This window comes from Synechococcus sp. KORDI-100 (assembly GCF_000737535.1).
Lineage (GTDB): Bacteria > Cyanobacteriota > Cyanobacteriia > PCC-6307 > Cyanobiaceae > Parasynechococcus.
Genome location: NZ_CP006269.1, coordinates 2,747,220 through 2,789,000, shown reverse-complemented (window position 1 = coordinate 2,789,000; position 41,781 = coordinate 2,747,220). Strand labels below are relative to the sequence as shown.

Sequence of the window (41,781 nt, the reverse complement as noted above, 5' to 3'; positions counted from 1 at the left end):
GGCCGAAGCCCGATGATTCCAAAGCTATCGAGCTTCTCTGGCAGTGGCGAGGTTGCTGCGCCGGCGCAGTTCCAGCCACATCAGCAATGCGGTGGTGTCCGCCTGGCTGACTCCCGGAATCCGTGAAGCCTGTCCCAGGGTGGTGGGTTGAATCGCACTCAGCTTTTCCCGTGCTTCTCGAGAGAGGGTCTCGATGTCGGCATAGACCACATCCGCAGGGAGCTTTCTCTGGCTCTGGCGCTTCACCTGGTCGATCTGCTGCTGTTGGCGCTGCAGATAACCGCTGTATTTGATGTCGATTTCAGCTCCCTCGCGAACCGACAACGGCAGGTTGGCGTCAGCAAGGCCATGGCGGACGAGGTCGTCGGCATGCATGCCCGGACGTCGCAGCAGGTCTGCCAAGGTGATGGACCCTTTGATCACGGCTCCCGTCTCCTGTTCGACAACAGGAGCTGCTGGGTCGCTCACTTTCAGCCGCGCTGTTTCGAGCCGTTGCTTTTCGGCCTCCATCGTCTGCTGTTTCTCTTCGAACAGTTGCCATCGCCGGTCATCGATCAGGCCGAGGTCGCGTCCCAGAGGTGTTAAACGTCGGTCGGCGTTGTCCCCCCGCAGGATCAGCCGGTACTCACTGCGGCTGGTCAGCACCCGATAGGGCTCCCGCAGATCCTGGCTCACCAGGTCATCGACCATCGTGCCGATGTAGCTGCCTTCACGGGGGAAGTGCACGGGCTCCTGGCCGCCGATACTGCGGGCGGCGTTCACCCCGGCAACGAGGCCTTGCGCGGCGGCTTCCTCGTAGCCGGTGGTGCCGTTGAGTTGCCCTGCGCTGAACAAACCTCGGATGCGTTTGGTCTCAAGGGAGGGCTTGAGTTGGGTGGCGGGCAGGTAGTCGTAATCCACCGCATAGGCGGGGCGCAGCATCACGCACCGTCCCAGACCTGGCAGGGTGCGCAGCAGTTGTAACTGGATCGGCTCCGGCAGGCCGGTTGAGAAGCCCTGGACGTAGATCTCCGGAGTGTCGCGACCTTCCGGCTCAAGAAAGATCTGATGGCTCTCCTTATCCGCAAAGCGAACGATCTTGTCTTCAATCGAGGGGCAATAGCGTGGTCCTTTGCTGTCGATCACGCCGCCGTAGATCGCCGTGAGATGCAGATTGTCTCGGATCAGTTGGTGTGTTGCTGCGGTGGTGCGGGTGATGTGGCAGCTCACCTGTTCACCGCTCACCCATGCCGATGGATCAAAGGAGAAAAAGCGATCGGCTGCATCGCTGGGTTGCTCCTGCAGTTGATCAAGATCAATGCTGCGTCGATCGACGCGGGCGGGGGTTCCGGTTTTGAGTCGGTCGGTGTGGAAGCCGAGTTCCTGTAGAGCTTGGGTAAGGCCTTCTGCAGCCTGTTCACCAGCCCGGCCCGCGGGCATCGACTGGTGGCCCACCCAGATCCGTCCCCCCAGAAATGTTCCGGTGGTGAGAATCACCGCTTCGGCTGCATAGATGCTTCCGAAGTAGGTGCGGATGCCGGTGATGCGTCGCTGATGGTCCTCACCGGTCGTCTCCAGGCCTGTGACCATCGCTTCGCGCAGCGCCAGGTTGGGGATGTGTTGCAGCAGCTGCAGCATCTGGCGGGAGTAGAGGCGTTTGTCGGTCTGGGCACGCAGGGCCCAGACGGCGGGGCCGCGGCTTGCGTTGAGGATCCGTTTCTGGATGGCGGTGGCATCGGCCAGGCGTCCTATCACGCCGCCGAGAGCGTCCACTTCATGGACCAGTTGACTCTTCGCGGGTCCGCCGACGGCTGGATTGCAGGGCTGCCAGGCGATGCGGTCGAGGTTGAGGGTGAACAGTGCGGTGTTGAGCCCAAGTCGTGCCGTCGTAATCGCTGCTTCACAACCGGCATGACCGCCACCGACAACGATCACGTCGAAGGATTCCGTTGGGGCGTCAGAGATGGTCATGTGTTCATTATCTGCAGGAGCTGTCGATCAATTCACTAAATCAGGCTGACTATTGACCAATTCCTCAAGAGACGTGTTGTTGAGCGTCGTGTGGATCTTTTGGGAGGAATCGAGCAGGAGGAGATGTGGATCCTTTGGGATGAACTGCAGGTTCAAGGATGCGGGCATCTGAATGGTGTCGCCTTGATGGGGTTTGAAATCAAGGATTTGATCATTTCCTTCTGATAGTCGGAACTGATCAGCCCCTCTGCCGCCAATGAGGGTGTCGTTGCCCCGTCCTCCTCGAAGTGTGTCATTCCCTGAATGTCCACTTACAAGATCGTTACCAACGTGTCCACGGAGGAGGTCATTGTGTTTTTTACCGGTCAGGGTGTCGTCACCAGAGCCCCCACCCAATGTGTCGTTGCCAGAGCCACCCCTGAGTGTGTCATTGCCTTGACCTCCGCGCAGCGTGTCACTGCCTGAATGAGCTCGGAGTTGATCATTGCCTATGCGTGCACGGAGTAGATCATCTTCTTTGTGGCCATTGAGATGGTCATCACCCGAGCCCCCTTTCAGGGTGTCGTTGCCGACGCCGCCACCGAGAGTGTCATGGCCTGAATGGCCTTTGATCATGTCGTCGCCATTCTTTCCTTGCAGGAGGTCATGGCCTTGATGTCCATGAAGGAGATCGTCCCCTGCTCCCGAATGCATCGTATCGTGGCCTTGTCCGCCATAAAGAGAATCATTAGCCCCACGGCCGATGAGTCTGTCGTGCCCTTTTTTTCCGTGTAATGCTGTGTATGTGTTACGCCCTTTGAAGGTGTCATCACAGGCGCCTCCGAAGAGCCGGAATCCTTGTTTATTGGGCTTAGAGATTCTGCGATTGCATGAGCTCTTTGCATTGGGTTTCGCCGGGAGTACAACCACGACCTGGGTGGTCGTCGCTTCTGGCCGTTTGCTGCTATTGATGCTGATGGTGAGAGGGAGAATTTGAGTCTCTTTTTTGAATGCTTTTTCTTGTCTGATAAATGAAAGAATGCCTGTGTTACTGATATTGAAAAGTCCTCTCCTATTCCCCTTTGTGATTCTGTAACTGAGCCTTTCTCCTGATTCTTCTGTGTCGTCCCCAGTGGCTTGATTGTTAAAATTGAGAACTGCCTGACATACTTTTGAGTTAGGGTTGATTTTGTAAGCAGCTTTCCCTTTTTGCTTGCCAATTTGGTTGATATCTAGGACTATGTTGGGGGGATTGAAGTTGTCTGGATTGGTTGGAGTTGGATTAGGAGTTGGGGAAGGATCGGACTTTTGCGTTGGTGTTGGTGATGGAGCAGGTGTTGGTGTTGGCGAAGGAGTAGGCGTTGGAAATCTTGGAGATGGGTCGGGGCTTGGGCTTGGAGACGGGCTTGGAGACGGGCTTGGAGATGGAGTGGTGTCGATAACGAGGGCGCTTGTGCCGGCCAGGGAATCGCTGCCGTCTATCGCCGGGAGGGTGAGTGTGGCGTTGTTGCCTGCGGCGTCTTGGATGGTGCCGCCGTTGAGGTCGAGGGAGGAGGTGGTTTCGTAGTTGAGGTCGTCGGAGGAATCGTCGGCTTGGACGGTGTAGGAGAAGGCGAGGGCGGTGGTCCCCGATCCAGATGAGTAGTTGACGACTTGATCGGTGGTTCCGGTTTCGAGGGTGAGTTGGGGAGTACCGCCCGTGGTGTTGACGGTGACGGCCTCAGAGAAGACGACGTTGATGGTGATCGTGTCGCCGGTTTTGTAGGTGCCATCAGCGGTGGAACTGCTGACGGATTGAACGGTAGGAGCGGAGCCGTCGATAACCAGTTCTTGATTAGCCCCGAGTGAATTTGCAGCTCCCGGCGATACCAAGGTGAGATTTGCATTATTCGCTGCCCCGGTGCTGGCTTTGATGGTGCCGCTGTTGAGTGCGAGTGCGGATGTTCCCGTGAAGTCGAGATCACTAGAAGTGTCTCCGTCCTGCACCGTGTATGTGAACGTGAGGGTTGTTGTCCCAGTACCTGAGGAATAATCGACTGTGCGATCTGTATCTCCAGTTTCTAGCTCTAAAGTTGGTGTTCCATCTGTTGTGACGACATTGACAGCCGCTGAAAACTCAACGTTGATGGTGATCTCATCATCAATTCCATAGGAGCCGTTCGTTGTTGACGAACTGACTGATGAAATCGATGGACTTAGTGGCGTATAGATTGATGTAAATGATGCAGAGCTGAAGTTTGTTGCATTGCCATTATGAAGTTGGGGTTTGTCGTATCCGGGATAGACTCTATTTTTTATAGCCGTATTATACTGATCTGCTCCAAGCCAAATGTTATCCCCGAAGAGATAGACTTGTGTTGCTGCGGCAGAGTTTGTGTGGTTCCGATCGAAACCGCTCCTGGCAAAAGTTGTTGATTGATTTGTCCTTTGTGATGGGAATCTATAAGTTTGACCATCTTTGTAATCCGTTATCCATGCTTTCGGATCCCTAACAAACTTATCGACTTCTGTGTCGTCAGGAAGATTGGTATTCTGCTTGAGAGTGGCAACTGAAAATGCAGCTATGTCACCAGAAAAGTTGTTGGTTCCTGAGCTATTTGCTCCTACAAGGAGTGAGCCTGAGACGTTATTTCTGCTCCCGTTTCCAAATGCTTGCCATGTTCCACTAGATGCTAAATCTGTTGAAGTTCCATCGGAAAGATCAATGCTCTTGATTCTAAATCGACTGCTGTAATTGTCTGTCTCTCTGGTTCTTCCGCCGTTGTAGTCGATATATATTGCGTTCCATTGGTCTATCGCCAAGCTGTTGGCTGACGTGAATTTAATGTAGTTGCCGTCTGTGACACGACCAAGCGTAAAAACGAGCTTTCCTGATGTATCGAGTTCTAGTGTTATATGATCATTGCTATTGCTTTCTTTGCTCCATAGTATTGAGGAGTTGCTTGAGTCTATTGACTCAATTTTGAAGATAATGCTTGAAGCCCATGGTTGGCTTTTTCTGCCAGTCTTTCCGTCAGTTACGTTGCTTGGCGGACTTTCCGGACTGCTAAAAGAAAGTCGTGATAAAGGTGAGTGGTCGGCGTTTGCATCTTGTCGCTTTAAGTAGGCACCACCCGTACCATCAAAATGCAGCGCCTTGTTGAAGAGAGTGGATGTCATTGAATGGCGCTAATGCTTTTAATGATCATTGGGAAATATGCATGAATGTGAAACTTTGCTGCAAAGCAAATGTGGCCATCACTATCGACGATGTAGGGAGTAATATCACCACCAGTAGTATTCGTCTGGCTTTCGAAATTTGACTTGATCCAATGATTTCTATTAAAGATTAGGCTATGAACTTGCTTGTTTGAACTGCTGCTTAAAAATTGCATTTTTGGATCCGTGAGAATTAAATATATTAATGAGTTACTTCCGTAATTCTTCGCATCATTTGCATTCAGTTGAGCATCAAAATTCTGACTAGATTCTGTGATGAGGAGGAATGAGACGTTTTTTTCTTCGACAATTTTCAGCCAATGCTTGTTAAGATCAGGGTAATATTTATTTGTCCTTTGTTCATAAGATTTAGCAACCCCGGGCATGAGGCTGCTTGGCAGTACCTCAACTGTTGAGAGATCACATCTGTGCCGTTGGATCAGTCGGTCCATGCGTGTGTGCAAAGCTTCGGAAGGATCGCTGGCGTTGATCTTGAGCTTGCCCAGCGCTGCTCTCCCGAAACGTCTCTTATGAACCCACCCTAGCTGCTGCTCTAGCCAAATCTGAGCGAACTGATCACCAAGAGACACCTGCGTTGGAAACCTTGGGCTGAGTGTGGTGAGAACCGAGCCGCTTGATGGCTCAGGACATCTATAGGTACAACCACTTTAGGCATAGAATTAGAACACGACAGATTGGACGCTCCGCTCGAACTAGATGTCTAGCGTATGTTCAGATCCGGACTGCCCCGTTTGCTGTTAATTATCCTGTACTGAGGAGCTTAATTACAAGCGTTGTTACTTACTTCAAAGAATGAGACTCTTTTGATTCGTGCTGAGGATTGTTTGATCAACACGCATCACACTGATCGATTAAGTTAGATTCCAAGAATCGGGTGGGCTCTCAATGACCGATTGATCAGCTCGTTGATTACCCTATGGACATCCTAGTCGTTAGGCGAAATCTGTGCGGAGTTCGTACCTCAAACTTTTCAGTCTAACTAGTGTTTCTGATTAATCGGAGCGTAGCTTTTTAGTATTATCGTCTTGTTGACTCTTGAACTGCGAATGACTCAATGTTATTTAATAATTCTTTATTCTCCATGCTCTATGCTGCTCATGCCCTTTTTTGGCCATGTGGTGTCATAATGTGATTGAGGAGGTTGCTTTCATTTAGATATGGCTGTTGTTGCTATTGTTGACACTGGAGTCAATCTTAAACATCAAGATATTATTGATCATCTTTGGAGAAATTCTGATGAAATATCGGGAAATGGAAAAGATGATGATGGTAATGGTGCCATTGATGATGTCCATGGTTTTGACACTTTTCGATCTAGTGGCTTAAAGGAGGATCTTGCGAACAATGGAGATCCCAACGGACATGGAACTCATGTCGCAGGGATTGTGACATCACTTGCGCCAAAGGCCAGAATTCTTCCTATCAGAATGCTCGACGATCGTGGAAACGGTGTCCTGTCGGATGCGCTCTTTGCCTGGTCCTATGCGATGGATAATGGCGTCAAAGTCATTAATAATAGTTTTGGTGTCGTTGGACCTCCACCATCTGAATTTGCGTTTATGGAGGAGGCCATTCGAATCGGAATGAAGAGACATCGAGTTGTTTTTATTTCAGCATCAGGCAATGATGCTAATAACAATGACATTATCCCTAGTACGCCGGCGAATGTTCCTGGAATGATTTCTGTGGGCGCAACGTCGTCCGATGGTTCGGCGGCACCTTTTTCTAACTATGGTTCAAAAACAGTTGATTTGTTTGCGCCAGGTGAGAACATATTAAGCTCCAATGCTTTTTCGTTGACTGAGCGTTCCCGAAAGAGTGGTACATCTCAGGCAGCCCCCATGGTGACAGCATTTGCAGCGAATGTTCTCCTAAAAAAACCTAATGCGCAGCCTTTAGTTGTTGAAAAATTACTGTTCAAAAAGGCGAAGACTTCGCCCCAACTTGTTAGAAAAAGTTCCACAGGTGGCGCTTTGGCTGGTAAGTACGTGATTCCCTCAGTTTTGGCACCGGATACATCTATGTCACGCCGTCTTGCTCGTGGATCGACCGACCCACTGATCAATTATGGTCGTTTTATCGGTGTTGTTGATGACACACACGGGATGAGTCAGCAGGATGTTGCTGCTCAGTTGAATTGTAATTTTACTAATGATGTGGAGGACATCAAATGGCCATTCGAGAATATTGCTGTCTTTTCTCTCGGAGAAAAGGCTCAATCAAGGGCGCGCTCCATAGATAAGGCGAAGCATCGTGTTTTTGCAGAACCCTTGAAGGCTGCCAATATCCTTGACGAAGTCAAAGGCCTGAATCTTTTTCAGACTGTCGAGTGGGATGCTTTTGTCTCGCTCTCTAACTCTGATTTTTAGGCGTGAATAACATTTTGATTTTTCAGTAGTACTTCTCTCTTACTAGTGCGGAGACAGATTTATACGGTATTACCCACAAATCAGCTAACCCCATTCTGGGTAGATCTCTAGTAATTGATCAGCTTCTATTCCGATTAATTTGGTGTGAAGACCTCGGTCGCGATCCGTTATCAAAAGATGAGCGCCAATCTGTTGAATTGTGATTTCAAAATTTCGTTTATTGATAATGTGATCACCTTCTTTTTTGGAAAAATCTTTGATTTGATCGCGTCCTGGCGAGAGGTAGAAATGATCAGCGTCTGGTCCACCAATCAGCGTGTCATTTTTGGACCCTCCGCGAAGTGTGTCCTCTCCTTCTCCTCCGCGGAGTTTGTCTTTTCCGCGTCCGCCTCGAATCATATCGTGGTCTTTTTTCCCATTGATTCGATCATGGCCACGCTTGCCTCGTAAGAGATCATTTCCTCGTCCCCCAGCGATACTGTCACGTCCGCGTCCACCGAAGATCGTATCGGCGTCTTGATGCCCACGCAGGAGATCTTTTCCTTTCCGGCCATTGATATTATCAGTACCCTGACCACCACGTAAAATATCATGCTTATCTCCTCCTGAAAAAGTATCATTACAGTGGCTGCCTGTAATGAGTAACTTGCCGTCATTATTTTTTTGACGCTTGAATTCACAAGGAAGGCCAACTCCAACTTTCGCTGTTTTTTCGCTTGGAATTGTGGAATTTTCAGGTTTTGATGATGGAAAAAGTGGCGGCGTTTTTGTCTCTGGTCGATCCTTTTTGGGTGCTTGGGGTTCTGGAGTCTGTGTGTCTTGATCATTGGTATTGTTCCTGCCACCACCACCATTTCTACGCGCTTGCTCCGATGCGCCTGTAATCAAGACTTGAAATTCTGTACTGTCTAGCGCCATGGTGTCGGAGACGCTGATTCGGAATAGGTCTGAAACTGACTGGCCCGCATTGAGAGCTTCGATGCTGCTGGAGTCAGGGGTATAGGTATATTCCCCCGTTGATGTATCCAGTTCGAGTGTGCCGTAGTCGCCAGCGAGGCTGGAGGTGCTGTCAATGGTTGAGCCGCCGAGGATTCCGAATTCAAGGCTGGCATTGGTATCAACATCCGTCGCTGTTACGGTGCTGCTTAAACCCGATGTTTGAGTTTGAGAGCTACCCTCAATCTCGCTGATGGTTCCTTGTGAAAGGGACGCAATGGTCGGATAATCATTGATGCCTGTCACATTCATCTCAAGGGTGGCTGAGCTTGTAGTTTTACTATCTGAAATGGTGTATGTAAAAGAATCAGTGACAGAATCTCCTTCATTGAGAGCGTCAGTTGCCGATTGATTGGCATCGTAAACAAAGGAGCCGTCGCTATTGAGCGTTAATTCACCATAGGTTCCAGTGAGCTGCGGAAGCGTGCTTGAGGAAAGCTCCGAACCTCTTGATCGGAAGGATAATTTTCTATTTTTCTTCTTGCCCCTTGCTGAATCTCTTGAAAGTCTTCGATTGGAAGCACCGCTTGCTTTCTCCACTGCTGTGATAGTTAGATCGTCTCCGTCGACATCGCTATCGTTGATCAGGACGCCGGTTATTGCGCTGACATTGATGGATTCGTTCTCATTCACCGGTTTGGAATCGTCACTACCGGTTGGAGCATTGTTGGTTCCTGTCACCGTGATCGTTAGCTCACCCAGGTCTTCGTCGGTTCCATCATTTAGGGTGTAAGTAAACACATCTATAGCGGTGCTACCTTCGGCCAAGGCATCTGCAGCCGCCTGGTTGGCGCTGTAGGTGTAAGACCCGTTTGCGCTGACAGTCAGTTCGCCGTAGCTCCCTGTCAGTGCTGAGGAAACACTTCCATCGGTGCCGGATTGATGTTCACTACCTGTACGAATATCAGACACGAATAAATTATCGGACTCAGGATCCGTGTCGTTGCTTAACAGTCCGGATCCGGCCAATACATTTAGGCTGGATCCTGCATCAACTGATCCTGTGTCGTTCAGACTTTCTGGTGAATCGTTGACGCCACCAACGTCGATTATTGACGATGCTGTATTTGATGCAGCGCTGCCATCATTCACCTGCCAGCTCACTGTTCTATGACCTAGTACGGGATTCAGGTCATCGCGGTTGCTGTAGGTTACCGTCGCGAGTGCGGCGGCATAGGCACTTTTTGTTGCTGTGCCAGTTAGCGATAATTGTCCAGAGGCAGCATCCCAGGACCCGTTGATTTCGGATGTATTACTAAATCCAAGGATATCTTCTGATGTTTGATATCCCGATGAAATCGTGACGGATGCGCTTTCAATGGTACTGTCGTCGACGTCAGTCACGGACAGTGAGCCGTCGATAATAATTGTTGCTCCTTGGCCTTCTGTGTACTTCTTTTTAGCAATGGCATCAACAATGTGTGGAGCATCGTTGACACCAGTAATTGTGAAATTAATTTCCCCAGTGTCCCCTCCTTTACCATCGGAAACTGAGTAGGTGTATACATCGGTTCCTGTCACTCCTGCCGCAAGAGCATCAGCTTCGGAGAGGTCGGCAACGTAACTGTATGTTCCATCTCCATTCAGTGTCAGGCTGCCAAAGGTTCCTTCGCGAGATGAGCCAAGAATTCCGTAATCGCCGCTTCCTGATTCAGACCCTGTCCTGAAATTTTCAATTGTTAATGAATCATTATCGCTGTCGGTATCGTTGCTGAGGATCCCATTGGCTGAATTCGTTTGCTCGGCTGTTGAATTTTCGTTGACGCTGATTGAGTCATTTGTGGCGACAGGACTGTTGTTGACGTCGATGACATTGATGGTCACCGATGTTGTTGCGGTGTTGCATCCATCTGATGCCTGAATTTCGAGGGAGTGTGTTTCGGAACGGCTATGATCGAGTAATGAATTGTCCTGAACGATTAGTTTCCCGTTGTTTGTTCTAATGCCGAAAATACTGTCTGTATTTCCAGATTGTATTGAGTACGTGAGTGCATCCCCCAGTTCATCTGTGTCTCCACCGGAAAGATCATTGAAATCGTGCAACTCTAAACCGTTATTTGCATCTTCTTTGACATCGATCGGCGAGGGTGATGAGAGAATCGGTGCTACTCCATCGATGACAATCGCTTTGTTGGCTGACAGTGAATTACTGCTTTCCGGAGTCGGCAGGGTCAAAACAGCATCATTACCCGCGGCATCGCGGATCGTACCTCCGTTGCTTGACAGTGCCGTCTTCGAGAGAACATCAAGATCAGCAGAGATGTCGCCGGAAACGACGGTGTAAGCGAAAGACAGCGTGTTAGTGCCGCTGCCGCTGCTGTAGAAGATATCCTGATCGTTTGTACCCGTTTCTAATGTCAGATAAGGGGTTCCTCCTGACTCGATCACTGTCACCACTTCCGTAAATTCAATGGTTATCGCAACGGTTTCGTTGATTCCATATTCCCCGTCTGCTTTGGTGGAACTGATGTTGCTGATTGAGGGCCCGGTGTCATCAGTGTCCGTCACGTTGATTGTTAGCTGCTGGGCGCTCTGATTACTGCCCGTATCCGTTGCTTTGATGTTCAGGACGTAGGAGTTGTTTCCATCGGAATCGAGTGGAGCTTCGTAATCAGCCGCTGATTGAAAGCTGAGATTGCCATTGGAGTCAATGTTGAAGAGTGACTCATCAAGAGCCGTACCCAGGCTCCATGTGATCGCTTCGTTGGCGGACATCTGGGTAACGGTCGTTCCGCCCTCTGTGATGGAGATGCTGGAGGTTGAAGCACCAGCTCCCCCTGATGGACCTGTGATGACGGGCGCGGTGGTATCGATGACGAGGGCGCTGTTGCTGGCGAGGGAATCGCTGCTGTCGGTGGCCGGGAGCGTGAGGGCTGCGTTGTTGCCCAGGCCGCTCTGGATGACGCCGCCGTTGAGGGCGAGGGAGGTTGTGGCCTTGTAGTTGAGGTCGGAGGCGGTATCGCCGTTTTGAACGGTGTAGGAGAAGGCGAGGGTGTTGGTGCCGGAGCCAGAGGAATAGGAGGCGTTCTGATCGGTGGAGCCGGTTTCGAGGGTGAGCTGGGGCGTGCCGCCTGCGGTGTTGACGGTGACGGCTTCTGAGAAGACGACATTGATGGTGATGACATCACCGGTGGTGTAGGTGCCGTTGGCGGTGGCACTGCTGACGGACTGCACCGTTGGCGCGGTGGTGTCGATGACGAGGGCGCTGTTGCTGGCGAGGGAATCGCTGCTGTCGGTGGCTGGGAGCGTGAGGGTGGCGTTGTTGCCTGCGGCGTCTGGATGACGCCGCCGTTGAGGGCGAGGGAGGTTGTGGCCTTGTAGTTGAGGTCGGAGGCGGTATCGCCGTTTTGAACGGTGTAGGAGAAGGCGAGGGTGGTGGTGCCGGAGCCAGAGGAATAGGAGGCGTTCTGATCGGTGGAGCCGGTTTCGAGAGTGAGCTGGGGTGTGCCGCCGGCGGTGTTGACGGTGACGGCTTCTGAGAAGACGACATTGATGGTGATGACATCACCGGTGGTGTAGGTGCCGTTGGCGGTGGCACTGCTGACGGACTGCACCGTTGGCGCGGTGGTGTCGATGACGAGGGCGCTGTTGCTGGCGAGGGAATCGCTGCTGTCGGTGGCTGGGAGCGTGAGGGTGGCGTTGTTGCCTGCGGCGTCTTGGATGACGCCGCCGTTGAGGGCGAGGGAGGTTGTGGCCTTGTAGTTGAGGTCGGAGGCGGTATCGCCGTTTTGAACGGTGTAGGAGAAGGCGAGGGTGGTGGTGCCGGATCCAGAGGAATAGGAGGCGTTCTGATCGGTGGAGCCGGTTTCGAGAGTGAGCTGGGGTGTGCCGCCGGCGGTGTTGACGGTGACGGCTTCTGAGAAGACGACATTGATGGTGATGACATCACCGGTGGTGTAGGTGCCGTTGGCGGTGGCACTGCTGACGGACTGCACCGTTGGTGCGGTGGTGTCGGCGATGGAAAGGGTTAATGATGCAGAACCCGATTCGTTGCCACTTGAATCATTCGTGATGTAACTGAACGTCTCCGTCTCGGAAGAGAATAAGGTCCTAATCTTGTTCTCGAGAGAATGACTTTTTGAGCCGATATCAAGGTTATTATGTTTGTAGTACCCAGTGCCTTTTTGCTTAAGGTATAGGGTCCCGTGACTGCCAACAATCTGTTTGTAACCACTCGCTGCTGTGTATGTCGAGTCAGTGGAATCACTCAGGCTTGTGAATGCCACCCCACCGACAGACTTGATTCTAAGATGCTTGGAAAATGTATCGTCGCTAATCCATCTATCTGAATCATCGGAGTCAGAGTCGTTATCAAGAAGATCGAGTTGAGAACTTGTTGATAATCTCTCGACGGTTGCCGTATCATTAGCAGCTGTTGGCTTAACTGCATCATTAGAGCGAATGATATCGCTGATCAGGTCTACGCTATTTTTAAATGCATCTGTAACAACAAGATAATTTGTATTCTCGCTGTTTGTAAGATCTTCGTTAGCGACATTGTAGAGGAGGACGACATCATCGCCGCTGTTGTTTTGTGTGAATGATCCAATTCGATCCTCAAGTGTGATGCTGGATAAATCTCCACTGCTGGGTGCCCAGCTGCCACGGATCATGTAATTTCCAAAAACGGATAAATTATTTGTGCTGTCACCGGCACTGAGAAGTTCTAGGGCATTGGCATTCGGGAGGAAAATGCCTGCTCCTGCACCATTTCGGTTGCGTCCCCAGAACTTGTTGCTGGCAGCCCCAACGCCGTAAATTGCAAGATCAACCCCATTAGCGAATGTGAGTGAGCCTCCCGCTTGGAGTGTGTTTGATGAAACAAGACTTTCTGAGGTATAGCGGACTGAATGTCCATGGCGCTGATGAATGGCGTCTTTGTGGACATGCGCTTTGTGCGGTTCTTTAAAGTGATAGATATCGGCGCCAGTCCCACCAAAGAGGTGATCGTATGATTTGCCGCCATGGAGGATATCGTCGCCAGCGTTGCCAAATAGTTTGTCAGCATGAGCCTGGCCACGCAGTGAATCATTGCCAGATCCACCATGCAGAGTATCTCTTTTGCCGGCCCCAGTAATGGTGTCATTTCCCGCGCCTCCCGAGATTCTGCTGCTGCCATTGTCTGTTCCAGAGCTGGAACTAAAGCCGCGCAAGATATCATCTCCTTCGTTTCCCCAGATCCAATCGGCTCCTCGATTGCCGTTAATCGTGTCATTCCCGTCCCCTCCATAAAGAGAGTCCCAATTGCCGTTGCCCTGAAGGAAATCATTGTCTGCTCCTCCATAAATCTTGTCTCTGCCATTTCCACCTTTGAGTGTGTCGTTGCCCGCTCCTCCGTATATTGTGTCTTTCGAGTTGTCATCGCTCGCGCTGCTATTAAATCCAAATGATTGGATCAGATCATTGCCATTACCGCCATACAGGCGATTCGACGATTTATCTCCACCTGAGATCGAATCATTGCCGACTCCACCGTAAATGTTGTCTGCACCTTGGTTCCCGTGAATCGTGTCGTTACCACCATTGACCGTGTCATCTGGGCTATCGCCCCAAAGGTTGTCGGCATCATCTTGGCCGTAAATAAGATCATTTCCCAAGCCTCCGTGAATGGAGTCTTTCCCTTTTTCGCCAAGGATGCGATCGTTCCCCCCTTGTCCATCAAGCGTGTCAGCTCCGCCGCCGCCTTTGATAGTGTCACTACCTGCTGTGCCGGTGTAAGTGTCAGGGCCGTTATTCCCTGTAAATATTGCAGCTTCAGCGCGGATCCATTTGTCTTTGACCAATATTTTGATGTGATCACTTCTGGCTTCTGAGTGATCGTGAATGTCTACAAAATTTACTGTTGGGTTGACTAATAAATTGGCGAATATTTTCCCTTCGTCTCCTTCCGTGTCGTGCCTATTTAGCAATTGATCGAGGTGGTGGCCAAGCTCCTCTGTCAAAACGGCTTGAACTGCTGCAGCAGAAGCGTTGTTGAGCCAGTCCTTATTGAGATAAACCTTGCCTGTGCTCGCGGCATAGGCGCCGGCTGCGCCAGCCATGGCGCTGCTCGGCAGCACCTCAACAGGTGGAAGATGGCGTTTGTCCCCTTGGACCAGTCGATCAACGATGCGTTTCAGCTGTTTGCTTCGCCTGCCAGATTTCAGTTGCAGTGCGTCAAAGCCGGCTGCTAAGAGATCACCGCTGGCAGCCCAGATTTGCAGCTGAACGAGCCAATTGTTGTAAGTCCGACTCCTGTTCAACGCCCTCTCAGAGACTACTCATCGTTTTTACACCAATTGTCTGTTTGACCCAAACCCCAGTGTGAGTCGAATTGTGCAAGGTTCTGAGCTTGATCGTACGTGATTCATGCCTTCGGTGGGTCAGTGGATCTGAGCCCGATGACGTTTCAAGGTTTCGATCGGCAGCTCGTGGTAGTGCTCTTCGTAGTGCTTGGCAAAATGGCTGCGGCTGTTGAAGCCCACCGAGGCTGCGATCGCGCCGACGCCCATCAGGCCTTGGCTTGCACACTGCCTGGGATTGAGCAACAGCTCCCGTACCCGATCCATTCGGATAGAGCGTTGCAGTTGCATGGGGGTGCGTTGGAAATGCTCTTTCGAGCCCTTAAATAAAGAGGTGCGCGATTGAAACAGTTGCTGACTGATTTCTTCAATGCTCTGTGTCGAATTGGGGTATTTGGCGCACCAGTGCAGCAAGTCAATCGCGGCTTCGTGGCGTGCTTCGCGCTTCGCGACTGGGAGGGTGCGTGCGGTTGGATCTTCAAAGCACTGGATCAGTGTCGTGATGAGCTGATCGGATTCTTCGGCTTTCGTGGCGTCTGCTGTTCCATTCACCAGGCTCAGCAGCTGGCGTCGAAGCTCAAGGACATGTGGCTTTTGAAGTTCCAGCTGGTTGGTCTGATCCCAACGCTTTAGCGTTAACGTGCCGCCATTCTGTTTGGCATGGCGGTTGCTCCAGGCTGCTTTGCTGATGACCACTGTGGCCAACTTGGCTCCGGCAGGGAGCTTGAGATCAAAATCGGTCAATGTTCGGTTGTATCCCATCACACCTGGCCACGGCATGGGAATGCCCTGGGCTTGATAGGTGTCGTTGACCTTGAGCTCATTCAAAGGAATGGCCAGGGTGCAAGGCCTTGGTCGTCGTGTGCCGCTGAGGAACAGGCTCTGGTTTGATTCCAGAAGATTGCATCGCAATTCCTGTAGAGCAACGATGCGCAGCCGCCCTTGCAGGGGACCATGGCTGAGTTGCAAGGCCACAAGATCCGGAGACAGCGGATGAAAGAGTTTCTGCAGGTCAGCGCAACTTTGAAAGGTCGCATCAAGCTGAAGTTCGGCCATGTTGTAACCGTCGCGATGATTCATGGCATCGCCTTGCATGTTGATGTTCCTCTCCTGTTATGACACGTTGATGATTCATATGTTCTGCACGTCATGCGAAACATTATGGAGCTAGATGCTTGGATGGTGTAAACGCCAATGATGTTGGTCTTTGACTTGATCGCGTTGTAGTGATGTCACGATGATTGAAGGGAACGTGTTTGCTCAGTCTCTGGATGTGTTGTCCTTGCTTGAGTCTCTCATTGCCTTGATGCTGACACGGTGACTCAACCGTTCGATGGCGTCATTGATTCATAAAAGATTGGGAGTCTGTCAGGCTGCCAGATTGCGGAAGCGGGTGAACTGCGGCTCGAACAGCAATTTCACAGTGCCCACCGGGCCGTTGCGGTGCTTGGTGACGATCACCTCAGTGATTCCCCGATCCGGGGTTTCCGGGTTGTAGTACTCATCGCGGTAGATCATCAGCACGAGATCAGCGTCTTGTTCGATCGAGCCTGATTCACGCAGATCGCTGAGCATCGGTCGCTTGTTGGTGCGTGATTCCACGCCGCGGCTTAGCTGGGAGAGCGCAATGACCGGCACGTTCAACTCCCGTGCCATGCCTTTCAGGCCACGCGTGATTCTCGACAGCTCCTGCACCCGGTTGTCGGGGGTGGATCCCTCCATCAGTTGCAGGTAGTCGATCACAACCAGTCCCAGCTCTTTGCCCTGCTCGGCCATCAATCGCCTGCAGAGCGAGCGCATCTCCAGCACCCCTGCGTTGGGTTTGTCATCGATGAAAATCGGCAGTTGGCCAAGGGTATTGATGCCTTGGCCGAGCAGCGGCCATTCCTCCTGCTGCAGGCGTCCGGTCCGTAGACGGCCGGCTTCGATACCCACTTCCATCGACAACAACCGATAGGTGAGTTGTTCTTTGCTCATCTCCAGCGAGAACACGCAGACGGGCAGGTCGTGCAGTTGGGCCACGTTCTTGGCCAGATTCAGCACGATCGACGTCTTTCCCATCGCTGGTCTGCCGGCAACGATGATCAGGTCACTGCGCTGCAGCCCCTGCGTCATCGCATCAAGGTCGTAGAAGTTCACCGGGATGCCAGCGACGGAGGTCCCCAGCGAACGGCTTTCGATTTCCTCGAAGGTTTGCGTGAGAATTTCAGCCGTGGGAGTGAGGCCCTGAGAAGGTTTTTCTTGGCTGATGGCGAAGATCGTCTGCTCGGCTTGATCCAGCACCTGGTCCATCGGCAGGTTCTGATCAAATCCCAGCTTGATCACTTCATTGCCGGAGCGAATCAACTGGCGGCGTAGAAACTTATCCATCACAAGCCTCGCCACCTGCTCGATAGAGGCCGTGGAACTGACGCGATCCACCAGTTCCATCAATCGGTTGCTGCCCCCAACCTTGTCGAGGGAGCCGGTATCGGCGAGCCAGGCTGTCATCGCCGTCAGGTCCGTTGGTTTGCCCTGCCCATGAAGCATCAGGGCGGTGCGGAAGATCTCTCGATGGGCGTTGAGGTAAAAGGCTTCCGGCTGCAACACGTCAGCGATCCGGCTGATGGCATCAGGGTCCAGCAGGATTCCCCCCAGAACAGCTTCCTCAGCCTGGAGGTTCTGGGGCGGAATCGAGTCGGGCAGGGCTTCGAAGCTGGGCTCCTGGTCTCGACGGCTTCGGCTGATGCCTCGGCGTCCCCCGTCGTCGTTCTCAGGTAGGGGGACGCTCACCATGGCGGCAGGGCGCTCAAGACAGGTCTCTCACTCTGGCTCGTCCGAGCCGTTTCGCTAGCGATCAGTAGCTGACCACTTCCAGGTTGATCTCAGCGGTGACCTCGCTGTGCAGTTTCACCGTCACGGAGTATTTGCCGGTGCGGTGGATCTCAGGCACCACGATGTCGCGGCGATCGATCTCCTTCTTGGTGGCTTCTTCGATGGCTTCGGCCACATCGCCGTTGGTCACAGTGCCAAACAAAACATTGTCTTCACCGGTCTGCTTCTTGACGGTGAACCGACCAATGGTGTTCAGAGCGGTCTGGAAATCCAAGGCCTGCTGCTTCAGAGCTGCCTGGCGTTCGGCTTCCTTGGCCCGGCGGTGCTCCACCTGCTTCATCACGGCCGGTGTTACCGGCACCGCTTTGCCGAAGGGCAGGAGGAAATTGCGGGCGTAGCCAGGAGCAACATCAACCAAATCACCGTCCCTGCCGAGGCTGAGGATGTCTTCATTCAGAACGACTTGTACACGCTTGGGCATGGGACGGGTTGGGTCGACGATTTCACTGAGGTCAATCAGCCTACGACTTGGTAGCCGTCAGCTCAGGTGGCACCGTGGACATAGCGGGCGGTGCGGACCCGACTTGCCAGACCGAAGCGGCGCAGCAGCCGCACATGCTGCCAGGTGAGATCGAATTCGAACCAGCGGAGGCCGTGACGAGCACTGGCTGGATGGGCGTGGTGGTTGTTGTGCCAGCCCTCTCCGAAGGAAAGGATGGCGACCCACCAGCAATTGCGGGATAGGTCTGGGCAGTCGAAGTTTCGATAACCGAAGGCATGGGTGGCGGAATTGACCAGCCAGGTGACGTGGTAGACGACAACGAGCCTGAGAGGAATGGCCCACAGCACAAGACCTAAACCTCCCCCGTGCACCTGAGCCGCCTCACCGATCCAGTAGAGCCCGAGTCCCAGGGGGATCTGCAGCAGGAGGAACCAGCGGTCAAGCCAGCGGTAGAACGGGTCAGCCAGGAGATCGCCCGCATAACGATCGAGCTCCCTCAAGGCGGGAATGTCATGGAGCATCCATTCGCTGTGACTCCACCACAACCCCCGGCCGGCATCGTGATGGTCGCTTGGCTGATCGGAGAAGCGGTGGTGGTGGCGATGCAATCCCACCCACTCAATGGGCCCGCTCTGGCAGGCGAGAGTGCCCATGATCACAAGGATTCGCTCGACCCAAACCGGGACCACCAGGCTGCGGTGTGCCACCAAACGGTGCAGACCGAGGGTCACGCCCAAGACCGTGACCCAGTAAAGAATTCCAAAGGCAGCGAGCCCCTGCCAGCTCCAGAACCGCGGCAGCAGTGCCACCGTTGCCAGAACATGCATGGCAAGCATGAACCCAGTTGTGCCGGTTTTGAACCGACGTTGTCGGGACGGCAGGGGGCTTCGAGGAGCCCTCACCGCTGCCCATTGCCGAACCGCGCGGGTGTCAGCTGATTGCGTGGATACCAACAGGAAAACTCCGGGGGTGACAACGCCGCTCAAGCAATAGATCGGGAGCGGATGGTGCCGTTAGTGACGGAAATCTAAAGGAATTACCGATCCTGTTCGTGGTCGGGAGTTCATGCTGCAGTGCTGACACTCGGATTCAGCCAGTGCCCCGTGGTGACGCCAAGTCCACCTCTCGCGAACGGGCGAGACGTTTGGTTGACCAGGTGGTTGCCGACCAAGACGCGATCGCCAGGCAGCGCACGGTGGGTGTGGAACCGCGGCTGCAGCGGGTCCTGAACGCCTTCGCTGCTGAGCGGCTCGGCACCCAGCACTTTGCATCGCTGACCGGTTACGGCCATGGGGATCAGGGTCGCGAGCTGGTGGACCGTGTGTTTGCCAGGGTGCTGGGCGCTGAAGCAGCAGCGGTTCGCCTCCAGTTCGTCAGCGGAACACATGCGATCGCCGCGGCTCTGTTCGGCGTGCTGCGGCCTGGAGATCATCTGTTGTCGATCACAGGACGGCCTTACGACACCCTGGAGGAGGTCATTGGACTGCGTGGACAGCAGCAGGGGTCCCTTGCTGATTTTGGTATCCGTTACAGCGAACTCCCCCTGACTGCTTCGGGTGCCGTCGATCAATCCGCCCTGGAGGCTGCCCTGGAGGCACCTTTGCGAATGGTTCTGATCCAACGCAGTTGTGGCTACAGCTGGCGTCCGTCGCTGACTGTTGCCGAGATCGGGCGACTCTGTGAGCTCATTCATGAACGACAGCCGGAGTGCGTTTGTTTTGTCGACAACTGCTACGGCGAACTGGTGGAGGAGATGGAGCCGCCTCATGTGGGTGCGGATCTGATCGCAGGGTCCCTGATCAAAAACCTTGGAGGCACCATCGCCCCCACAGGTGGTTACGTCGCTGGCCGTGCCGAGCTGGTGGAGCAGGCCTGCTGTCGGCTCACGGCTCCAGGCATCGGCAGCGAAGGAGGAATTGGGTTCGACCTGCAGCGGTTGGTGCTGCAGGGACTGTTTTTGGCTCCGCAAATGGTGGCTGAGGCCTTGATCGGGGCTGACCTTGTCGCAGGTGTTTTCGAACGGCTGGGTTTTGCCGTGAATCCCCGTCCGGGCCACTACCGCAGTGATCTGATCCAGGCTGTGCGATTGGGCTCCTCCGAGAGCCTGACGCTGGTTTGCCGAGCCCTGCAGGCCTGTTCACCGGTGGGTGCGTATCTCGATCCGGTGCCCGCAGCGATGCCCGGATACGACAGTGAACTGGTCATGGCCGGCGGCACGTTCATTGACGGGTCGACCAGTGAGCTGTCCGCTGATGCCCCCCTGCGTGAGCCATTCAATCTCTATGTGCAGGGAGGAACGCACCGGTCCCACGTTCAACTGGCGCTCACGGAGGCGCTTGCAGCGCTCGATGCGGCAGGTCGGATCGATCTCCCGCAGACTGGAACAACACCACAACAGCCAGCCGATGGCGTTTGAGTTTCCCGCTTCCTTCCGTTTCGCCGACAGTCACGAGTTCGCCCATGCCGACGGTGAACTGGTTCGGGTCGGGATCAGTGCTTTCGCAGTGGACCAGCTCGGAGACATCGTGTTTGTTGACCTTCCAGAGGTGGGTTCAGAGCTCAGCAAAGGTGACAGCTTCGGCTCGGTCGAATCCGTCAAGGCTGTCGAGGACATGTATGCACCGCTTGATGGTGAGGTGGTGGAGCGCAATGACTCAGTGCTCGACAGCCCTGAAGAACTGCAGAACGATCCCCACGGCGAAGGCTGGCTTCTTCTGGTGCGTCCCAAAGATGCAGCCCAGCTCGAAACGCTGCTCAATTCAGCTGAATATGGTGCGAAGGTGAATGCCAGCTGACACCGGTTGCTGGTGACCTTTCTTTACGATCGCCGCACTACGTCTTCGGCCGCTTTGACCTCGCCATTCCTGCAGCGCCATCTCGGCCCTAGCGAGGAGGACCAGCTGCAGATGCTCTCCCAGCTCGGTTACAGGGATCTAGATGCCTTTATCGCGGATGTCGTTCCAGAGGACATTCTCGACGCCGACGCACCAACAGCTGAATTGCCTGAGGGATGTGATGAAGCGTCTGCCCTTGCAGATCTCAAAGGCATTGCCGCAGACAATCACATCGTTCGGTCACTGATCGGCCTTGGCTACCACCGCACAGCAACGCCGGCGCTGATTCAGAGGCACGTGTTCGAAAACCCAGCCTGGTACACCGCCTACACCCCTTATCAGGCGGAAATTGCCCAGGGTCGTCTGGAAGCTCTCCTCAATTTCCAGACCCTGATCAGTGAACTCACCGGGTTGCCCATCGCCAATGCGTCCCTCCTTGATGAGGCCACGGCGGCTGCGGAGGCCATGGCACTCAGCCATGGAGTCACGAGGAGAACAAATGCTTCGCGTTATCTCGTCGATTCGGCGGTTCTGCCCCAAACCTTGGCGGTTCTGCTGACCCGTGCTGAGCCCCTGGGAATTCAGCTCGAGCAGGTGAATCCGGACGACGTCAGCATCGATGAGAGCGTGTTTGGCGTTCTGCTGCAGCTTCCTGGCGCTGATGGACGAATCTGGGATCCCACTGATCTGATCGAGCGCAGTCACGCTGTCGGGGCATTAGTGACTGTGGCGATTGATCCACTTGCCCAGACACTGATGGCACCGGTGGGATCCATGGGTGCTGATATCGCTGTCGGAAGTGCCCAGCGTTTTGGCGTACCCATGGGTTTCGGCGGACCGCATGCGGCATTTTTCGCCACACGCGAGGCGTACAAGCGCCAGATTCCCGGTCGACTGGTCGGTCAGTCCCGCGATGCTGAGGGCAGCCCGGCCCTGCGCCTGGCCCTGCAGACCCGTGAGCAACACATCCGGCGCGACAAGGCCACCAGCAACATCTGCACGGCTCAGGTGTTGCTGGCTGTGATGGCCTCGTTCTATGCGGTCCATCACGGACCGGAAGGTCTCACGGCGATCGCTCGTCGGATCGTGAGCTTGCGGCAGCGTCTTGAGGCAGCCCTCATCTCGCTTGGGTTCTCCCTCGCCGCGATCGATCGCTTTGACAGCATCGTCGTCAGCTCTCCCCAGGCCTCGCTGATCCATCAGGCGACCAGGGCTGCTGGTTTCAACCTGCAGGTTCTGCCCCATGGCGTTGAGGCGGATCAGGCCACCGGATTCGGAATCGCCCTCGATGAGTGCAGTACGGACGCTGAAATCTCAGAGCTGATCGCTGCCCTGGCGTCGGCTGTGGAGAAGCCAGCACCGTCCCCTGTTGCTTCGGTCACCGGTGATCTGAGCGGCGTTCCCCAGCGGATCTTGCCCTGGCTCAGGCAGGAGGCGTTCCATCGCTATCGCAGCGAAACCGAGCTGATGCGCTACATCCAGCGTCTTGTCAGCAAGGATCTATCGCTAGTTCACGGGATGATCCCCCTGGGCAGTTGCACCATGAAGCTGAATGCTGCCTCGGAGCTGCTTCCGGTCAGCTGGCCGCAATTCGCCTCCTTGCATCCATTCGCTCCTGCCGATCAGGTCAAGGGTTATCAGCGGCTTGCCGCAGATCTTGAAGAGTGGTTGTCGGCACTGACCGGGTTCGCCGCTGTTTCCCTTCAGCCGAATGCCGGATCCCAGGGTGAATATGCGGGACTTCTGGTGATTCGGGCCTGGCACCTGTCCCGAGGGGATACGAACCGGGATGTTTGCCTGATTCCCACGAGTGCCCATGGCACCAACCCAGCCAGCGCCGTGATGGCTGGGTTTCGGGTTGTTCCAGTGGCTTGCGATGCGGACGGCAACATTGATCAGCAGGATCTCGCCGCCCGGGTGGCCGAACACGCCGACCGACTGGCTGCACTCATGGTCACCTACCCCTCCACCCATGGTGTGTTTGAACCGGGCATTCGCGGCATCTGCGAGCTGATCCATGCCAACGGAGGTCAGGTGTATCTCGATGGCGCCAACCTCAATGCTCAGGTAGGCCTTTGTCGACCTGGCGCCTATGGAGCGGATGTCTGTCATCTCAATCTGCACAAGACCTTCTGCATTCCCCATGGCGGTGGAGGCCCTGGCGTCGGTCCGATCGGTGTGGCGGCTCACCTCGCCCCATTCCTGCCTGGTCACCCCCTGGCGGCAGCGCCATCCAGCTCTGCAATCGGCCCTGTGTCCGCAGCAGCCCTGGGGAGTGCTGGAATTCTTCCGATCAGTTGGATGTATCTGCGCATGATGGGGGCTTCAGCTCTGCGTCAGGCCAGTGCCGTGGCGCTTCTCTCGGCTAATTATCTGGCCGATCGTCTCGATGCCCACTACCCGGTGCTGTTCCGCGGTTCCACCGGTCGCGTTGCCCACGAATGCATCCTTGACCTGCGCCCTCTCAAACGCAGTGCATCCATTGACGTGGATGACATCGCCAAGCGTCTGATGGATTACGGATTCCATGCCCCCACCGTCAGTTGGCCAGTGGCGGGCACAGTGATGGTGGAACCAACTGAAAGCGAGAGCCTGGTGGAGCTCGATCGTTTCTGCGACGCAATGCTCGCCATCAGGGAGGAGGTTCGTGCGATCGAAGCCGGTGCCATGGATCCGATCAACAACCCTCTCAAGCAGGCTCCTCACACGATGGCGTCGGTGCTGTCTGACCAGTGGGATCGTCCCTACAGCCGCAGGCAGGCGGCGTTTCCGATGCAAGGTCAGGACCAGCTCAAGGTTTGGCCTGCTGTGGCTCGGATCGATAACGCGTTTGGCGATCGCAATCTGGTGTGCACGTGTCCTTCGGTGGAGGAGATGGCGACAGCTGCTTGAAGAGCAGCTGCTTCAACCGCAGAAGCCTGAATTGGACTGCGTACTGGTGTTTAGGGCAAAGCCGCGGTAAATTTTCACCGAAAAGCGAAAACTTCGTTTGATTCGAACAGGGTTGAGGCCTTTTGAGCGCAAACTGTTCGTCAACTGATTCGTCTGTCGGGGGACACCATGGATCGGATAAGCAACACTCCACAGCCAACACTTCCGGAATTGCCGGATGGCCTGGAGTCAGCTCTGCGTCGAGGACACACTCTGCCGATTGATGGCACCAACGTTGTGAGAGTTCCGTTCGGTGTGCGTCAGGCCCGCCGTGAGCGTCCCGCTCGCCCGGAACACTGGGCAACCCTGGTCATTCCTCTCCAGCCCATCGATCACCCGACCCCACCACCGGCAGCAGCCTGATCGTCAGGCTGCCTTGATTTCCGTCTCTTCCTGCGACAGCCTCCAGTCGAGAAGGGCTTTGACATCCGCCAGCGAGCAGGTGGGTGTCCGAAACGGCAACAGACGCATCGGGCTTCGCTCAGGGCGCACCAACCAGCTCTGATTGTTTTGAGGCAACAGCAGAAAACCGCGATAGCGCACCACGGTCTGACGGTTCATCAGAAATCCCATCGCTCAGGGGATCGTTGATCAATGACTCCGTTATTTCAGGGCACAAGATGTGGTGTTTGCGTGTTGCACCGAATGTCTTTGGGATCATCCGAACGCGACTGCAGTAGATCATCATTTGTCATGGAGACCCTCAAAATCGCTGTGCTGGTCCTGCAGTGGATGTGGCGGGACGGGCACCCAGCACGGTCTCCATCCCTGCGGTCCCCCATGCTCGCTTCCCCACATGTGGTGTTAACCGTTCATCGCGAACAACAGGACGTCAGCACCGGAATCAGCCCCCTGCAGCCGCTGGAGGCGTGGGTCATCACGATGCACTCCCACGCCATCTCCTTTCACCAGGGTTGCAGGTTCTCCCTGCTGGGATGACCAGCTGAGAGCGCCATCGATCAGCTGCAGCCACAGCATCGAACCGCCCTGATCCGGCACTGAGAGGTCGTCGCCAGGCTTCGGTTTGGCTCTCCAAAGGAAAAGGGTCTGAGAGATGGCCATGGCCGCGTCTCGTCCCGATGGATCCAGAAGAGCTGTCCAGTCCCGTCCGATGCTGAACGGTTTCTGTTCATAGGCAGGTTTGAGATCGCGTTGATCCGGTTCGATCCAGATCTGTAAAAAACGGCATGCCTCCTGACCCAGATTCATTTCGCTGTGCACCACGCCGGTGCCGGCACTCATCCTCTGGACTTCCCCGGCTTTGAGCACTTCGCTGTGGCCCATCGAGTCACGGTGATTGATCTGGCCTTGCACCATCACGGTCACGATTTCCATGTCCTTGTGGGGATGCATCCCGAAGCCTCGACCGGCTGCAACGGTGTCGTCGTTGATCACGCGAAGCGGACCAAAGCCTATCCAGCCAGGATCGAAGTGATAGGAAAAGGAAAAGCTGTGCCATGAATCCAGCCAGTCAAGCTGGCTGTGAAATCGCTCGGCGGATGGTCGAAATCTCACAGAATCAACGGATGGAGTTGCAGCAGGCGGTCCACGAGATCATCCACGCTTTCCTGACGTGGCGGCTTGGACTTGTTGCTTTGTAGCTGTCGGCCCACCACCTGTGCACCAAGGTGTGTGAGCTGAATGCGCATCGAGAGCAGCACTTCCATGCCACCGCCTCCGGAGACGCTGGCGATGCCGACGGGTCGGCCATTGAACAAGGCACGGAAATCGTCTCCTTGAACGGACAGCCAGGCGATCGCATTGCTGAGCACAGGAGGGATCGAGCCGTTGTATTCCGGCGCGCAGATCACCCAGCGTGGAGCACTGAACAGACGTTGCTCCAGTTCACTCAGGCCGCTGGGGGGGATGTCTTTCTTCGTCCGTGGTGTGAAGACGGGAAGGTCGAGCAGGGTGAGATCAAGAAGCTCCGCGGCGGCGTCGCGGGCGGCAGCGGCGTCGACGAACTGCTGGGCGAGTTTCAGGTTCTCGCCGTTGCTCGCAGCGATGGCGAGCAGATCGGGACCTCCCTGGCTCATCGGTTCACATGCTTCATGCCTCAATCCTGAAGTTCAAGGAGGCGATTTGTCGCTACCTGTGCAGGAGCGGATCTATGAATTCACACATTTGGATCTCTCTTGGTTATTCGCTGTTGCCCCGACAGCTTCTGTCGGTCAAGGCACGCCATATGAGGCGTTTGGCTGGGCGTTTCTGGCGACGGCTTCGTTGTTGATCTCGGCCTGGATCGGGTCGTTCACCCATCCCAGCAAGCGCATCACAGCGGTGATGCTGGCCTTCAGTGCAGGGTTGTTGATCTCGCTCCTGTCCTATGACCTGCTCGAAGTGGCGTATGAAACGGCGGGACTTGTTCCAGCGTTGTTCGGCTTCTTTGTCGGTCTTTGCCTGTTTGTTCTGTTCAATCGACTGCTGCAATCCAGGGGCGTGCAACGTCGGTGTTCTGTCACCCACGGAGGACTCCGTCAGGAGTCTGCTGACGATTCCGCTCAAACAGCCGGGATGTCTTTGGTGATTGGTGCTCTGATCGATGGCATTCCCGAGGCGGCAAGCATCGGCATCTCACTGTTGGAGAACAGGATCGTGAGTCTTTCGGTGATCATCAGTGTGGCGATCACCAACATTCCTGAGGGCCTGGCCAGCGGTGCCGGACTTCAGCGTTCTGGCTGGCGCCTCAAGACAATCCTGTTGATGTGGGGTGGGGTGGTCTTGATCTGTTCGTTCACCTCGCTGCTGTCGTTCGTGTTTCTGAAAGGCACGGGCCCGATCTTGCAGGGAGCGCTGATTGCACTGGCTGGAGGTGGCGTTCTGGCCATGACGCTGCAAACCGTTGTGCCGGAGGCCTTTGAGGAAACCCATGACATGGTGAGCATCCTCGGTGGCTCCGGTTTCGCGATCGCTTTTGTGCTGTCACGACTGCTTCCCCACTGAAGCGCATTCCCACCGAAATGGCTTCTCAGTAGTTCGCGCCGCTGCGCCGTTGGTGCACGGCAGTGGAGCCCTCGGCATCAAACAGGCCGCCATGGTTGACCTGGGCATACAGAAGCCAGTGGTCGCCGCATTCCATCCGTTGTTTCACCTCTCCATCGAGCCAGGCCAGAGCCGCTGGAAGCAGTGGCTGCTCGGCGGGGCTGGTCTCCAGTTCAAGGCCTGCGAAGCGATCTGCACCGGGTTCGAACGGTTGCAGGAACTGCTTCATCAGGGCGGTTTCGCGACCTTCGGCCAGCACGTTCAAGGCGAAGCGATCGCCCTTGTGCAGCAGGGCTTCCACGGCACGGTCCTTGGCGACGGCCACCGTGATCCCCGGAGGAGAGAAGCTCGCTTGGCTCACCCAGCTGGCCACCATGGCGCCACTCAGGTCGCCTTTGCGCGTCGTCAGCACGCAGAGGGATCCGAGCACGCGACCGAGGGCAACCACGGCAGGGTCACTGCGGCTTTCACTCAAGCCACCAGCTGAACGTCGCTGGGCACGCTTCTGGATTTTGAGGAGCTCACGTCCAAAGCGGGTACCGGTTTCTTCAAGCTGCTTCACCCGAGCAGCATCAGGACTGAATTTCACCCGAATGGGTTCGAAACCGAACGAGAAGCCGCCATCCCGCAATTTGTTTTCGAGCAGATCCACCGCTTCTCCGCTCCAGCCGAAGCTGCCGAAGACACCAACGGGTTTGCTGCGGTCTCCCTCGGCCAGCAAGGTCCCCAGGGCAGACACGATGGGGGTTGGAGCATGACCGCCAAGGGTGGGAGATCCGATCAGGACGGCGTCCGACAGCTGGATTGCATCCACCAGTTCGTTGGCTGGCGTGAATTCGCAGTTGAGGCTGTTCACCCGGATGCCGGTGCGGCCGATCCCCTGGGCCAGCGCATCTGCGATCGCCGCAGTGTTGCCGTAGGCGCTGGCAAACAACAGCAACACGTTGAGACTTGCCTGCTGATGGCTTTCCCCCCATCGGTGGTAGTCACTCAGCAAACTTCTCCAGCTCGTTTCGATGGCTGGCCCGTGCCCTGGTGCGATCGTGCGGATGTCGAGGTCTTCCAGGCGGTCCACGAGGGTGTCCACCTGCCGCGCCATCGGGGCCATCAGGCAGTCGTAGAAATGGCGGCGCTCCTCTTCGGTGCTGCTGCGGTTGCTTTCGGCCCAGTCTTCAGTGCAGACATGGGCACTGAAGAACTTGTCGCTCATCAGCAGTCCGAGGCGTTCTTCAAATGCCAGCAGTCCTCCCGGCCAGCGGGGTGTCGGGGCCGGCAGCAGCATCAGGGTGCGTCCATGACTGAGCGGCGTGCCCTGCTCATGCCGGATGGTGCGAATCGGGGGTAGATCCGGCAGTGGTGGCGCCTCTGACGACTCTCCTGGAGGGGTTGGCTTGCGCAGAGTCCACAATTCCTTCATCACCTTGGCGCCGGCATTGGATGCGATCAGCTCAAGGCGTGTGTAAGTCGCTGCGAGCTCACGCAGCAGGGCGACCCGATTGGGGTTCACATGGCCGACCACCACTTGGAGGCTTCGGCTGTGATCAGGCATCGCCGCTGCCAGGGCTGGAAGAAACACGTCTCCATAGGCAGCACCTGGGGGGTGAACCAGAACAGCGGCGTGGTGTTCATCTCCCTCGAACAGGAAGCTGTTGGCCGTGCTGCCACGTTCCAGGGCGTATTCCAGCTCGAAGCGGCTGCGTTGCTGGCTCAGGCTGCGCAGGCTGACAGCCCCTGGGTCGATGGGCAGGGTGATCGTTTGCCGTATGGCTGTCGTGGTTGCTGTCGCTGACGCTGTCATCAGTAGTGATTGCCAACCTTGCGATGGTGCACGGCCGTGGAGGCATCGGTGTCAGCCACATTCCCCTGTTCCACCACGGCGTAGATGATCCAGTGATCCGGACCCTCCAGACGCTGCTCCACCCGACAACCCAGATAAGCCAGAGCATCGCCAAGAACCGGACCTCCTTCAGCGACGCCATCCAGGACATTCACGCCTGCGAAGCGATCGGCTCCGGGGGGGAACCGCTTGAGGAAATGCCTTAGCAGAGGCTGGTGATTGTCCTGGCGCAGCACATTCAGCACGAAGCGATCACCCACCTGCATCAGGGCTTCGATCGCTCGGTCCTTGGCAACGGCAACCGTGAGCCCCGGTGGTGAGAAGCTCGCCTGACTCACCCAGCTGGCCACCATGGCGCCACGCCGGCGCCCTTCACCGTCACCCTGGCTGGCGGTCACCACATAGAGGCCACCGCTAATCCGCCCGAGGGCCTTGTCGAGGTCACCGTCAAGGCTTTTCATCGCTGCGATCGTCTTCTCCTTGGTGAGCAGCTGGCCAAGGTCCGTGCCGGACTCCTCACAACGTTGGTAATCACTCCCCTGGGGCAGTTGTTTGATCCGCAGGGGGCTGAACGCCTGTTTCTGCCCCTGGCTGCGCAGTTGATCGGCGACCGCATCGATCGGTTCATCGTTGCCGCCGAAGGCGTCATAGACGCCGACCAGTTGCTTGGGTTGCAGGGCCGCCAGCAGGGTGCCGATCGAGGCTTGCAGGTCGGCATCCGGTTCCGATGGCCAGGTGGGTACCACCACCGCCTTGGCTTCGCCGATCAGTGCAGTGAGTTCCTGGGGATCGGTGGCCCGCAGGTCCACGAGCTGCACCTGGGCGTCCGCCTTGCCCACGCCGTGGGCGATGGCCTGGCTGATTCGATCGGAAAATCCGTATTGGCTGAGGTAGCAGATCGCTGCATAGCTCTCTCCCTTGCTGCGCTGGCCACTCCATTCGCGGTAATCGCTGATCCAGTGGCTGAGGTGATGCCGCAACAGGGGGCCGTGTCCCACGGCAATGGTGTTGATCTCCGGCAGACCATCCATGCGCTTGAGCGCTTGCAGCACGCTGCGGGCATTGGGACCCATCAGGCAGTCGTAGTAGAAGCGGAAATCGGGGGCGATGGCCCCGGGGTCGGCGTCGAAGATGTCGTCGGTGCAGTAATGCAGGCCGAAGGCGTCGCAGGTGTAGAGGATGCTTGTGCCGTGATCGAAGGAGAAGATCGTGTCCGGCCAGTGCAGATTCGGAGCGCTGAGGAATTCGAAGCGGTGCTGGATGCCGCTGTCGGGATTGGTGCCGAGATCCAGTTCCTCGCCCGACTTCACCGCACGGGATCTGAACGGCCTGTGCACCTGGTCCTTGAGGAAATGCAGCGCCACCTTCGAGCCCACGATTTCGATCTCGGGATTGAGATCGATCAGGTCTCCGATCAGGCCGGAATGGTCAGGTTCCGTGTGGCTCACGATCAACACATCGATCGCGGCTGGATCGATCTGATCTTTGAGGAGCGGAATCCAGGTCTTGCGGAATTTGGCGTGGCTGGTGTCGATCAGGGCCGTGCGTTCCCCCCGCACCAGAAAGGCGTTGTAGGTGGTGCCGTTGCGCAGCCCGAATTCAATGTCAAAGCGGCTGCGATCCCAGTCGAGGGATCGAATCGTGGTGGTGTCGGCGGCGATGGCCTCGCACTGCAGCGACAGCTTCGGAGCGGCTGGAGCGACGACCATGAATGCGACCGTGACGGATATCGACTTTACGGAGATTTCGTGGGGGGGCGGCGGCGGAGACTGGTCGCAACCGCAACCTCGTGATGGCGTCATCGACGCTGCGACGCAGCATTGGGCCCGGGATCCTCTTGGCCGGTGCCTGCATCGGTGGATCCCATTTGATGTCGTCCACCACGGCGGGAGCCCGTTTCGGATTTGCACTGGTGGGCTTGATCCTGCTCACCAATTTGATCAAGTATCCCTTCCTTCGCGTGGGCACCCGCTTTACAGCGGCCACCGGGCTGTCTTTGTTGGAGGGCTTCCAGAAACGCAATCCGCTCTACCTGCCGCTGTACCTGGTGGTGAGCCTGGTCACCGGGACCTTCACCATCGCGGCGGTGAGTTTTGTGGCGGGGCTGCTGCTCACCAACATCCCTGGGTTGGCAGGGCAGGATCCCTACGGCCTCTCGATCGGGGTGCTGGTGGTGAGTGGCCTGGTGCTTCTGCTTGGTCATTACCGCGCTCTCGACCGACTCTCAAAGCTGCTGGTGGTGCTGCTCACCCTGCTCACCGGACTTGGGGCGGCGTCGTTGCTGATCCGCGGACCCGCTGGTGATGTCGCCGCGAGCTGGGTCGGCGCTGATCCCAGCCCCTGGACCCTGGCAAACCTGGCCTTTCTGATCCCGCTGATGGGCTGGATGCCTGGACCGGTGGAAATGTGCGTCTGGCCGTCCTTGTGGATGTTCTCCCGGGCCCGCGACACCGACCACACCGCCAGTCCGCAGGAGGCGGAGGTTGACTTTAATCTGGGCTATGGCGTCACGGTTGTGACGGCCCTGTTCTTCGTGGTTCTTGGTGCCTACACGATGTACGGCACAGGCGACGGGATGCTGGCCGGCACCGGTCTGTCCTTCGCCCAGAAGCTGATCAAGCTCTACACCGCCGCCATGGGGGGCTGGGCGGCCTGGGTGATCATCCCGGCGGCGTTCTCCGCCATGTTCAGCACCACCCTCACCTGCCTCGATGCCTACCCCCGCAGCATTGCGGCGATTCAGGGACTGCTGCGGGGGCAGGACCGTGGCGATGCAGCCCCTGGACCTCAACGGCGTCGTTACCAGTTCTGGGTTGTGTTGCATCTGCTGGTAGCCGTGTCGGCACTGGTGGTGGCCAAAGGTGGTGGCATTGGCGTCAAGGATTTTGTCTTCGCTGCAATGACGGGCAGTTTCCTGACCGCACCATTGTTCGCCTGGATGGCCATGGACACGATCAACAGCTCCCTCGTGCCCGATGCCCACCGTTATGGACCGTTCATGCGAGCCCTGTCCTGGTTCGGGTTGGTGTTTTTGGGCGGTTTCAGTCTGCTGTTCATCGCCAATGCTTTCTTCGGTCTGGGGGGTTGAGCGAGGGCGTCTGCAGCAAAAAACCCCGCCGAAGCGGGGTGGGGTGTCCGTTCTTCCTCTCCGTTTGGTCCTCAGCTCTCGACCTTCACCGTCACGCTGGTGTGGCTGACGGCCTTGCCAGCGGTGATTTCCAGAATTCCGTCGCGGTAGGTGGCCTTGAGCTGGTCTCGGTCGAGACCGCTTGAGAAGCGGAAGCTGCGGCTCCAGGTCCCGGTGCGGAACTCACTCAGCAGAGCCGGTTGTTGGTTGTCGGCTTCGACGGCGGCTTTGCGTTCGGCACTCACCATCAGAGTGCGGTCCGTGGCTTTCACCTCAATGGAATCCCGTTCGACGCCAGGAAGTTCGAGGCGAACGGTGTAGGCACCGTCACCGTCGATCACTTCGGCCTGGGGGATGCGCTCAGCGGTGGCCATTTGCTGCTCGAGTCGCTCGAACAGATCGAAGGGGGATTGGCGCAGGGTCAGCATGGTTGTTACTCCTGAAGGGGAACATCAGCGGACTGTTTTGATCGCCCGCCATCACAATTTGCGTCAGTTGAATGAGAACCAGAAGCGTGAGAACCGCCCGTTTTGATTCGGTCTGTACTGCAGAGTTCGGTTGGCACCACAGGGATGGTGTTAAAACCGAATGCTTTCAGCTCCAAGCGAATCCGCTGAAGCAAGCGGATCGAATCTGAGGGGGTTCATCGCTGCGTTGTGGTGCTGAATCAGCCCACTGGAGTGCCTGTGTCAGCCCAGGGCAATGCCATTGTCGGTTGCCCCAAATCCATAGGAGCCTGTCTGCCCATCCCTAGCTTTCACCTCCACGTAGTAGGTGCCGGTATAGGGCGCGATGACGTCAAAGGAGGTTAGGTTTTCAGGGGGATCGAAATACTCATTGTTGTCGACCACATGGCCGAAATCGTTGTATATGGCTTTGACGTAAACGTTGTTCTGGCTGTCTAGTGTTCCGCTGCCATTGAAGCCAAGTGAAACCGATTGACCCTTGTTGATGCTCAAACTGACCCAGTCGGATTTAGCACTGTTACTGATGCTGCCGGTGATGTCATCCCCCCCCCCCAGGAATATGGGGCAGGGCTGCCAAGGTTGAATTGTTCGGTCTGGTTTTGTACCTGAACGGTGATCTGGGCGGTATCAGTTTTGCCTTTGGCGCTTGCACTGACACCTAACACAAAGCTCTTTTGGGTCTCGTAATCAAGAAACTTAGCGGTTGGAACCTTTTCTTTTGAAAGAGTAATTTTGCCATTGCTGGGGTTGATTGTAAACAGTTGCTCCTCGTTCCCCGAGCTGATGGCATAAGCAAGAGCATTGCCGTTGCCGTTGGTATCTCCTCCTGATTCGTCTGATAGGTCGACGATTTCATCGCCGGGCTTGATGCTTTCATTCACTTGAACCGTCTGGGCTTCCAGGGAGGGAGATGTGTCTGCTGGAGCGGGATAGCCACTGACATCCGTTACCTTGATGGTGATCACAGCCGACCCCGATTGGGATCCATCGGAGGCTTCAACAGTGAGTTTGTGCGATCGCTTGGTGTCGTAATTGAGTGATTTACCTGCGGCAATCGAGATCACGCCAGAGTCGGGGTCAATGGAAAATAGCCCATCGTCATTGCCAGTTTCGATGGTGTAGGTGAGTTTGTCTCCGTCGGCATTGAGGTCTTTGCCGGATTTGCTGTCTGCCAAATCAATGATTGTTGTGCCTGCCTTGGCGTCCTCTGCAATCGTTGCTTCGGTTTTTTTCAGAGAGGGCTTGGCTGCATTAATTGGCTTGTTTGTATCGTCTGGAACGGGGGTTGGATTGTTGTCACTCGGCTTTACATCCTCATCTTTAGGCGTTGTTTTCTCGTCAATTGGATTTAATAATCCATCTTCAGGAGTTGTCTCTTTGGTGCGTGTGTCAAAAGGAAGTTTCAGGGTATTGGAAGCATTGTTTTTATTGCCGGCTCGGTCCTTTAATATGTTTTTTTGGAATTGAATTTTTATATGGCCATTGGAATTGGCTGTTGGTATTACTGAGATGAAGAGTGTGCCCTCAAGGGTTTCGTAAAGTGATTCGACGTACTTTTCGGAAATAAGGACGTTCTTGTTTTGAGGAGCCAGAACTTTTCCTACTGTTCCATTGCTTATTTCGAGGCCTTTCTTGAGTGTCGAGGGTGTCGCAAATATATTTCCCCGGTCTCTCGCTTTGAGTGTTATGAGCATGTGGTCTGGATTGATGTTATGTCTGCGCTTGATATCGTTCAGGTACGAGTTAACTATTTTCTCTTGGCCAGGCGAGCGACTTAGGCCATTTCGTAATTGTTCGCTTGAGTCCAGTCTTATGCTTGGGCCGTTCGTGTCAACTGCGAAGGATATTCGATTTTGTTTCGAAATCTTCCCAAGGCCATTCGAAACTCTTGCGGTTAGATAGTGAGGCTGATGTCCATAGACGCGTTTGTATTGTTTGTTGGATTGGAGGTTCTTCGCTGGCTTAAAAGTCCAGCTTTTTCCTTCGGGCGTGGCATAGCCCAGAAATCTGTTTCTTGCTACTTTGTTATGCCATATTCTGTGCTTATTCCAGATCTCGATTTGTTCACCTTCTTTGAGCTTGCTGCTTAATGTTCCAGTGATCAAGGGTCTAGCATTGCTTGTGTCATTGGATAGCTTGTTTTTTTTGAGTTTGATGCCATCAATTTGTAGGATTTTTGCCTCTGCCTCCGGTAGGGTATCGACCGTGACCGACTGGGAATCGGTATGTTGATGATTTCCGGCAGGATCGATTAGGCGAGCGAAAATGTTGTGCGTGACATTGGCTCCATCTGGGAATTTTTTCAGTTCTAAATCCCACTTGCCTGATTTGGGCTCTGCATAACCGTGATGAAGTGTCACGGTTTTATTGGCCTGCTTGTACGTTGAGAAGACTTCAACTTTTTCTTCTTTTTCGGGATTTCCTTTTACGATTCCATGAATCTCCAATGAGTCTGGGCTGACCGGCTTCCCGGGGTTTAGATTTAAGGGCCCTTTTTTATCGGAAATGTAGTCAATAAATGCTTTGGCTCCTGAATGTTCTGTGTCGATGGTGACAGTGAAAAATAATTGTGGTGCGCCCCATTGGCCTGCAATGTACCCCTTCATCTTATTGTTTTTTAGTACAACGTCGGGGAGATTCCAGTCTCTGGATCCCTGCCAGAGTTTTTTTAGGTTCAGGCTATGGACAACTTCTCGTTTTGAGTTGTTAATGCTTCGAGATCCGCCCTGCAGTGGAATGATTGCTTTTCTCCAGTTTTCGTCAACGTTATAAAGCCTGATTTCCTGCTTTAATCCCTTTAGTCCTGAAGAAAACTTGTACCGGAATTCAATTCTGCTATTTTGGACAAAGATTTGAGGTCGGGTTGACGTTTGTGTACCCTCCGGATTTGACGGATGTAACATTGATGGATCCTTTTCTGGTCGAACCTCTTAGTGGCTTGCCTTCCATTCCAATGCCTTGATTGATCTATTTTGTAGGGATTTTGTGAAAACAGTTTTTTGTCTATAACTATTTTTTTGTTTTTGCGGCTACTTTTTAGATCTGCCACCAATCCCTGAAGCAGGCCGCTTGGCCGCAGACCCGCTCGCCCGCATCCCAGAGGGTCCAGATCCTGGCGTTGTCGATCATGAATCGCCGCCCTTTGCGGCTGATGCGAATACCGCGATAGTTCTGCACCGCATCCAGCCGTTTCGCCTGGCCTAGGGCGCTGCTGCGTTCCGCCCGTTCGCTGTCCGGAGCGGTGAGCCGTGAGGGCATGCCGATCAGCTCATCCCAGTGGCTGTCCCACAGCTGCAGGGCAGCGGCGTTGGCGTAACTGAGCTTGGGATCCTGCTCCGTGCCGTGGGCCAGCACCGGAAAGCCGCAGGCGAACAGCTCCTGGCAGAGCAGGCGTCTAGAGCGGCCCGTTTGGGCGGCGGTGATCAGGGGCCTGTTGAAGGCCCGTTGATGCGACTCCAGCAGCATCGCCGCCAGCGCTTGAGTCTCCGCGGCGAGCCAGGCGGCATCGACCATGGCTTCAGGCCACTCCACTGCTCGTCAGCTGCCAGCCGCCATGGCCTGCAGCATCGCCTGCTGGGCACTGGCCTGGCCGTGGGCCTTGAGATTGTTCAGGAAGCTGTCACGTGCCTCGGGGAAACGCGGGTCCTCCGCCAGGGGCAGTTCACCAGCGGCATCGAGGCCTGTGTCGCCATCCATTGCTGGGGTGATTACCACCAGATCGCCATCGAGGCTGCGGTCGTAGCGCCACCAAAGCGAAGGATCCAGCACGGCCGGGTGAGGCGGCAGCGGAGCCGAATCCTCTTTTGTTGCACCCGTCTCGCTCTGGGTTCCCTGCTCAGCCAGAGCCGCCAGGGCCTTGCGACGTTGTTCCGCCAGGTCCTCCAGCAGCTTGGCGCGGTTGCGACCTCTGAGTTGAAACAGCACGAAGGGGTCTTCGCTGAAGCGGTCTCCCATCAGGAAATACACCGCGCTGATGTGTTTGCACGGATTGGCTTTGTCCGGGCAGCTGCATTCACTGCGGACCTCCTGCAATTTGAACGGGAACAGCCGTTTTCCGCTTGCAGCGAAGGCCCGTTCGATGTCAACCGGCATGATCCCCGCCAGCAACTGGGCAGACCAGCGGGCCTTCTGCGTCAGAGCCTCCAGGACGTAGGCCCAGTCTTCATCGTTCAGCACATCCAGCCACAGCTTCACCTTGTAGGGCTCTTCGCCGGTGCCCTGGACGCGGGCATGCACCCGGCGTCCTTCGAATCTGATGGAGGTGACGTTGCCCTCGCGGGCATACCCCCAGGCGCGCTCCAGACGTTTCTTGAAGCGGTAACCATTGATCAGTTCCATCCATTGCTGCACCCACCAGGGCTGCTGGCCAAGCCCTTCATCGCCGATGGCGGTGATGCCGTTGTTGTTGCCGTTGGTGATCGTCATCGTTGTCTCCCCATGATCAGCTGTCCTCCAGGGCCACGAGGTCTCGCAGCTGATCTCCCGCAAGACTGCCGAGCCATTCCTCCCCGGACCCAACAATGTCCTCTGCCAGGCGAGATTTTTCGCGAATCATCCGATCGATTTTCTCTTCGACGGAGCCGCTGGTGATGAATTTGTGCACCATGACCCGGCTGGTTTGGCCGATGCGATAAGCGCGATCGGTTGCCTGATTCTCGACGGCTGGGTTCCACCAACGGTCAAGGTGAAACACATGGCTGGCCCGGGTGAGATTGAGGCCAACGCCTCCAGCTTTGAGAGACAACAGAAACAGCTGCGGTCCGCGGGGGTCTTCCTGAAAGCGATCCACCATGGCCTGGCGGTCGCTTTTGCGCGTTCCTCCATGCAGGAAGGGCACTTCAGCTCTCCAGCGCTGCTGCATCCAGGCTTGCAGAAGATGCCCCCATTCAGCGAACTGGGTGAACAGCAGGGCGCGGTCTCCCGCCTCGATCACCTCATCAAGGATCTCGTCGAGACGCTGCAATTTGGCGGAACGGCCCAGGAACTCTCTGTCGACCGTCTCTTCCCTGAGGGCCAGGGCAGGGTGGTTGCAGATCTGTTTCAGCCTGGTCAGCAGACCCAGGACCTGACCGTGACGTTGACCGCGAGGAGCCCTGGCAATGGCATCGAGGGTGTCCTCCACGGTTTTGCTGTAAAGCGATTTCTGCTCCTTGCTGAGACCAACCCATTCGCTCAGTTCAACCTTCTCGGGTAGGTCCGAGATGATCGCCTTGTCGGTTTTCAGTCGTCGCAGGATGAAAGGCCCCACCCTGGCCTTGAGATCACGGAGCGACGACATGTCGCCGTAGCGCTCGATCGGCAGGCGGTACCGCTGGCGGAAGAAATCCTCCTCTCCCAGGACTTTGGGGTTGAGAAAATCCATCAGGGCCCACAACTCACTGACCCGGTTCTCCACCGGAGTTCCTGTCAGTGCAATGCGGAACCGACTGTTTTTGCCGGCTCGGGCCAGATCGCGAGCCGCCTGGCTCTGTTTGGCACCGGGATTCTTGATCGCCTGGGCTTCATCGATCACGACTCCCTGCCAGTCCTGGGTTTCCAGGAGTTCGCTGTCCCGTTGCAGCAGTCCATAGCTGGTCAGGACCAGATCCACATCGTTCAGGGATTTCTTGAGGGAAGCGGGAGTGGAGGGACGCCGCGGTCCGTAGTGTTCGCGCACGGAAAGGTCAGGCGTGAAGGCTTCCGCTTCCCGTTTCCAGTTGGTGAGCACCGAGGTTGGCGCGACTAGCAACACCGGTCGCTTCAGTTCCTGTTCGGTTTTGAGGTGCTGGAGGAAGGCCAGCAACTGGATCGTTTTGCCGAGACCCATGTCATCGGCCAGGCAGGCGCCCTGGTCAAAGCGGTTCAGAAAGGCCAGCCACCCCAGCCCCCGTTCCTGGTAGGGCCTCAGCTGGCCGCAGAACCCGTCCGGAGCCGGTAGTGGATCCGGAGCTTTCTGCTGGTGGTACTGCTCGAGAACGGCCTGAAGCCTTGGACCGGCTTCAAAGTGATGCACCGGAAGCCGCATCAGCAGCTCTCCTTCCGTGGCCGTCAGTCGCAGGGCGTCATCGAGACTGAGTTCCGGGTTGGAACCGCAGAACCGTTCGGCGTTTTTGAGATCGTTCGGACGCAGTTCGATCCAGGCCCCTTTGTGGCGGACGAGGGGACTGCGTTTGCCGCTGAGGCGCTCCAGTTCCCTGAGCGTGAGCGTCACGCCACCAATCATCAGATCCCACGACCAGGACAGTGATTCCCCAAGGGTGAAACCGCTCGATCGTTCGGGCAGTTCCGCCTTGATCGCGAGGCCGAGTCGGCTGGCCAGACCCCCCGAGAGGCTTGCCGGCAGATCGACCCCCAGACCGGCATCACGCAGCTGGCGTGCAGCCGTGCGCACCAGAACGAAGGCCTCGGCGGGCGTGAGCTGCATCGTTTCCGGTGTGGCACTCTCGAGCCCCCGCTCGATCGGCGGGAAGACGGTGAGGGCACGCCCGAGTCCTTCCAGCAGGACTTCGCCGGGTTGTTCGACTTTCACCTCCCCCAGCTGCAGGGTGCTGGCTCCCGAAGCCCAGGCCGACGCTGCGGGCAGTTTGAGACTCGGGTCCGTTTCCGCCTGCAGGGCGAAGCGCAGTTCCCAGAGGTCTTCCCCTTCGGGCGGTGTTTGAAGCTCCAGGCAGGTTCTGGCGGCGGCGACATCGCCGGCGATGCCCTCTCGCCAGTGAAGGCTGGTACTGGACAGGCGCTCCGCATCCTCTTCACCGAGATCGATCACGCCTGTCTCTGACCCCAGTGCGTGCTGCCAGGCGCTCAGCAGGGGGTCCAGGGCATCGAGATCGGGCTGAAAGTCCTTGCGCAGCAGAGCATCCACAAGATCCTCGAGCAGCGTCGCCACGCGCAGACGACCACTTCTGGGCCGACAACAGGCAACCGGGTTGGCGGCCCGCATCGCCTCGGGACGCAGGCGAGTCATCCGGTTGCTGCGTCTCCCCATGGGTTCGCGCCAGGGCAGGGCACAGGTCGCGACAAGCGGCAGGCTGGTAGCGAGATCCTCAAGGCGTCTGCGGTCTTCCTCCCGGTTCAGCAGCGGTACCCAGCGGGCTCTGTGGGGATACCCCTCACCCTTGCTCAGCTCGACCTGGGGAATCCAGCGACCACGGGCCACCAGACTGAGGGCCCAGCGTTGCAGATGGCTCCACCACCGCAACTCCTCCGCCAGATCGGGATGGCGGCCGGAGAGGGGAAGTCTGCACAGCCACTCCGTCGCTGCTGAGGGCTCCAGAGCCAGACCCTGCACCTGCCAGGGCCACCATTCGGTCTGTTTGGGGATGGGTTCGCCGGCCTGGAGCGGCAGACCGGTCCAAGCCGGTTCGTCCTCCGCAGGGGGATCGCTGGATTGGTTTCGCGCTTTACGCGGTCGAACCGATCGGCTCGGCAGGGTGAGGCAGGCGGTGGCATCGATGCTGCCGGGTGGAGCCAGATCGCGCTCACTCAGCCAGGCTCGAAGGTCTTGCTCGCCGAGGGTGAACGGATGGGAGGCTGGCGTCAGTCCTGGTCCGGCCGGTGTCGCGACTCGCCAGGTGTCAGCCCAAACAAGCAGTGCCGGTTGTCCGGAACTGCTGGGAGTGCGGATGGCGGGAAGCCAGGTGGCGTGCAGCAGGCTCATGGCCGCGACGCGGGCAGGAAGCGATGGGTGCCGTGGAGCAGGACTGCGCTGCCGATCAACGGCAGCCAAGCCTTGAGAAGCTCTACCAATAATGATGCCAGAGCGTCTGCCTGCAAGGTCTCCAGGTTCAGAGGCAGGCCAAGACTGTGCACGCCGCAGACGGCACCAACCAGTCCAGCCTGCAGATGGCCATCATCCGGATCCACCCGCTGCAGGTGGAAGGCCAGCAATCCGTAGAACACACCGCACCCACCGGAGCGGACAGCCTCCTCAAGGCCCCACCCGAGGCTGAACAGTCCGGCGCAGATTCCGGCCAGAAGGGCCCAGCCGATCGAGACGAGGCGAAGCCGGGACCTGACCTCGGAATCGCTTGGTGGATCGGCCAAGGCTTCGGGAGGTTCAGGAGCGATCATGACGTCTGGAACTGCCTTTACGTTCATGGCTGCCGCGGCTTCGTCGACTTCTGCAGCGTCTGCGCCCCGGACTGGTGAGGAGATTCGGGCGGCGTTCCTGCGGTTCTACGAGGAGCGTGGACACCTGGTTGTTCCCAGTGCGTCGCTGATCCCCGACGACCCCACGGTGCTGCTCACCATTGCCGGGATGCTGCCCTTCAAGCCCGTCTTTCTGGGACAGCGTGAGCGTCCGGCGGCTCGGGCGACCAGCAGTCAGAAGTGCATCCGCACCAACGACATCGAAAACGTGGGCCGCACGGCGCGCCACCACACGTTCTTCGAAATGCTCGGGAACTTTTCCTTCGGGGACTACTTCAAGCAGCAGGCGATTGAGTGGGCCTGGGAGCTCAGCACCACCGTCTACGGCATCGCGCCTCGCAACCTCGTGGTGAGTGTTTTCCGGGAAGACGATGAAGCCGCAGCCATCTGGCGAGATGTGGTGGGGGTGGATCCGAAACGCATCATCCGCATGGATGAAGAGGACAACTTCTGGAGCTCTGGTCCCACCGGGCCCTGCGGTCCCTGTTCGGAGATCTATTTCGACTTCAGGCCTGAACTCGGAGATGACGCGATTGATCTTGAAGACGACGACCGCTTCATCGAGTTCTACAACCTGGTGTTCATGCAGTACAACCGCGACGCCAGCGGCACGCTGACACCATTGGCCAACCGCAACATCGACACCGGCATGGGTCTTGAGCGGATGGCACAGATCCTTCAGAAGGTTCCCAACAACTACGAGACAGATCTGATCTTTCCGCTGATTCAGGCTGCTGCCTCCCTGGCAGACGTTGACTACCACAAGCTCGACGTTGCCGGACAGACCTCTCTCAAGGTGATCGGCGACCACAGCCGAGCTGTGACGCAACTCATCAGTGATGGAGTCAGCGCCAGCAATCTCGGCCGCGGCTACATCCTCAGACGTCTGCTTCGCCGGGTCGTCCGTCATGGACGACTGCTGGGGATTGATCAACCGTTTCTGAAGACCATGGGCGAAGCGGCCATCAGCCTGCTCCAGGGAGCCTATCCCTCGGTTCTGGAGCGTCGCGATGTGATTCTTTCGGAGCTGCAACGGGAGGAAGCCCGTTTTCTTGAGACGTTGGAACGGGGCGAGAAGATGCTGGCCGACCTGCTTGCCGTTGAGCCGGCTCAGATCAGCGGTGAGCAGGCTTTTGAGCTGTATGACACCTATGGTTTTCCGCTGGAACTCACCCAGGAGATCGCTGAGGAGCATGGTCTCGGTGTGGATCTCTCCGGTTTTGAGGCGGCGATGGATGCTCAGCGGCAGCGCGCGAAGGCGGCAGCCGTCAGCATCGACCTCACCCTGCAGGACGCGATTGATCGGGTGGTCTCCGATCTTGAGGTGACCAGTTTTGATGGCTACCAGTCACTCGAACGCTCCAGC

29 protein-coding genes (1 of these 29 cut by a window edge) are annotated in these 41,781 nt (G+C 56.3%); 8 read left to right on the top strand and 21 right to left on the bottom strand.

What is annotated here, in order from left to right; translation table 11 throughout:
* Positions 1–24: 24 nt before the first annotated feature.
* Genes mnmG through KR100_RS14270 form a run of 3 tightly spaced genes read right to left on the bottom strand, consistent with a single transcriptional unit; the run spans position 25 to position 5,717 of the window.
* The gene (gene mnmG, locus KR100_RS14280; RefSeq protein WP_038547453.1) at positions 25–1,950 is read right to left on the bottom strand and encodes a tRNA uridine-5-carboxymethylaminomethyl(34) synthesis enzyme MnmG; all 1,926 of its coding nucleotides are present in this window, start codon (positions 1,948–1,950) and stop codon (positions 25–27) included.
* Between the two features lie 27 nt (positions 1,951–1,977).
* On the bottom strand, positions 1,978–5,088 hold the full coding sequence (locus KR100_RS16995) for a hypothetical protein (protein ID WP_156098140.1): 3,111 nt from the start codon (positions 5,086–5,088) through the stop codon (positions 1,978–1,980).
* Positions 5,085–5,717, bottom strand: a complete 633-nt coding sequence (locus KR100_RS14270; RefSeq protein WP_038547451.1) for a hypothetical protein — start codon at positions 5,715–5,717, stop codon at positions 5,085–5,087. Before KR100_RS14270 ends, KR100_RS16995 begins: the two co-directional genes overlap by 4 nt.
* 588 nt (positions 5,718–6,305) lie before the next feature.
* Here KR100_RS14270 and KR100_RS15215 point away from each other — a divergent pair.
* Positions 6,306–7,517 carry a S8 family serine peptidase gene (locus KR100_RS15215; RefSeq protein ID WP_071839959.1) on the top strand — a complete coding sequence of 404 codons (1,212 nt, stop codon included), beginning with the start codon at positions 6,306–6,308 and terminating at the stop codon, positions 7,515–7,517.
* Positions 7,518–7,601: 84 nt separating this feature from the next.
* Here KR100_RS15215 and KR100_RS14260 read toward each other — a convergent pair whose 3' ends face one another.
* From KR100_RS14260 to KR100_RS14220, 6 genes are all read right to left on the bottom strand, one after another.
* The gene (locus tag KR100_RS14260) at positions 7,602–10,337 is read right to left on the bottom strand and encodes an Ig-like domain-containing protein (RefSeq protein WP_239420469.1); all 2,736 of its coding nucleotides are present in this window, start codon (positions 10,335–10,337) and stop codon (positions 7,602–7,604) included.
* Positions 10,338–11,077: 740 nt separating this feature from the next.
* On the bottom strand, positions 11,078–14,755 hold the full coding sequence (locus KR100_RS16855; protein ID WP_071839955.1) for a hypothetical protein: 3,678 nt from the start codon (positions 14,753–14,755) through the stop codon (positions 11,078–11,080).
* Between the two features lie 120 nt (positions 14,756–14,875).
* On the bottom strand, positions 14,876–15,874 hold the full coding sequence (locus KR100_RS14235; protein WP_239420357.1) for a helix-turn-helix transcriptional regulator: 999 nt from the start codon (positions 15,872–15,874) through the stop codon (positions 14,876–14,878).
* A gap of 288 nt (positions 15,875–16,162) precedes the next feature.
* Complete coding sequence (dnaB, locus tag KR100_RS14230; RefSeq protein WP_038547430.1) at positions 16,163–17,569, bottom strand: replicative DNA helicase; 1,407 nt, start codon at positions 17,567–17,569, stop codon at positions 16,163–16,165.
* Between the two features lie 61 nt (positions 17,570–17,630).
* A complete protein-coding gene (gene rplI, locus KR100_RS14225) occupies positions 17,631–18,089 on the bottom strand; it encodes a 50S ribosomal protein L9 (protein ID WP_038547427.1) in 459 nt (152 codons plus the stop codon).
* Between the two features lie 62 nt (positions 18,090–18,151).
* Positions 18,152–19,063 carry a fatty acid desaturase gene (locus KR100_RS14220; protein ID WP_038547425.1) on the bottom strand — a complete coding sequence of 304 codons (912 nt, stop codon included), beginning with the start codon at positions 19,061–19,063 and terminating at the stop codon, positions 18,152–18,154.
* A 191-nt stretch (positions 19,064–19,254) separates the two neighbouring features.
* On the opposite strand from KR100_RS14220, the gene KR100_RS14215 reads away from it, so the two are divergent.
* From KR100_RS14215 to KR100_RS14200, 4 genes are all read left to right on the top strand, one after another.
* Positions 19,255–20,526 (top strand): aminotransferase class I/II-fold pyridoxal phosphate-dependent enzyme, encoded by a 1,272-nt coding sequence (locus KR100_RS14215; RefSeq protein ID WP_369793849.1) that lies wholly within the window; start codon positions 19,255–19,257, stop codon positions 20,524–20,526.
* Positions 20,516–20,905 (top strand): glycine cleavage system protein GcvH, encoded by a 390-nt coding sequence (gene gcvH, locus KR100_RS14210; protein WP_038547422.1) that lies wholly within the window; start codon positions 20,516–20,518, stop codon positions 20,903–20,905. Before KR100_RS14215 ends, gcvH begins: the two co-directional genes overlap by 11 nt.
* Positions 20,906–20,959: 54 nt before the next feature.
* On the top strand, positions 20,960–23,836 hold the full coding sequence (gene gcvP, locus KR100_RS14205) for an aminomethyl-transferring glycine dehydrogenase (protein ID WP_038547419.1): 2,877 nt from the start codon (positions 20,960–20,962) through the stop codon (positions 23,834–23,836).
* A 168-nt stretch (positions 23,837–24,004) separates the two neighbouring features.
* On the top strand, positions 24,005–24,238 hold the full coding sequence (locus KR100_RS14200) for a hypothetical protein (RefSeq protein WP_038547416.1): 234 nt from the start codon (positions 24,005–24,007) through the stop codon (positions 24,236–24,238).
* Positions 24,239–24,241: 3 nt separating this feature from the next.
* On the opposite strand, the gene KR100_RS14195 is transcribed toward KR100_RS14200, so the two are convergent.
* From KR100_RS14195 to KR100_RS14185, 3 genes are all read right to left on the bottom strand, one after another.
* Positions 24,242–24,448, bottom strand: coding sequence for a hypothetical protein (locus KR100_RS14195; RefSeq protein ID WP_038547413.1), 207 nt, complete (start codon positions 24,446–24,448; stop codon positions 24,242–24,244).
* 231 nt (positions 24,449–24,679) lie between these two features.
* Entirely contained in the window at positions 24,680–25,390 is a 711-nt protein-coding gene (locus KR100_RS14190; RefSeq protein ID WP_038547410.1) for a pirin-like bicupin family protein, read from the bottom strand.
* The gene (locus tag KR100_RS14185) at positions 25,387–25,911 is read right to left on the bottom strand and encodes an NAD(P)H-dependent oxidoreductase (RefSeq protein WP_038547407.1); all 525 of its coding nucleotides are present in this window, start codon (positions 25,909–25,911) and stop codon (positions 25,387–25,389) included. The genes KR100_RS14190 and KR100_RS14185 overlap by 4 nt, the downstream gene beginning before the upstream one ends.
* Before the next feature lie 88 nt (positions 25,912–25,999).
* On the opposite strand from KR100_RS14185, the gene KR100_RS14180 reads away from it, so the two are divergent.
* Positions 26,000–26,818, top strand: a complete 819-nt coding sequence (locus KR100_RS14180) for a ZIP family metal transporter (protein ID WP_162176547.1) — start codon at positions 26,000–26,002, stop codon at positions 26,816–26,818.
* Positions 26,819–26,843: 25 nt separating this feature from the next.
* Here the strand turns inward: KR100_RS14180 and KR100_RS14175 are convergent, their stop codons facing one another.
* Both KR100_RS14175 and KR100_RS14170 read right to left on the bottom strand, forming a co-directional pair.
* Positions 26,844–28,655 (bottom strand): diflavin flavoprotein, encoded by a 1,812-nt coding sequence (locus KR100_RS14175; protein ID WP_038547401.1) that lies wholly within the window; start codon positions 28,653–28,655, stop codon positions 26,844–26,846.
* The gene (locus tag KR100_RS14170) at positions 28,655–30,403 is read right to left on the bottom strand and encodes a diflavin flavoprotein (protein WP_038547399.1); all 1,749 of its coding nucleotides are present in this window, start codon (positions 30,401–30,403) and stop codon (positions 28,655–28,657) included. The genes KR100_RS14175 and KR100_RS14170 overlap by 1 nt, the downstream gene beginning before the upstream one ends.
* Positions 30,404–30,486: 83 nt before the next feature.
* Between KR100_RS14170 and KR100_RS14165 the strand changes: the two genes are divergently transcribed.
* Positions 30,487–31,782 carry an NRAMP family divalent metal transporter gene (locus tag KR100_RS14165; protein ID WP_038547396.1) on the top strand — a complete coding sequence of 432 codons (1,296 nt, stop codon included), beginning with the start codon at positions 30,487–30,489 and terminating at the stop codon, positions 31,780–31,782.
* Positions 31,783–31,853: 71 nt separating this feature from the next.
* Here KR100_RS14165 and KR100_RS14160 read toward each other — a convergent pair whose 3' ends face one another.
* From KR100_RS14160 to KR100_RS14130, 7 genes are all read right to left on the bottom strand, one after another.
* A complete protein-coding gene (locus KR100_RS14160) occupies positions 31,854–32,249 on the bottom strand; it encodes an Hsp20/alpha crystallin family protein (protein WP_038547393.1) in 396 nt (131 codons plus the stop codon).
* A 261-nt stretch (positions 32,250–32,510) separates the two neighbouring features.
* Entirely contained in the window at positions 32,511–32,780 is a 270-nt protein-coding gene (locus KR100_RS14155; RefSeq protein ID WP_038547390.1) for a hypothetical protein, read from the bottom strand.
* Entirely contained in the window at positions 32,777–35,191 is a 2,415-nt protein-coding gene (locus tag KR100_RS14150; protein WP_038547388.1) for a cadherin repeat domain-containing protein, read from the bottom strand. The genes KR100_RS14155 and KR100_RS14150 overlap by 4 nt, the downstream gene beginning before the upstream one ends.
* 133 nt (positions 35,192–35,324) lie before the next feature.
* A complete protein-coding gene (locus KR100_RS14145) occupies positions 35,325–35,801 on the bottom strand; it encodes an MEKHLA domain-containing protein (RefSeq protein ID WP_038547386.1) in 477 nt (158 codons plus the stop codon).
* Between the two features lie 24 nt (positions 35,802–35,825).
* The gene (locus KR100_RS14140; RefSeq protein ID WP_038547384.1) at positions 35,826–36,713 is read right to left on the bottom strand and encodes an SWIM zinc finger family protein; all 888 of its coding nucleotides are present in this window, start codon (positions 36,711–36,713) and stop codon (positions 35,826–35,828) included.
* A 16-nt stretch (positions 36,714–36,729) separates the two neighbouring features.
* A complete protein-coding gene (locus KR100_RS14135; protein ID WP_038547382.1) occupies positions 36,730–39,924 on the bottom strand; it encodes a DEAD/DEAH box helicase in 3,195 nt (1,064 codons plus the stop codon).
* Positions 39,921–40,337, bottom strand: coding sequence for a hypothetical protein (locus KR100_RS14130; RefSeq protein WP_038547380.1), 417 nt, complete (start codon positions 40,335–40,337; stop codon positions 39,921–39,923). The genes KR100_RS14135 and KR100_RS14130 overlap by 4 nt, the downstream gene beginning before the upstream one ends.
* A 25-nt stretch (positions 40,338–40,362) precedes the next feature.
* Between KR100_RS14130 and alaS the strand changes: the two genes are divergently transcribed.
* Positions 40,363–41,781: the 5' portion of an alanine--tRNA ligase gene (gene alaS / locus KR100_RS14125; RefSeq protein ID WP_038547378.1), read on the top strand. It continues 1,251 nt past the right edge of the window; 1,419 of the gene's 2,670 nt are visible here — the first part of the coding sequence; it begins with the start codon at positions 40,363–40,365; its stop codon lies beyond the right edge, outside the window.

Bases quoted from the DNA above. Each gene is read 5' to 3' on its own strand.
- KR100_RS14135 (WP_038547382.1), bottom strand. From the start codon at position 39,924: ATGAGCCTGCTGCACGCCACCTGGCTTCCCGCCATCCGCACTCCCAGC.
- KR100_RS14195 (WP_038547413.1), bottom strand. From the start codon at position 24,448: ATGGGATTTCTGATGAACCGTCAGACCGTGGTGCGCTATCGCGGTTTT.
- dnaB (WP_038547430.1), bottom strand. From the start codon at position 17,569: ATGGTGAGCGTCCCCCTACCTGAGAACGACGACGGGGGACGCCGAGGC.
- rplI (WP_038547427.1), bottom strand. From the start codon at position 18,089: ATGCCCAAGCGTGTACAAGTCGTTCTGAATGAAGACATCCTCAGCCTC.
- KR100_RS14170 (WP_038547399.1), bottom strand. From the start codon at position 30,403: ATGGTCGTCGCTCCAGCCGCTCCGAAGCTGTCGCTGCAGTGCGAGGCC.
- KR100_RS14130 (WP_038547380.1), bottom strand. From the start codon at position 40,337: ATGATCGCTCCTGAACCTCCCGAAGCCTTGGCCGATCCACCAAGCGAT.
- KR100_RS14185 (WP_038547407.1), bottom strand. From the start codon at position 25,911: ATGAGCCAGGGAGGTCCCGATCTGCTCGCCATCGCTGCGAGCAACGGC.
- KR100_RS16995 (WP_156098140.1), bottom strand. From the start codon at position 5,088: ATGACATCCACTCTCTTCAACAAGGCGCTGCATTTTGATGGTACGGGT.
- gcvH (WP_038547422.1), top strand. From the start codon at position 20,516: ATGGCGTTTGAGTTTCCCGCTTCCTTCCGTTTCGCCGACAGTCACGAG.
- KR100_RS14140 (WP_038547384.1), bottom strand. From the start codon at position 36,713: ATGACGATCACCAACGGCAACAACAACGGCATCACCGCCATCGGCGAT.
- KR100_RS14160 (WP_038547393.1), bottom strand. From the start codon at position 32,249: ATGCTGACCCTGCGCCAATCCCCCTTCGATCTGTTCGAGCGACTCGAG.
- KR100_RS14175 (WP_038547401.1), bottom strand. From the start codon at position 28,655: ATGACAGCGTCAGCGACAGCAACCACGACAGCCATACGGCAAACGATC.
- KR100_RS14235 (WP_239420357.1), bottom strand. From the start codon at position 15,874: ATGAATCATCGCGACGGTTACAACATGGCCGAACTTCAGCTTGATGCG.
- KR100_RS14150 (WP_038547388.1), bottom strand. From the start codon at position 35,191: ATGTTACATCCGTCAAATCCGGAGGGTACACAAACGTCAACCCGACCT.
- mnmG (WP_038547453.1), bottom strand. From the start codon at position 1,950: ATGACCATCTCTGACGCCCCAACGGAATCCTTCGACGTGATCGTTGTC.
- KR100_RS15215 (WP_071839959.1), top strand. From the start codon at position 6,306: ATGGCTGTTGTTGCTATTGTTGACACTGGAGTCAATCTTAAACATCAA.
- KR100_RS14200 (WP_038547416.1), top strand. From the start codon at position 24,005: ATGGATCGGATAAGCAACACTCCACAGCCAACACTTCCGGAATTGCCG.
- KR100_RS14165 (WP_038547396.1), top strand. From the start codon at position 30,487: ATGGCGTCATCGACGCTGCGACGCAGCATTGGGCCCGGGATCCTCTTG.
- KR100_RS14145 (WP_038547386.1), bottom strand. From the start codon at position 35,801: ATGGTCGATGCCGCCTGGCTCGCCGCGGAGACTCAAGCGCTGGCGGCG.